This is a genomic window from Syntrophorhabdaceae bacterium (genome assembly GCA_036504895.1).
Classification (GTDB): domain Bacteria; phylum Desulfobacterota; class Syntrophorhabdia; order Syntrophorhabdales; family Syntrophorhabdaceae; genus PNOM01.
The window spans coordinates 1-57,671 of the sequence record DASXUJ010000008.1; the positions used below are offsets into that span (position 1 = coordinate 1).

Consider the following 57,671-nt stretch of genomic DNA (forward strand, 5'->3'; position numbering starts at 1 on the left):
TGTGGGGACATTTTTGCGCTCCGTTATAGGGGCTCGCGTCGCCCCCTCCGATAGCAAAAGCTATCGGAGCCTCCCCTTCTCGCCTGCGGTGCGGGCTACATCACGCAGAGGGGTTATTCGGGGACGTGTACGGGCTGGATCGACGCTTTTTCTATTCGTGGATGAGCGGACTTTTTGGCTTCTTGCCCAGTACAGGCCTCACGTCGCCCCTCGCCCCTGTGGGAGCTAGGCTGACTCGGGAGGACTTGTTTCTTTTCCATTTTCCGCTTCAACGCATCACACGAACTACTAATAGGGGCTTACGTCGCGTCTTCCCTGGGACCTCTCGGTTTTCGCCTTCTCCTTCTCCGCCTCTTCCTGGGGGCTTCCTCGGTGGCCTCATTCAGAAGCGCCATGGAATCGGGCTCCCGGAGAAAGGCATCCCACCATTCGACAAAAACGTGGAGGTCCTTTTTTGTTTCAGCTATGAGGCGGAGGTATGCCACGGCTTCCAGGAATTCAGGCCGGCCGGCCAGAGAGGCCGCCCTCCGGGGCGGCATTCTGCACAGGAACGTCTGGAGTGCGAGGATTGCGCGCAGGCGACCGCCGACCCGTCCGGGAACGGTTATTGTCTTCGCCACCTCTCCCATAATAGCGGCGCACGTCTCATTGAGCGCCTGCCGGCGCGGGATGCCCTCACGATGGCGATCGAGAACCGTCCCCTCCATTACTGGACCGAAGAGGGCCGCGAAAAAGAAGGCCGGCGATACGGGTGTGCCGCTCCTGCAGAGCCGGTCGATATAATCGAGGTTTTCATAGAGCAGGGCAGGACGGCGGCTGTCTCCATAGAACCACCGGCTCAAGTCGGGAAAAAGCGCGAGTATAAGCCCGCTTTTCTCCATGAGCTGAAATGCCGGTCCGGAAAATCCCGTCAGGAAAAGCTTCTGTATCTCTTCGTAGAGGCGCGCCGGAGAGACGCGGCAGATGGCGGAGGAGAGCTCGCAGAGGACCTCCCAGGCCACGGGCTCGATCATAAATCCATGGGATGCGGCGAACCGGACCGCCCGGAGCATTCGCACGGGGTCCTCCGTAAAACGGACACGAGGATCGCCGATGGTACGGATAAGCCGCTCTTTGAGGTCCATAAGACCGCTGGTATAGTCTATGATCGAAAAATCGGCGATATTATACGCAAGAGCGTTGATGGTGAAGTCCCGGCGCATCGCATCCTCCTCGGGCGTGCCGAAGAGGTTGTCCACGAGGACCATGCCTTCCTCGTTCGTAATATGGTGGCGGGCAAGGCGGCTATCGCGGTCGGTCTCTTCCGGGCTCTCCGCGTCCGAGGGGACGAAGGTCCGGCGAAAGGTGGAGACCTCTAACAGCTCTCCCTCGAACTGGATATGGGCCAGCCTGAAACGTCGCCCAATGAGGCGGCAGTTATGGAAGAGCTTTTTTATCTGGCCGGGCGTCGCATTGGTCCCTATGTCGAAATCTTTGGGGGTCCTCCCAAGGAGAAGGTCTCGTACGCACCCGCCCACAAGAAAAGCGATGAAGCCGCGCCTGTGGAGCCTGTAGAGCGTGCGCAGCGCATTCGGACTCACTTGCTTACGGGATATGCGGTGTTCCTTCCGTGGAATGATTCGTGGCGCCATCCCTTTCACCATACCATACCTTTGGGCGATTGAAAAAGTAAAAAGGCGCGGGAAGATGGTACTACGACGCTCACCAAAACCATGGATGCCGGCTTACCGCCCCGTTTAAGGGTGCCGGGACGTGGGGAAAGGGTGACGATTTTATCGATTTATGCGCCTTAAGGACATTCATACCAGCCACGGATGGGGGGTGCCTCAATTTCTTCGGGAGAGACGAGACACCCGCATGACGTAGGCCAGACGCTGGGCGGCCGAGAAGTTATTGAGCACGGCGAGAACCCACAGGGCTGCGGTCGTTTTGCCGGAGAGGAGTCCCAGCGCCAGGAGGAGAATGCGCTCGAACCGGGTGAAGAGGCCCACGTCCCTGGCGTCGACACCCGCCATGGAGGCGCGGGAGCGTATAAGGCTACCGAAAACCGAGCCGAAGAATGCCACGAAAATCAGCACCACTTCCGAGCCCATTCTATTGTTCAGAGAGAGCCATAAAAGACCCAGGTAGACCGCGAAATCACCGCAGTGGTCGGCAACAGAGTCGAGAAAGCCGCCGAAAGAGGTTTCGCGGCCGGTCAACCGCGCGAGTTCCCCGTCCGCGGCATCGAGGAGGCCTCCCGCGAGCAATAGGCAGGCTCCGGTCAGCAGGTATCCCCGGGATAGCATAAGCCCGGAGATCACGATAACCACGAGTCCCGCCAGGGTCACCATATCGGGGCCCATGCCCAATCGAGTCAGAGGGAAGAGCAGCGGCTTAAGAAGCTTTCTCTCCCATGCTCGCAGCCATCTCGCCAGCATCGGTTCTCCCAGGGCGCCCCCCTGCCCATTTTTCGCGGATCGTCTCCAGGGCCTCGGGGTCCGCCGTATCAATCGGGGGTGATTTAAAATAGAATGCACAGGCTTCAGGGATTATACCACCGACGCCCCTGTCCAGTGCGCCCTTCCCCAGCCGGATAAGGTCGGCCACCGAGCCCGCGCAATTCGGCTTATCGTCATTTTCGAGACGGACTTCAATCCTCACGAGGGAGCCGCCGAAGACGGCCGCGTCAATTTCGATAAAGGCGGTTTTCACCGCGCCTCTGGTCGGATCATAGTGGTGGCCGATGTGGGACACCCCTTCTGTCACGTACCTCATCAGCGACTTGCGCTTTGAAAGGATCTTCGATTCGCTTCGAAAGACGAAATTGGCGAAGTCCGTATTCCCCCCCACATTGATCTGGGAGGTCTTCGTAAGATTCGCTCCGCGCATCTCGAGGAGGCTGAGGAGGGCCCGGTGTAAAATGGTCGTGCCCATCTGGCTCTTGATATCGTCACCGAAAAGGGGAAGCCGCCGCGCGGCGTACTTCTCCTGGAAGCCTTCTCTCTGGGCAAAGGGTGTGGGGATACAGTTCACAAAAGCACACCCTGCTTCGAGCGCAGCCGACCCGTAGAATTCCGTGGCCGCCATGCTTCCCGTAGGCACCAAATTGACGAGTATCTCCGTCTTGTGCGCTGCGAGGACGGAAGGTACGTTCACTGCCGGGGAGGGTGATTCTCTCACGAACCTCGCCAGGTGGTCCGGGTTGCCGTCCAGCGTAGGTCCCCGGAACACAAGGGCAGGCGTGTCGACCCGGACGCCCTCTATGGGAATGAAATTATTCGGAGGCTGATAGATCGCCTTTGCCACGGGAAGCCCCACTTTGGCGTCCGATATGTCGAAGGCCGCCACGATCTCGATATCATTTACTCCATAGCCGCAAAGAGAAGGGAATATAAGGCCCGTCGTAGCTTCGGGATGGTCTCTGTAATAATGGATACCCTCGATGAGCGCGGACGCGCAGTTCCCCACTCCGGCGATTGCGACGCGAATCTTCCCCGGTGTGCTGTCTCTCATCAGATGACTTCCCTCCGTGCAAATGCGAGCGTGTGCGCCTCCCTGTCGATATCGCCGCTCTTCCAGTGTAATCAATTACTCTTTTATAAGGTTGACGGGCCCTCTTGTCAACAGGCGTTGCCCTTTTGCGTGCGAGGCGGCGGGCAGACCCGGGCATCGCAGCCCGGCGCCACTTTAAATTCTTGACAATGGCACGGGATGCATTAAAATAGGGAAGGCGGGGGCCCCTCAAGGAGATGGGACTATGAAACCATTCAAGATTTTGTCGGTCAATTTTTTTCTTACCCTCCTGCTCGTCTCGTGCGCTACCCCATATCTTCATTACAGGGACGATATGTTTGCGGGCAGGGGCCTCCTGGACGAGGGAAGCTACAAGGAAGCACGGGAGGTGTTTGTCAATGCCTCAAGGGAGCAGCGAAGGGCTGCGGCCTTTGCGTTCGCGGCGACCGCAAGCTATAAGATGGGCGACCTCCCCGCAGCCGAACAGTTCATAGCGGAGGCGGAGGCGGCCCCCTATGGGAATTATGTGTATGCCCGTATCCTGGGATATAAGGCCCTTACCCTTCTCGGGCAGGGCCGACAGGATGAAGGCCTGGCGGCACTCAAGGCCTATATAGATTATTACAAGCAGCTCTACCCCCTCATGTCCATAGAAAAGGTGGAGGATATGTACCAGAGACGTCAAGTGAACATGGCCAGGCTCGAGAGGCTCATCGATGACGAGGTAATAAATTACGAGCAGGAGATACAGCAGGCCGCGACCACGGGCACGGGCTACTACGCCACGAGACCTCCCATGGGCATAATAAATGAAGGTTTTACGATCTATTAGCGGGGTGGAAGCTCGGACGCGGCGCCATTCCCCGGCCGCTCAAAGAGTTTCTTCAGGCGGCGGCTTCCTTTTTTCTCCATCCCCCTTCCCGGTTATCCTTCTTCCTCCGTGATATCGAGAAGCTCTTCCTCTCTCACCTCCCGGGGATAGATGCAAAAGGGCGCGAGCTCGGCAAAAAACCGGTCGCCGTCGAGGGCGATCTCAGGCGTGAGCACTCCTTTTTTTGCTATCCTCCCTTCCGCGAACTGGTGAAGCCCGATGGCGAGCGGAACGCCCGTCATCGTTGCCATGTCTCGCGGCATTGCCTTCAGGGTCGCGGCTATGGTCATCCTTTTCCCTTCCCTCTCCCCTTTGGCGAGGGCGAAAAGGAGGGGAAGGCGGGGACCCTCGAACAGGCTGTAAAGGGCGGCAATTCCCCGCTCGATCAGGGAATCCTCCTGCGACCACTCGATAAGCTTGTGTCCCGCCTCTTCGAGGGTGAGCGCCCCTCTGTCGATCTGCTCCGAAAGCTTTTGAAAATAATCGGCGGCGAGCCCCGGCATAACCATATAACAGGACGAATTGCGAATCTCCGGATAGGACCATGAAAAAGAGACAGGCTCGGGATGACCCACGGTCCATACCTTTCTTGTCCCCCGTCCGGGGTAATCGAGCATTACCTCTCTCAAAGGGCCCACCGGTGTGAGCTCGCCCGATCTCCTTTCGAGGATCCTTCCGGAACATTGCTTCATCCAGTGGACGATGGCCGCCGAATATTCGAGCTTGTTCGTTCCCTCCGCGGTTTTTTCCTCTATATTCCAGGCGGCATGGAGCTCTTCCGTCGAGGTGAGCATGCCGTGAATCTTCTGAGCGAGCATGTTGGTGATGCCCGGAGTCGCTCCGAGCCCGACCACCGCGGTAATGCCCGCCTTTTCCGCTTCTTTTCCCAGATCGAGCATATCCCTGGTGGGCTCCGGATCATCGCAGATATCGAAATAATGTACCCCTGCCTCTATGGCCGACGTGAGGACAGGCACGGCAAACCGGAAGAAGGGCCCCACGCAGTTGAGGACCCCATCGTGCTGCCTCATGAGGGCCACGAGCGCCGCCCGGTCCAACACGGAGATGGCGCACGAACCCGCCTTCGGTCCGCACTGGTCCGCCGCCGCCTTTGCCGCATCGCCATCGAGGTCCGCAATGGTCATGGCTGCAATTTCTTTAAAATCAACCGCTGTTTTCGCGGCCGCCCTCCCCATAGCCCCTGCCCCAAGACACAAAACTTTCATGATACCTCCTGAAAAACCGTGAATCGGATAAGGGAAATCGGAAATAGTCACGACCTGTTCCCTTTCTCAACCTCAACCTGTTCCCGTGAAGCCGGAAATCGTATAGCGGAATTCGGAAATAGTTACGACCCGTGCTTTTTCTCACCTCAACCTGTTCTTTCCTCTACCTGCCTTTATCCTTCCCTCCGTACCTCAGCTTCTCCACGAAGTCGCACTCTTTCTTGCTGAGTCCCGCTCTCGGGCCCACTATGGCGCCTAATTCCATGGATACATCTTTCTTCTCGTCATAGGCAGGCCAGCGGGGCAGTCTCCTCGCGTTGGGGTCGCCTGTGGCCGCGAAGGCAACCCAATATTCCATCATGGTCCGTGAGAGGGAGCGGTCATAGTCGGTGGGCAGGATGATGCCCAGGTTTCCGAACACATACTCGATCTCCTGCCCGTGAAAGGCGCCGTATTCCTTCAGGAGCCCCTTTTCCGGAACATGGGTAAAGGAATAGAGATAAGCCTTACCCCCCTTCCGGGCCACGGCCCTCGCAAGGGAGCGGGCAGGCCCGAAAAACCAGAGGGCGCCGAGAAACCGGTTGGAGGGGGAATCTATCCCCTCCTTCTCATCGAGGGGGAAAAGGCGAAGGATCTCTTCGGCAGGGTTGCCGAAATTTTCCCGGAGCCAGCTCTGGTAGAGGGCCGGGGAAAGGCCGTCTGTAAAAAGAGATGCCTCGTCCCTGTTCGTACCCACTATGAGGGGTATATGAGGGATCTTACCTTCGGAAAGGAGCCTCTCCGGCTCCGCGGGCAGGAGCCGCCCATCGATTACGGGCGCGAAAAGAAGGCCTTCCTTCTTGAAGATAAATTCGAGAGAAGTCGCGGCTGCCGACATGATCTCTTCGGGCGTCTTTCTCCTCATGGCCCCTGCCACGTCTTTCTCTTTATCCGAGCCGAGGCGTGCGGCAAGTTCCTTGCCCATGGTAAGGGCCTCCCTCATGGAACCGTGTGCGGCAGGCATGACATAGCGGTTGCCGGTGGGGGCCCCGCTTTGGAGGATCGCACGATGAAAAAGACCTTGCGCAGAAGGAGAGAGAAGAAGGGCGCTTATTGAAAGGGCTCCCGCGGATTCGCCGAAAAGGGTCACCCGTTCCGGGTCTCCCCCGAAGGAGGCGATATTCTTCTTCACCCATCGCAAGGCCTCCATTTGATCGAGGATCCCGTAATTGCCCGAGGTGCCGGAAGGCGATTCAGCGGATAGGGCGGGATGGGCGAGGAAACCGAAGGGCCCGAGGCGGTAGTTGAGGGTCACGACCACCACGCCCTCCCGTGCGAGCCCTGCACCTGAATATCCCGCCAAAGAGCCCGCCCCTGTCATGAACGCCCCTCCGTGGATCCACACCATCACCGGGAGAAGGGGTTTGCCCGCTGCCTTCTCAGGGGCCCAGATATTGAGATAGAGACAATCTTCGGAGGTCCTGCCCACCTCGCCCCCGCCGTCCAGCTCCGATACCTGGGGCTGAATACAGGCCGGCCGGAATTCTCTGCACGGGAGATCTTCCTTCCACTGCCTTACGGGCCGGGGTTCCTTCCAGCGGTTCTCTCCCATCGGGGGCTCCGCATAAGGAATGCCCCGGAAGATCTCCACATTCTTCTCCACTATGCCGATTACCGGGCCGCTCGGCGTGGGCCGCTTTACAGAGGGGTTCTTCATGCAGCCCGGGCACGCGATGAAGGACAGGATAAAGACGATGAGGGCGGCGATTCGCGTTTTGTCGGCCATTTCGTTCACTTTACCGAAATACGGCAGATTCGTCAAGGCGCCGGGCGGCCGGGCCTTCGCCTTTACGGGGGAGCCTCCCCGGGATGGACGAGTGAAGATTTCCCGTGGATTTTCATAAAAAGGTTGTGGTAGCCTTTCGCCTGGAGATCTCAAAAGGCCTTTAGGGGGGACTTTCACGGTACTGTTCCTATAAGGCAGTCAATTCACTCACAGGAGAGTTGCCATGAATATGTGCGGATCGATCAGGAAATTTATCTTATGGCTGGTGGTGTTTCAATTATTCTTTCCCCTTCAGCTCCTCGCGGAAGGGGTGGGGAAGGTTATTGATGTGCGGGGGGAGGTCGCCCTCAAAAGGGCTTCGGGGACTGCAAAGCCTCAAGTCAACGATCCGGTGTTCGTGAAGGATACCTTGAGGGCAGGGGAGAAATCCCGGGCAAAACTCCTTCTCGTCAATAATACCCAGGTAAGCGTAGGGTCGGGATCCTCCCTCGAGATCACCGAATTCCTCGTAAAGGACGGCAAGGAATCAGGCGCCCTGTCCCTCACCTCCGGTGCGGTGCATACGAAAATCCTTAAGGCCCTGACTCCTGAGGCGCGGTTCGAGGTCCGCACCCCGAACGCGGTTGCCGGCGCCCGGGGCACGGAGTGGCTCTCGGTCGTGACAGCCGGGACAGGAGCAGTGCCCCCAAAATCGGATTTCTATACATTTGAAGAGAAAATATCGGTAGTCAACCCTGAATTCCCCGATAAGGGCGTGGTGGTCAAGGCGGGAGAGTATACCGAGGTAGTCAAAGGTTTCCCGCCCACGGCCCCGGTGGCCTTCAGCGTTGCGGCCATTCTGGGAGTTCTTGCGGAGTTGGGGGTCTCGGCGCCCGGTGCAGCTGGGGGCGCGAATTCGGCAGCGGGTCAGGCCGGTAGTACTGAGGGAGCGGGTGCGGCGGCAGGAATGGGAGCGGGCACCATGGTCGGCATTGCAGCCGGTGCGGCCCTCCTGATAGGCGGCGTCATCGCAGCCACCGGCAGTGGAGGAGGCGGTGCGGGCGTTGGCCTCACCACGACCCACAGGAACCCGAACCCTTATCCTGTAAGATAATAATCGAGAGTGAACGCTTAAATAGCGGTTTTGCACCAGGGGAGGCCTCCCAAGGGCCTCCCTCATTTCCTGAAGGGCCTTCGGCCGTCTATTTTTCCGTATAGGAAACTATCTCTTTTGTCTCGCACTCGATGACGAGAGACCTTTCTCCTTCTTCACGCGCTTTAAGCTCGTAGATGCATACGGGCGTGGTCCTGCCCTTTACGATCACCTCTTCGAGGCCTCTCACCTCAAGGCTTTTCAGGCTTCCCTTATCGATCAGGGTACGTATGGCGTCGAGGGTGGGCTCGGTAATCATGATCGGGGCATCGTACTTCCTCGTAAGCCCCTCCACGCGGGAGCCCAGGTTCACATTGTCGCCTATGACCGTATATTCCATCTTCTTGCCCTCGGCGCCAATGTTGCCCACCACCACCTCTCCGGTGTTGATGCCGATGCCCGCATCGAGTACGGGCTTGCCCTCGATTCCCCATTTTTTTTGAAGCTCCCGAAGCCTTTTCCTCATATGAAGGGCGCATTGCACGGCAAGGGCCGCGTGGTTTTCCTGGGGCACGGGCGCCCCCCAGAAGGCAACGATCATATCGCCCACGAATTTATCGACTGTGCCGTCCCAGGCGAGGATGATGTGGGTCATCTCACCCAGGTACTCGTTGAGCATGGCCACCACCTCTTCCGCGGGATATTTTTCCGAGAAGCTCGTAAAATCCTTTACGTCGGAGAAGAGGACCGTGACCTCTCTCCTTTCCCCTCCGAGCCTCGCGAGGCTCGGGTTCTTTATCAGCTCGTTCACGATCTTTTCCGTGACGTAGCTCGAAAACATATTCCTGATCCTCTTCGCGTACCTCTCCTCGGTCGTATACCGGTAGGCGGTAACGGCGAGATAAATGACGAGGATATTGTTCGCCGGATAGCTGAGGCCGATCCAGAGTCCCCGCTGAAAAAAGAGGGAATAGGTCGCGACAAAAAGGGCGGCAACCGCGCCGAGACAGAGAAGGGCACCCCAGAGGGCCTTTACCCGTAGGCTCAGGGCCAGGAAAAACATCCCTGAGATGAGGACGATCGCGAGGTTGACGACATTATCCGCTTTTACCACAAAATGATTATGGAGGATCGAGGCGATGACGTGGGCATGCTTCTCCACGCCGGGCATGGCCGGAGAGGCGGGGGTCACCCTGAGGTCGTAGATGCCCACCGCCGTCACCCCAAGTATCACGATCTTGTCTTTAACTTTCACCGTATTTTGTGTGCCGTCGAAAATATCGGAGGCGGACAGATAGGGAAAGGTCTTCTCGGGCCCGTAGTAATGGATAAGGGACCTTCCCCACTGGTCCGTGGGTATGAGCAGATCGCCGAGCTTCACCCCATGTGTGGCGAGAAGGACCATCTGCCCCGCGGGGAGACCGAGGAAGAGCCTGGCGGCCTGAATATCGATGGAGGGATAGATCTCGCCGTCATATTCAAGGGCCATGGCCTCCCACCGCAAGACCCCGTCTTTGTCGGGGAACATGTTGATGTGACCGAGGGCGGAGGCGCCCGCGGAGAGCCTTTCCAGGGGAAGGAGCACGCTCGCGGCAGAGACAGGCGGAAAGAGGCGGAGCCTCTCCGGGTTCTTTACCAAGGAAAAGGCGCTCCCCAGGAGGGCCTCGTCATCGCTCTTCCTCTGCTCGCTCCCAAAAGAGAATACCATGGGGAGGATCACCCGGCCCGACCCCCTCACCGTCTCTTCGAGCCGCTCATCGCCCCGTGATGGTTCGCTCAAGATTATGTCCGAAACGATGACCTTTGCACCCATCTCCGAGAGTCTCTCGATGAGGGTCGCGATCCGCTCCCTCTCCCAGGGCCACCTCCCCAACCTCTCGATATCCCGGTCGTCGATCCCCACAATAGTGATTTCCCCGGGGGCATTGCTCTTCCCGTGGATCTGGTACCTCATGTCGTGGAGCAGGAGCTCGAGCCGTTCGAAAGGAAGGAATTTCGTGACGGAAAAAAACGAGAAGAGCAGGGTGCTCGCCACGCCGAAAAGGATGGGTATGAGGATTTTCTTCATGCCGGCTGCGCCAACACGGGCGCCTCGGGAAGGAACTGCCCCTGCAGGGATGAGCGGCTACGCAAAAAAGATGGGTGCATGAAGAAGAGTATCACGGCTGAAAACGGGAATACAACATATTTGCAGCCCTCTCGAGTCGTGGCGTCCAGCCTGTAGCATGTCCGACCCATGTGATATTTCACTTGTTTCTCCGGGACCTTCTTGTGTTACTATAGGGGGAAAATAGGGCCGGGGAGGTATTGCGTGAAAGTCCATTTCTGGGGTACTCGGGGGTCGCTGCCCGCGTCAATTACATCCGGCGCGGTGAGAAAAAAGATCGTCAAGGCCCTTTCCGCGGCGCGGGGCAGGGAGTTTATCAACGATGCAGAGATAGAGCAATTCCTCGACGAGCGCCATGCCGCAGGAGACCTTCCCTTCTCAACCGTGGGGACTTACGGGGTCAATACATCCTGTCTTCAGATCGCAGGCGGCAATGAGTACGTGCTCTGTGATGCGGGCACGGGCATACGCGATTTCGGCGACCACCTGCTGCGGCTTACGGACGCCGGGCCTTCGACATTCCATATCTTCATGTCCCACCTTCATTGGGACCACATCCAGGGATTCCCTTTTTTCGGCCCTGCCTACAGGCCGGGAAACCGCATCACCATTTATGGTCTCCACAAAGAACTTGAAAAGGCATTCACCGGGCAGCAGGAATATCCCTATTTCCCCGTCCCCTTAAAGGCCATGGCCGCGGACATCCGGTTTGTGCCCTTAGAGCCCGACCGGGAATATGAGATTGCGGGCTTCGCCGTAACTGCCAAGACACAAGACCACCCCGGTGTCTCCTACGGCTACCGCTTTGAAAGAGAGGGAAAAGCCCTCGTCTACTCCACGGACTGCGAGCACAAAGGCGACGCCTTCGAGGGCTACGCCTTTCTCGACTTCTTCGCCGGCGCCGACCTCCTCGTCTTCGAAGCCCAGTACCCTCTCCTCGAAGCCATCTCCTCAAAAGAAAACTGGGGCCATTCGAGCAACATCATGGCCGTGGAGTTCAGCGTACGCGCAAAAGTGAAGCGCCTCTGCCTCTTCCACCACGATCCCGCCTTCGACGACGAGAGCCTCGATAAATTCCTCAATGATACAATGCGATATCTCAAGATCTACGCCGAATCGTCCCTCCTCCGGATAGACCTGGCATACGATGGGCTGGAAATAGAGCTGTAGGACCAGGATTTGGGGCCGTTATTCTTCCTTGCGTGCATCAAGTACTTTCTGCACCGCCTCAGCCAGTTCCTGTTTTGTAAGGGGTTTCATGAGGTATTCTCTGATCCCCGCCTCCCTTGCGATCTCCGGTGAAGCCGTCTCGCTGTGACCGGTGCAGAGGATGATGGGGATATCGGATCGTATCCTGAGAATCTCTTTGGAGAGCTGAACCCCGGTCATTCCGGACATGGTATGGTCGGTGATGATAAGGTCGAAGCGCGTGGGATCGGAAGAAAAGGCTTCAAGGGCCTCGGCGCTGTCGGTCATGGTCATTACCGTATAGCCGAGTTTTGAAAGGACCTGCTCAGCCCATAAGACGAGCATCTGTTCATCATCGACAAAGAGGATGCGCTCCCTGCCTTCAGACGACCCGACCGTGCGGGGCATCTCTTCAATTGCTTCGCTCTTTATCTTGGGAAGAAGAACCCGGAAGGTAGATCCTGCCCCGGGCTCGCTCTCTACGGTGATGGTGCCCTGGAGGTCCTTGACGATCCCGTAGACGACCGCAAGACCCATGCCGGTGCCTTGTCCCACTTCCCGGGTGGTAAAGAAAGGCTCGAAGACCCGCTTCATCACCCCGGGGCTCATGCCTGCCCCGGTATCCTTCACTGCGAGCTGCAGGTATTCTCCCGGCAGCGCATCCGGCTCCACTACGGGCGAGTCCGGCGCGAATTCGATATCGGTGAGGCTTATCTCCAATATTCCACCTTTCTCCTGCATGGCAAGGGAGGCGTTGGTGGCGAGGTTCATGAGAATCTGCTGCACCTCGACCGCGGAGGCGAGGATCGTATCCGAGGATGCGGCGTGAGTAAGTTTGATCTCGATGGTGGCGGGTATGGAAGCCCTGAGGAGTTGAACGGTTTCTTTGATGAGAGGCGTGAGGGACAGGGGCGTTCTCTCGTAGTTGCTTTTTCTACTGAAGGCGAGGATCTGCTTCACCAGGTCTCTCGCCCTCATTGCCGATTTGAGGACGTTCTGCAGGCTTCTTCCTACCTCCGGACGGTCTAAGGTGTCATCCACCGCCATCTCCGTGAACCCGAGGATCGCCGCAAGGATGTTGTTGAAGTCATGGGCGATCCCTCCCGCGAGGGTACCGATGGCCTCCATCTTCTGAGATTGGCGGAGCCGTGATTCTACCTGCTCGCGCTCCTTCGTTTCCTCCTTCAGGCTTTCGTATGCTTTGCGCAGTTCCTCGGTGCGTTCTTCGACGCGCAGTTCAAGCTCATGGTGAGCTCTTTGAAGGGCCTCTTCAGCTTGTTTGCGTGCAGTGATGTCAATAAAAGCGCCAATGGCGCCATTGGGAGTTCCATAGGGATCTTTGAGCGGGGTGGCGTTGCCGATGAGGGAGCGCGTGGTCCCATCTGTAAAAACGAGGTCGAATTCGTAGTCTCTTATCTCACGACCCCGCGCTGCCTGTTGGACGGGAAGCTGATCGACCGGTATTTCTCGTCCATCCCTCATGACGCGGAAAGTCGTGGGCTGCTCTCCCTGAGGTGCTGATATGGAGACGTTAGCCAGCAGGGGCACGCCGACCAAATCGTGGGTGGCGCGGTTGCCCCTCATGTACCTGCTATCAGGATCGTGGGTAATAAACACAAAGGCGGGAACGGCCTGCATTACCGCCTCCAGTTCCATAGCCCGGTTGACCGCGATAGTCGTAGCATTTGCCAGTTCAATGTCAGCACGCTTCCGGTCGGTGATGTCAATGATTACGCCGAGCATGCGGTGGGCTTTGTCGTCCGAATCGTACAGGCAGACGCCTCTGGTCTCAACCCAATGCAGGCTGCCGTCGGGCCAGATGATCCGATACTGTAGCTCGAGCGGCTTACGCTCCTTTATACAGCGGAGTGACTCCCCTTCGACGAGCGGCAGGTCCTCCGGATGAACCCGGTCTGCCCATCTGCGATAGTCGTGTTCCGTAGTGGTATTGGTAGTGGTGGTCGCGGTAGTAGTAGGCAGGGCGTAGCCGAAGATGGCATCATGAGCCTGAGTCCAAAGCACTTTGCCCGTGGCGAGCGTCCAGTCGAACATGCCGATTCGGGTGACGCCGGCAGCCAGTGCGAGGCGCCCCTCACTCTCGCGTAGTGCCTCTTCCACCTGCTTGCGCTCGACCACTTCCCGTTCCAACTCGGCAGTCCGGTTTTGCACCAGGTCCTCCAGGTGGTCCTGATGCAGGATCAGGCGGGCCCGGGCCTTGTACATCGAATCGACAACGAAGCAGATCATCGTGCAGCTCAAAAAAAAGAAGAGCAGGTTCACCCGATCGGCCGGGTTCCCGATAGCGAAGCGGCCCGGGGGTCCGATCCAGAAATAATTGACAATAAGGGCCGAAAGAACGGTTGCGAGGAAGCCGGCACGGCGGCCCCCGTAGAGGGCGGCCAGTACTACGGCAGGATAGAAAATAAGAAAAGAGGTCTGTGCTCCAAGAGTCGGTGACAGCGCAAATCGCACGGCTGCAGCCGCAAGCACAATCGCTACGGCCACCCCGTAGCGGTAGCGTTCCGGAAGCGGCTTTTCCACCGACGGTATAAGTGGCAGATCCGATTCGCGGAGTGCGGCGGAGGCGGCAATGAGCAGATAGACCCCGCCGAGCCACTGCGCTATGCGGCCCAGCCAATTCACTACACTGCCGAGGGACAACTGGATCATTACGCCGAATAGCCCGGTCGCCAGGAGAAGCAATGCGAGGGCGTACCAGGAGGCAAAGGGTGCGCGCTCGGTGCGCTGGTGGGTGAGGAGCAAACCGGCGGAAAGCACGAACGTGGCGATGGCCGAGATGAGCACGCAGTAGCGTACCGGCGTGCCTCCCTGTCCTGAAATAAAAAAAACGGGCAACCAGTTTGCCAGCGCCGCCTGCGTTACCAGCCACAACGCGGCGAGGGCGAGGGCGCAGCTTACTCCCAGCCACAGAGGCTTGGCACGCAGCGGTCGATGCTTCCGCATCGAGAGGGTGGCGCCCGCCAGGTGGCACAGTCCCGCCAGCAAGATGGTGACATTGAAGATGGTGACATTGATATTCGCATCGCCGCGGGAGACGGCGTCCCCCACCGTGCCGGCCAGGCTCCAGAGGACCACCCCGCACTCCAGAAGCAGGAGCCCCGGCATACCTGACGCCAGGAAACTCCGGCCGATGAGAAAGAGGGTGCCCAGCGAGACCAACGTGTAGAAGGTGAAACTCAGGATGAGCGTCAGAGTCTCGGACGTGTAGGATTCGCTCAGGCTCGCCGCCCTTCCCGCGATGATGGCCGCGGCCAAAAGCGGAATCGGCAGCAAGGCGAGGCGCGCTAGTCTTCGCGGCGCTGGCCCCTGTGCCGGTTCATACCCGATCCCGGAACCAGGACCACTGCCGGCGCTCTGACCGTTCATGGACGATCCTGCGCGCCGGGTAAGCTTTCAGACGAATCTTTCATTCCTCAACCTTCCCATCAAGTACTTTCCGCACCGCCTCAGCCAGTTCCTGTTTTGTAAGGGGTTTCATGAGGTATTCTCTGATCCCCGCCTCCCTTGCGATCTCCGGTGAAGCCGTCTCGCTGTGACCGGTGCAGAGGATGATGGGAACGCCGGGTCGTATCCTGAGAAGCTCTTTCGAGAGCTGAACCCCGGTCATTCCGGACATGGTATGGTCGGTGATGATAAGGTCGAAGCGCGTGGGATCGGAAGAAAAGGCTTCAAGGGCCTCGGCGCTGTCGGTCATGGTCGTTACCGTATAGCCGAGTTTTGAAAGGACCCCCTCGGCCCACAGGACGAGCATCTCTTCATCATCGACAAAGAGGATGCGCTCCCTGCCTTCATACGACCCGACCGCGCAGGGTATCTCTTTACTTGCTTCGCTCTTTATCTTGGGAAGAAGAACCCGGAAGGTAGAACCTGCCCCGGGCTCACTCTCTACGGCGATGGTGCCCTGGAGGTCCTTCACGATCCCGTAGACGACCGCAAGGCCCATGCCGGTGCCTTGTCCCACTTCCCGGGTGGTAAAGAAAGGCTCGAAGACCCGCTTCATCACGTCGGGGCTCATGCCGGCCCCTGTATCCTTCACTGCGAGCTGCAGGTATTCTCCCGGTCTCAGGTCCGGGGCAAATACGGACGAGTCCGGCGCGAATTCGATATCGGTGAGGCTTATCTCCAATATCCCTCCCTTCTCCTGCATGGAAAGGGAGGCGTTGGTGGCGAGGTTCATGAGAATCTGCTGCACCTCGACCGCGGAAGCGAGGATCGTATCCGAGGATGCGGCGTGAGTAAGTTTGATCTCGATGGTGGCGGGTATGGAAGCCCTGAGGAGTTGAACGGTTTCTTTGATGAGAGGCGTGAGGGACAGGGGCGTTCTCTCGTGATTGCTTTTTCTACTGAAGGCGAGGATCTGCTTCACCAGGTCTCTTGCCCTCATTGCCGATTTGAGGACGTTCTGCAGGCTTCTTCCTACCTCCGGACGGTCTAAGGTGTCATCCACCGCCATCTCTGTGAACCCGAGGATCGCTGCAAGGATGTTATTGAAGTCATGGGCGATTCCTCCCGCGAGGGTGCCGATGGCCTCCATCTTCTGTGTCTGCCGGAGCCGTTCTTCGAGGCGTTCACGCTCGCCGGCCTCGCGCCGAAGGGCATCGTAGGCCTGACGCAGCTCAGCGGTTCGTTCCCGGACCCTCGTTTCGAGGGAATCATGGGCCCTTTGGAGGGCCTCTTCGGCATGCTTACGTGCGGTAACGTCGTGGGCAACACCGACGACTCGCTCCGTCTTTCCTGCGGCATCGAAAAAGGCCTGGCCGGTTTCTCCCAACATTACGACGTTCCCGTCGGTGAGGAGGAGCCGAAAATCCGTGGTGTACGTGTCCCGGCCGGGCGTCAGGCTGCGGAGCAGCCCCTGAAGGCGTGCCCGGTCGTCCGGGTGAAGGCGTTCAGAAAAACGCTCGGACGTGGCGTCGCACATTTCGTCGCCGTCAACGCCAAAAATCTTCTTGCAGCTGTCGGAACGGTGTACCTGATCTGTGGCCGGATCCCAGTCGAAGGTAAAGGATCTGCTGATGCTCAGCGCCTGCTGAATCATTCTCTCTTTCTCCGCGAGCTTTTCTTCGGCACGCTTGCGCTCGGTGATATCAAAGGCATAGTGGATGTAGAGATCGTCCGCGACAGGCACCCAATGGGCTTCCATCACTTTCTCGCCCGCGTCGAGAACCACCTGTTGCTCTTTCCCGGTAGCCCATAAATCCTGAGCCAGACACCATGGGCACGGGTCGCCCTTCTGCCCCCATGTTTCAAAACATTTTGAGCCTGCGACGGCTCCCATATTAATGCCGGCCCGGTTCGAGGCGACGACTTCCCGCGTGGTCGTCCTGAGAAGAAGCACGACGCCGGGGAAATGGTCCAACAATAATTGCTGCAAATAGTTCTGTCTCCCGATTTGTTCTTCGGCTTTCTTGCGTTCGGCGATGTCGCGGAAGACGAGCACCACACCCGTGGTCCCGCCATCGCCGTCACGTATGGGGGCGCCGCTGTCGTCGATGGGGACTTCTGTTCCGTCCTTGCATATCAGGATGGTATGGTTGGCGAGTCCGACAATCATCCCTTCCCTGAGCACCTTGACAACCGGGCTTTCAACCTCCCCGCGGGTATGCTCGTTGACGATCCGGAATACCTCGCCTATGTGCTTCTCCATAGCGTCACGAAGCATCCAGCCCGTCAGGGATTCCGCAACGGCGTTCATAAATGTGATCCTTCCGGCCACATCGGTAGCGATCACCGCATCGCCGATGCTCGCCAGGGTGGTGGCCCAGCGCTGCTCGCTTTTCAGCAGGGCCTCTCCCGCCCGCCTGCGCTCGCCTACCTCGTTCTCAAGCTCATGGTACGAGACGCGCAGTTTCGCGGTCATCCCGTTAAATGCCTCCGAGAGCTCCGCGAACTCGTCATTGCCTTTGATGTCGATCCGATGATCAAGGCTGCCCCGCCCGATTATCGCGACCCCCTCATAAAGTCTCCGGACGCGATCGGCGATTGTCCGGCCTATGGTCCATGAATTAAAGAGTATGGTGCCGATTATTATGAAGAGCACGGATATGACGGCCGCGCCGGCCAGCCTGAGGGCGGAGGCACGGGCCTTCCGGCTCGAGTCCAGCAGGTTGCGCCCGTAGAGGACCGCTTCATACACCCGCATGTTCAACTGGCTGAGCAGCCTGCCCTCGACCTCACGGGAAAGGGCGGTCGGGCCTGAGGCCTCTCTCTTTTCCTTGTTTGCCACGATGGCGGAAAATATTTTTCCGATCGAATTATGAACTTCAATTGATGCGTCGATGTGTGCCCTGTCTTCGGAGGCCCGAAAAGTTTCAGAGGCCGACTTCAGGAGGCCGCCGAGCTTCTCATGACTGGCAATCCACTGTTCTTTCGCCCTCGTGGAATTGTTCCGAACATAATCGCTTCTGAGCGTGAGCCTTTCAAGAAGGCCCACGTTTATTTCGCCGGCGATTATCCCCACATTATTTGCCTTGTCGAGACGGTACAGCGACAGGAGAAGGACCAGGCACACGATCAGCGCCATCGATATGGATACGGCAATATTGATTTGCAGCCGTTTTTTAATCCGCATAGGTCGCCTCGCCCTTACCTCAAAATCCTCACCACTTCAGGCTTTATTGACTTGAGACCGTCAATGTGAATGAATTGGAGATAATTAGGAACCATCCTTGCCCTGGTAAGCCGGTTGTCGATCGCCCATCTCGATTCATCTTCCATGGCGAGCAAGAGCGGCTGATCGAGCATTACGGCAAACCTGGTGTCGGCCCAGATATCGCGGACTACGGATAGCTCTACCCCGCAGAAATCCGCAACTATTTTTTGAGCTTCCGCCGGATTTGCCCGGACAAACCTCTCGGCTTTGACAAGGGCGCGGAGCATTTTCTTGACTTTTTCGGGGTTCTTACGGATAAATTCCTGTGTGGTAATAACATTGAAGGTCGACCTGTAGATGTCCTTGTCGCGGAAGGTGGTCACGTTCTTTCCCAGCTTCTTTTGCGTAAGCGCCACATAGGGGGCAAAGGTGGAGACAGCGTCGACCTTGCCCTGAGCCAGGGCGGCGGGCATTGCCTCCGCCTTCAGGTCGACGATCGTTACCTCTTTTCTGGAAATTCCATGGACGCCCAACAGGGCGTCAAGAAAAAAGTCCGAGGTGGTGCCCAGGGTCGCGGCTATTTTCTTCCCCTTAAGATCTCCGGGAGAGCGAACACCTTTGTCTTTCCTGGCCAGGACGGCATTCATCACTTCTGACGTCTGGATGGTCGCGATTATGGAGATCTTCTCTCCCTTCATGATTGCAAACACGATCGGCGTTTCGGCGACGGTGGCAAAATCCGCCTTTCCCGCGAGCAGATCCTCGAGGGCAAGCTTGCCATAAGGATGCACCCGTGCAATCGCCTCCAATCCCTCTTCCCGGTAAAAACCCCGTGATTGGGCAACTTCGGCAAGGGCCGCGTCGGTCGTGGCCGAATAGGCGATGGTAATCTTTTCAGGCGGGCCGGCGGGCTTGTCCTCCGTCCGGGTGCATGCGAAGAGACAGGCGCCGGTCGCCAGCCCCAAAACGAGAAGCCCCATTCGGAAGATGATCTGTCTTATGCAGGAAAACTCATGATGCTTAATCCGCCCGGGCGCGCCACCTGGCCCTACACATCTTTCGCCCTCCCCGAGTAAGGAAACCTGTCCGAAATTGGGGCGAAATTCAATTTTGTCGGGGGGATTTGCCGTTTGGGCTTCCCGTGGCGCTGCCATAGGGCCGGGGCATAGTGATACAGACATCTGGGCAATATACATATATACGCGTCGAGATGTCAAGGCAACTATGCACTGCCTATAGTTGCCTGATTTCAATGACTAGCGGCCCGGCTTTGCTATTCGCCGAAAACGGCTGATCTGCCCTTTCAGGAAGCCCTCTTTATCTGCCCCTGACCCGCGTTGCCCGGGGACAACCATACCACCCGTGACTTTATTACACCTCCCGCCTATATCTTTTCCCAGCTCCATAATATAAAAATAATGTATCGGTGCGGGGGGCGCTGAATCCGCTTGACACTTTTCTTCGTCTTTTCATATACTTTCACCGTATGAAGGGGCGAGACGAGGGATGAAGACGGTTGAGGGGATGCTCAAGGAGATTTACAAGCACTCTTTGGAGATGCTCAAGCACGGGGAGACGAAAAACGCGGCCCTCATCTCCTTTAACGGCGTCATCGTCATTCTGCTCATCAAGATGGCGGTCGATTTCAAGGACCACTGGTTCCTCTTCTACTACTTCCTCTTCACCATCGCGGTCTGCTGCATCTCCATCTTTCTCGGCTTGAGCTCCCTCGTTGCCCAGCTCAAAGATTACGGCGACGACCTGGACCTCCCTCCCGACGCCAACCTCCTCTTCTTCGGTAACGTGGCCCATTTCACCCCGGACGACCTCATAGACAGCATTAAAATCCGCTACGGCCTCGCAAGCAAGGACGACAACTATGAAAGAGACCTGGCCCGCTCCGTCGTGATCACCGCCCAGATCGCGAAGAGAAAGCACCGCACCTTCAACGCGGCCATCGCCTGGACCTTCTCCGGCATCGCCACGCCCCTAAGCGTCCTCGTCTACCACTACTTCTTCAATCCGAATAGGAAATAGATTTTCCGGAGCGACACGTGTGTGATGCGTGTAAAGCGTTTATGCGTTAAAGCGGGAAAAATGGAAAAGAAACAAGTCCTCCCGCGTCAGCCTAGCTCGCACAGCGAGCGAGAAGGGGAGGCTCCACGGGATTGGCCCGTGGAGGGGGCGACGTGAGTCCCCTAAATTGCAAACACCGCACCTTCAACGAGCCATCGCCTGGACCTTCTCCGGCATCGCTACGCCCCTAAGCGTCCTCGTCTACCACTACTTCTTCAATCCCAACAGGAAATAGATTTTTCGGAGCGAACACGTGTGTGATGCGTGTAAAGCGTGTGATGCGTTTATGCGTTAAAGCGGGAAAAAGGGAAAGGAACAAGTCCTCCCGCGTCAGCCTAGCTCGCACCGCGAGCGAGAAGGGGTGGCTTCTCGGGCATCGCCACCCCATTGAGCGTGATTATCTACCATTATTTCTTCGATCCCAACAGGAAATAGCCAACGCAGGGCACCATAGGCAGTGTCTTTGGGCGAGGACGACAAGGATCTTATGCAATCAGCGGGAGAAGTCCACTCATCCCGAGAAGAAAAAGCGTAATTCGAGACCGAACCGTTTCCCCATTACTCGTCCGCGTGATGTAGCTCGCACCGGAAGCGAGGGCGGCACCGGACGAGCTGTTTTTTCCGCTTCGACGCATAAACGCTTTACACGCATCACACGCACTATTTCCCCCTACCGCTCTCCATGGTAAATTTAGCCATAAAATCGCAGGTCCCGTCTTTTTCGAGCCGGTTCACCTTCATCGATATTATGCACTTGATTCCCATCTTCTCGGCGATCCCTTCAAAGAAGGGGGAGAGGACGGGCCAGGTAAGATAGCTTTCTATAGCCAAGGCCTTTGCCGCCCGGTAGTAGCGGTCGGCCCCGAAGATCCTGACCACCGTCTCCTCAGGGGTATACTTTATGAACTCGAAGTTATACTCCGGGCTGCTCGTGAAGACCGCGGTGATGAAGACCAGGCCCGGGGCGCGGGAATCTTTGGGGAGGTCAATCCCCATCTCGAGGGCTTCCGCGGTCTTTGCCTGGCCGATCTGCCGGAAAATGGCCTTTGAGAGGGGGTCGATGTTTTTCCACCCCCACTGTTTCCCTGCCTGAAAGAGGCTCGTCCCGTAAAAGGCGGCGGTTACATTGGAAAATTTGAGGGCCATGGCCTCTACACCTTTCGGAAATACGGCACCCACAAGGGCGTGCTTTATCGATTCACCGGGGTAGACGTCTTTTGCACGGATATCTGCCAGTGCCTTGTAAGTATCGGGCAAGCCCTCCGGGGGCACGGAGGTCGCAAGGCTTGGGTTGATAGGGAAAGAAAGCGCAAAAATCAGCAGAAAAATGCCAAGCTGCATACACACCACCTTTTTCATGATCCCTCCTTCAAAACTTCGCGTTGTCGTCCTCCCGAGGACCGGCCCTATGATCACTTCTCTTCTTTACCCCGGCCAATCGGCCCTCACGAGGCCCAGTATCTGTTCTCCCCTCGCGGAGGAGAGGTGAATCCCCTCCCAGTCGGGTCGGCGGCTCTTCTTCTGCATGAAAAATCCGTCTTCCCCGAACCATTGGGGGAGTATGCCGCCGAAGAAGTAGCCCTCGTCCTTGAGCATACGGGCCACCTTGCCGATCCAGGGCCATGAGAGCTTGAGACGCACGTGGATTGCCTCTGCGCCCTCGGTATTGACCGTCTTCTCCTCCGACTGAAAGGTCCTATGAAAATCCCCCCCTGCCTCATGGACGGTCATGGTCGCCACCCGCCCGGCGGCGCATGTCCGGGTTTCAATCCTCGTCGGCTCCTTTTGAGGGAGGTCCTCCTCCGATTCGGCGAACGACCGCTTATCGTCGAGGCCCTCGTAGACATATTTGAGTCGTCCCGCATAGAGAGGGGGAATATAGACGGTGTGGGGCCTGGGCGTAAGGGTCATGAACATGAGAAGGGCCGAAGTCCTGTCCGATGCGCCCTTTTCACCCGGCGATATAAGGGAGGCAAGGGAATCGATCTCCAATCCCGTCTCCACCATGGGCAGGGCCGCCGCGGCCGCCTTTTGCATCGCGGTATCGTTGCAGGGAGCCCTCCCGCAAAATACCTCCATATCCTCCATCTCCGGCATCACTTTTTTCAGATATTGGAAAATCATATCCATTAGGCCTGCCTTCCTGAATTCAGAGGAGACGGCGCTGTGCCCCATCTCATAGACCCCTTTGTAGGGGGCAGGCCGAAAGAGGGAGCTGTATCCGACAATCCGGTTGTCGGGCAGCCTCACCACAATGGGAATCTCATCGCCCGCCTGGGACCTGCGGATCAGCTCGTCCGGGCGGTGGACCGCCGCTTCCGGATAGGCGTCTCCATACACTTCCTTAAAAAGTCTTGCCGTCCCTTCGCCGTCCTCCGGTTGGAATAACCCGGCAATCAACCCCTCTTTCTCCATTACTCTCCTTTCCCGCCCTTGATTTTCCCCTTCCCGGCGGTACCTTATTATTCTTTATACAAGATTTCGGAGGCATAAATCCAGAAGGGAAAAGCCTTGTGATACCGGCCGAAGAATGCAACATTACCAATCGGTAATATTGCGGTAAGGCGCCGGCCATGCCTTTTGGTGTACAATGGGGGCAGCAGGACATCATAATCAGGAGGCACCATGCAGCGCCCGCAAAACCAGTCCATTCTTTATTTCGCCCTTCTTCTCATCATAGTGATCCCTCTCTTCTCCTTCGGCCTTGCGAACCATGGGCTATGGACGGCTGACGAGCCCAGGGTGGCGGAGGTCGGGAGAGAGATGGCATTGACCGGAAATTGGTCGGTGCCTTTCCTCAATGAGCGCCCCTTTCTCGAACATCCCCCTCTCTACTATGCATCTGTGGCCGCTGCCTTCAAGGTTTTCGGGGTGCACGACTGGGTCGCGAGGATCCCTTCGGCGCTCTTCGCCTTCGCGGGGGTGGTGGCGCTCTTCCTTCTCGCCGCCTTCCTCATGGGGCCGAGGGCAGGGTTCATCTCCGGCGTGGTCATGGCCACATGCGGGGAATACTTTCGGGTGGCCCACTGGGTGATCGTGGACAGCGCCCTCGCATTTTTCGTGATCCTCGCCCTCCTCTTTTTTATGGTCGCCTATTTTTCCGAGGGGAGGATGCGCAGGCTCCTCTTCTACGGGCTCTCCTACGTGGCCTGCACCCTTGCCTTTTTCACCAAGGGTTTTATCGGGATCGTGCTGCCCGGCGCTGCCGTGGTCTGCTTTCTTGCCTTTGACAGAAACATTCGGGAGGTCCTGAGAATGCACCTGTGGCTCGCGGTCCTGATCTTTCTCGCCATGACCGCGCCCTGGTTTCTCTCGCTATGGAGCCAGGGGGGCAGCGAATACCTCGGGGTCTTTCTGGTCCACAACCACCTGGAGAGGTTCTCCGGAGGGTCGAGCGGCCACCACCAGCCTTTTTACTATTATTTCCTCCAATTCCCCGCTGCCTTTCTTCCCTGGAGCCTCCTCATGGTGCCCGTTATTCTCCGTTTCTTCCGCCGCTCCGACAGGACCACGGATAGGGCCGGGAAAGGGGCCCTTTTCATGGCGTGCTGGTTCGCCGCCGGCTTCGTGGTCCTCTCCGTTGCATCGACCAAGCGCGCCCTCTACCTTATGCCCCTCTTTGCCCCTGTCTCCCTCCTCGTGGCCGCCTATATCGAGTCTACCCTCAAGAAGTCTTTTTTCGGGAAGGTGGACAAGGTCTTCGTCTGCCTCTTCGGCCTCCTCCCGTGTATCGCCGCCATGGCCGCGATTCCCGGTCTTCTCATGGCCGCGAAAAAATATGGAATTGCCCTTCCCGCAAAGGAGCTTGCCTTTACGATCTTCTTTTCCCTCGCCTCCATGGGCCTCTCCGTGGCCTCCTTTTGGAGTCTGCGCGCCAGGATCGCCCGGTTCTGGGCCTTTTCCGCGGCCTCGATCCTCTCCCTCCTCCTTCTCGGCCTCATCGCGGCCATGCCCGTTCTCGACAACTTCAAGACCTTCGTTCCCTTCACGGAAGCGATCAGGGCATCCGTGCCTTCCTCCTCCGATCTCTACGCCTATCAGCCGGATGAGACCCTCCGGGGCGCGGTCCCCTTCTATACGGGACGCTTTGTGAAGGAGATCGATACCTTGCCCCGGCTGAAGGAGGCCCTCGGGAAGGAGAAGACCCTTTACGTGGTGATACGGGACAGGCGGGGAGAAATGGAGAGAGAGCTTCTCGCCGCCGGGATGGCCGTGGTTTTCAGGCAGTCGAGGGACACGGGGCGCGCCCTCGTGATCCTCAAAGGCGGGCAGGGATGATGAAGGCACACGGTTGTTGTGCTACAATAAGCGAGGCATTGTCCATCGAAAGGAACAGGTGATGAGACTCCTTATTGTAGAAGACGACCCGGTCATCTCCGCCTTTGTGGCAAAGGGCATGAGAGAAGCAGGTTTTGCGGTCGACAGCGCCGCGGACGGGGAAGACGGGCTCCACCTCGCCCTCACCGAGCCCTATGACGCGGTCATCGTGGACCTCATGCTCCCCAAGCTCGACGGCCTTACCCTGATCGCGCGGCTGAGGGAGGGTTTCCCCCGTATCCCCATCCTGATCCTGAGCGCAAAGCGATCGGTCGACGACCGGGTGAAGGGGCTCCACACGGGAAGCGACGACTACCTCACCAAGCCCTTCGCCTTTTCAGAGCTTCTCGCCCGCGTCCATGCCCTTATCCGCAGGGCGAGCGGCGCGGCGAGCCCCACCCGCCTCGAGGTGGGGGGCCTTACGATGGACCTTTTGTCCAGGGAGGTGAGCCGCTCGGGAAGGGTGATCGAGCTTCAGCCGAGGGAATTCGGCCTTCTCGAATATCTCATGCGTAATGCGGGCAGGGTGGTCTCGAAGACCATGATCATGGAGCACGTGTGGGACCTCAATTTCGACCCCCAGACCAATATCGTGGAAGCCCGCGTGAGCAGGCTCAGGGACAAGGTAGATAAAGATCATGAGAAAAAACTCATTCATACGATCCGGGGCGCCGGCTACGTTCTTAAGGAAGCTTAGCGAGCAGCGCCGCTCCGTGGTCTTTCGCCTCACCCTCTGGTATGCGGGGGCTTTCACCCTGTGCCTCATGGCCACGGTTCTTGTCTTTTATATCTCCGTCCTCTACGGAAGCCACGGCATCAGCAATCATGCCCTCTCGGAGCTGAGAGAGGACTTCAGGCATTATTTCGGCATTCCCCTTATTTTGGTGATCCTCTTTTCGGGCGCCATAGGCTGGCTCATGGCCAGGCGGGCCCTGGCAGGCGTCGAGGAGGTGACCCGTGCCGCCGCGGACATATCGAAAGGGGACTTCGACCGAAGGGTCCCCAAGACGGGCCGCAACGACGAGATAGACCGCCTCGCCGACTCCTTCAACACCATGGTGGCCCGCACCCAGGCCCTTATCGGGCAGATGAGGGAGATTACGGAAAACATCGCCCACGACCTCAGAAGCCCTATTACGCGGATGAGGGGCATGGCTGAAATGGCCCTTTCCAACCGGGGCGCGGACGAAGAAGAGCTGCACCTGGCGGGCCTCATTATCCAAGAGTGCGACCGCCTCCTCGACCTCATCAACACCACCCTCGATATCTCGGAGGCAGAGGCCGGGCTCGTGAAGCTCGATCGGGGACAGATCGATCTCACGGCCCTGGTAAGGGACCTGGCAGAACTTTTTCAGCCCTCGGCAGAGGAAAAGGGGATAGGGCTGCGCACGTTGGGCGTGGAAGCGCCCGTCACCATCCTGGCCGACCGCCGGAAGCTCCAGCGCGTCTTCGCCAACCTTCTCGACAATGCCCTCAAGTATACCCCCCAGGGAGGAGAGGTGACCATAGAGGTGACCGACAAGGGAGGGGATGCGCGCGTGGTGGTCGACGATACGGGCGCGGGAGTGCCGGATGAGGACCTGCCCTACATTTTCGACCGCTTCTTCCGTGGGGAGAAAAGCCGCTCCACCCCGGGAAACGGGCTCGGCCTGAGCCTGGCCCTTGTATTCACCCGCGTCCACGGGGGGACCCTCGTTGCGGGGCGGCGCGCTCCCCACGGCGCGCGCTTCGTCGTAACCCTCCCGAAGAGCCTGCCTTCAGACGCCTGAATCTCCTCAACATTACAAAAAGATAATTTTCCGGTCATCACGGGATTAACCGGCCCCTGTTACACTGGGGAAGACGTAGAATCCCCTTTTAAAAGGAGTCACCAATGATACCGGAAGATCCGCGCAGAAGAAGGGCCTCGGCCCTCCTCGTCATCCTCGCCTGTTCCTGGCTTTTTCTTTTCTTCAACCTTGGAAGCTATTCCCTCAAGGAGCCCGACGAGGGGCGTTACGCGGAGATCCCCCGGGAGATGGTCGAAGAGGGCGACTATCTGGTTCCCCACCTCAATTATGTCCGCTATTTCGAAAAGCCCCCTCTCCTTTACTGGGCCGATGCCGCCTCATATAAAATATTCGGCGTGAGCCCGTGGTCCTTCAGGCTTCCCAATGCATTGGCCGCCCTCCTCACGGTGCTCATGACCTATTTCTTCGTATCCCGTGGTTTCGGCGGGAGGGTGGGCCTCCTCTCCTCCCTCATCCTCCTCACCTCTTTCGGCTTCTTCGCCATGGCCCATGTGGTCACCATAGATATGCTTTTTACCTTCCTCCTCTTCGCCGCCCTCCTCTTCTTTCACCGCTATTATTTCGAGGGAACGCCCTGCTTCCTCCTTCTCTTCTACGCCGCCCTCGCCCTCGCCGTGCTCGCCAAGGGGCCGGTGGCCCTCATCCTTATGGGCGCGACAGTGCTCGTATTCCTCTGGTCGGAAAAAAGGCTCTCCTTTGTCAGGGATATGGCCCGATGGAGAGGCCTTCTTCTCTTCTTCCTCATCGCCGCGCCCTAGTTCGTGCTCATCTGCCTTCGGGAAAAGGAGTTCTTCCACTTCTTCTTCGTGGACCAGCACCTCCTCAGGTTCCTTACCACGAAGCACAAGCGGTCCGGCCCCCTCTACTATTTTCTGCCCGTCCTCCTGGGCGGCCTCTTTCCCTGGTCCGTCTTCATCCCCCGGGCTGCCGTCCTTTTGTGGCGGGACAGGGAGGCCAGGCTCTTTCTCCTCTGGTCCGCGGTCGTCTTCCTCTTCTTCAGCCTCTCGGGTTCGAAGCTCCCTCCTTATATCCTCCCCGCCTTTCCCGCCCTCGCGGTCGTGACGGCGTGCCTTTTCGCACGCAAATGGGAAGAGCGGATCCCGCCCAATCGCGAGCTTGTGATCTACGGGGCCCTCTTTTCGTGCCTCGCCCTCGCGGGGGTCGCGTACATGAGCGGGCTGACCGGCCTCTTTCCGGCTACCCTGCCTGACGGGGCAGCCCTTTCGAAGGCGCTTTGGCCTCTGGCCCTTGTCGTTTCAATCACTTCTTTTGGAGCCCTCGGGGTCATCTCAATTCGGAAACTGCGCACCTATCGATCGCTCTTCCCCGTCCTCGGGGTCATGAGCCTCGTGATCTTCACGGGTATTATGCTTTATTCCCACGTGATCGACGGCTTCAATACCACGAAGACCCTTGCCCGGCACATCGGGGAGGCGGGAAGCCCACACGCCGTGGTCGTCAACTATGGCTCCTTTGACGAGACCCTCCCTTTCTACCTGAAGAAGGGTACCTTGATCGCCAATTACCGGGGCGAGCTGGAAATGGGCGCTGCCTACGGGGACGCAAAGGGGCGGTTTCTCGACGAGGAAGGCTTTACCCGTCTTTTCGGATCGGATTGCCCCGTCTTCGTGGTGGTGAAAGAAAAACGTCTCTCCCGGCTCAAGGCAGCGGGAATCGAGGGCGGGGCCGTGCTCGGCTGTTACGATAAGAGGTGGCTCATCGCCAACAAGGCCGCGGCCGGGGCAGGGTCATTCCACTGAAAGGCCTTTCCCCGGCTCCTCCCGGGCAAAACCGAAGACCACGAGCGCGGCGAGGGCCATGGCCGCACCGAAAAAGAAGGGCGCCCCGGGACCCATATATTTCCAGAGGAAGCCTGCGGCGAGCGACGCGGGCAACATGGCGAGGCCGGTCGCGGTCTGGTAGAGGCCGTAGGTCGTGGCCGTCTGGTCTGTTTTGGCATGAAGGGAGATATAGGCCTTTCCCACGCCCTCCGTAAGGGCCATATAGACGCCATAGAGGGGAAAGAGGACCCAGAGCAGGGCAGGGCTGCGCACAACACCGAAAAGAAAATAGACCACCGCGAAGAGGGCGAACCCCCAGAGGAGGACCTTTTTCTGCCCCACCCGGTCGGAGACGATGCCTGCGGGCAGGGAACAGACCGCATAGACCGCGTTGAACAGCGCATAGGCAAGAATGGTGGTGCCGATGGTAAGCCCGAGATTGTGGGCGCGCAGGATAATAAAGGCGTCGGAGCTGTTGCCGAGGGCAAAAAGGGTGCTCGCGAAGAGAAAGACTTTGAAATTCCGGCTGAGACGGAGGTTTTTGACCTTGAGGAGCGGACGTATCCCGCCTCCATTGTTTCGTACCTCATCCCTCACGAAAAGAATGAGGAGGAGAACGCCTGCGGCCGCGGGCATGAAGGCGAGATAAAATATGAGGCGGAGACGGCCCTCGAAGGCCCTGAGGAGGAGAAAGGCAAGGAACGGCCCTATGACCGCGCCCAGGGTGTCGAGGGCCCGGTGGAAGCCGAAGACCCTCCCCCTGTACCGGGGAGCAGACGCGCCCGCAAGAAGCGCGTCCCGGGCAGAGGTCCTCACGCCTTTGCCGAAGCGGTCGAGGAACCTTCCCCCCAGGACCGTCCCCCATCCCGGGGCGGCGGCGATAATAAGTTTTGAAAGGGCCGAGACGCCGTATCCCCCTGTCATGAAGGGTTTTCTCCGGCCGGATTTATCGGAAAAGTAACCGGAGAAGAGTCGCAGGAGATTGGCCGTCGATTCCGCGATGCCCTCGATGAGTCCCACCACGGTCACCGGCGCGGCCAGGACCGTGACGAGAAAGATAGGCACCACGGGATAGACCATCTCCGAGGAGATGTCGTTCAAAAAACTGACGAGGCTTATGGCAACGATGTTTTTATTGATGCCCCGGAAGAAAGGATGGTCGGACCGCTTCATGGCTTACCGTACACCACAACGGCAGCCAAATCAACTGTCGGACCTGGACCTACAGCGCCTTCTGCCTCAAATCCCTCACCGAGTTTTCCAATTCCATGGAAAGGGTTCTCAGCAGCGCCGCGGATCGGGTGACCCCCTTGGCCGAGCCTGATGTTTCATGGGTCATCAATGCCACCTCTCCGATATCCTTGGCAATTTCGTCCGTGGCGGAGTTCATCTCTTCGATGGCCGCGGCAATCCGGTCGACCATGGATTGGAGGGCGGAGGAGCTTCCCGCGATCTCCCGGAGGGCCCCGCCTGCTTCGCCTGAGAGCTCGACCCCCGTCTTCACGCTTTGGGAGGCGAGCGCCAGGGACTCGACGGCGTTTCCCACGCCCTTTCGAATGGTATCCACCACGTCGCCGATCTCCCGGGTCGACCGGCTCGTCCCTTCCGCAAGCTTTTTGACTTCGCCCGCGACCACGGCAAATCCCCTGCCCGCCTGACCTGCCCTCGCCGCCTCGATCGCGGCATTAAGGGCGAGAAGGTTCGTCTGATCGGCGATCTCATTGATCACCCCGAGGATCTCCCCTAATTGCGCCGGGCAGCCCGGTTCTTTCGTTGTTTCGGAGGATTGACCGGCCCTTCCTGCGCCCTCTTTCTTTTTATCGGTCGATCGCACGGCGCCGCACTGTATCTTATCGACACCCACGGCATCATTCCGGCTTGCCACGATGCGAAGACCAGGGGTACCGCCTGCCGTGGGGCCCGCCGTCCCGACAGACCCGCGTGCGGGGGCGGTGACGCTCCGGCCGTTGACGACGCCTGCCAGAATTCCCAGCGAGGCAATGCCCACCACGATGAGGACGATCCTCATGGTCCTGTTACCGCCCAAGATATCCTCGTATTTCGCCTGGACGCCCTGTTCCTCGAATCGGACGATTCCTTCCGCGCGAGCGATCATTTTCGTGAACACAGGATCGATGGAGAGACTGAAGATCCTTAGAGCGCCGTCCCAGTCAGCCGCCTCCAGGGCGGAACCGAGTCGAAGGGCCTCTTCTCCCGCGGCCCCGACGGCGATTTTCATCTCCTTTATTTTTTCAAGACCCTCGCGGGAGGTTTCGATTCTCTCCAGCTTCTCCAGGGCGGCACGCACGAGCGCTCTCTCTTCCGCGAGTCTTGCCACGGGTTGTTTGGTCTTTGTGAGAACCGCCGTGGCCGTTTCCCTCACGATTGCCTGAAGGCTCACCTCCACGGTGTGGGCGAGTCTCACTTTTTCGAAGTTGATGTGGGTGATCTGGCGTGCCCGGACATCCGAATCTTCCATATGTTTAAAGCTGATGACACATAGACAGATTATGATAAGAAAGAAAACCGCGTGGCCCGTGGCCTGTCTCTTTCCGATTATCCCATCCTTCATTTAATCCTCCGTATCATTTCCCATTTGTGCTGTCTTTGATCGCAGGCGCCCTTTTGTGTATAGCGCGCACCGCGCGCGAGAGGGGGAGGCTCAGTCGGCTTTTGCCGGCTGACCAACAGTAGGCGCCTTAAGCGGGGGGCGACGCAAGCCCCATTAATGGAAGATGCGGAGGAGAAGGAGAGCGCTCATCGTTTCAGCGAAGTTCAATGTCGGACCTTCCATTCCAATACGACCGAAGCACCGCTCATACTTTATCGGAGGAAAGGGGCGAAACTTTAGAATACATATATCCGCCCTTCTTGTCCAGCACCCTCCGGACCGCCTGGGCCAGCTCCTGCCTGGCGAGGGGTTTCATGAGGAATTCCCTGATGCCGGCCTCTCTTGCGATGTCGGGCGAGACCGTTTCGCTGTGACCGGTGCAGAGGATAATCGGAAGGTCGCTTCTGATCCTGAGAAGCAGTTTGACGAGTTGAACCCCGGCCATCCCCGGCATGGCCTGGTCTGTGATGATGAGATCGAAGCGGAAGGGATCGGAAGAAAAGATCCTTAGGGCCTCCGCGCTGTCAGTCATGGCGGTTACCGTATAACCGAGTCTCTCGAGCATGGCCTGACCCCATTCGGCGAGCATCTTTTCGTCGTCCACAAAGAGGATCCTCTCGCGGCCCCCGGCGGCCCGGGGCGCGGACAGATGCTCTTTTTTCACTTCGGCCGGTATCTTGGGGAGAAGCACCCGGAAGGTGGCGCCCTTACCCGGCGTGCTTTCTACGGTGATGGCGCCCCGGAGGTCCTTCACGATCCCGTAGACTACCGCAAGGCCCATCCCGGTGCCCTTTCCCACTTCCCGCGTGGTAAAGAAGGGCTCAAAGACCCGTTTCATCACGTGGGGGCTCATTCCGGTCCCGGTATCTTTCACGGTAAGCTGCAGATACTCTCCCGGCGGCATGTCGGTCTCTGCTGCGGACGAGTCCGGCGCGAGGTCGATATCGGTGAGGCCGATCTCCAGCGCTCCTCCCTTTTCCTGCATGGCTAGGGATGCATTGGCGGCGAGGTTCATGAGTATCTGCTGTATCTCCACCGGGGAGGCGAGGATTGTATCCGACCGTGCCGCGTTGGCAAGGGTGATCTCAATCGTGGCAGGTATGGAAGCTCTCAGGAGCCGGACCGTTTCCTTCACGAGAGGAGTAAGGGAGAGGGGGGTTCTCTCATAACTGGTCTTCCGGCTGAACGCGAGTATCTGCTTCACGAGATCTCTCGCCCTCATCGCCGATTTCAGGACATTCTCGAGGTTTCTTTCTACCTCCGGACGGTCTGCAACATCGTCTAATGCCATCTCGGTGAAACCGAGGATGGCCGCGAGGATGTTATTGAAGTCATGGGCGATGCCCCCTGCGAGGGTTCCCACTGCCTCCATCTTCTGGGACTGGCGGAGCTGGTCCTCGGCTTTTGCCCGCTCGGTCATTTCCGTTTCAAGCTTTTCATAGGCCCGGCTCAGTTCGGCCGTCCTCTCCTGAACGCGCTTCTCCAGCTCGCTATGGGCCTCCTGAAGGGCCTCCTCCGCTTTCTTGCGCTCGGTGATGTCGTGCACCATTCCAGCCGAGCGGATAATCGTGCCGGCCCCATCCCTGATATGCTCGCATTTTTCATGGACAATACGGACTTCGCCATCTGCTTTTCTGATAATCCGGTGCTCGATTTCGTAGCGGTCTCTTCCCTCGCGCAGGGAGCCGGAATATGCGTCATCCACCGCTGCGCGGTCGTCAGGATGCACCGCATCGAGGAAGGCATCGTAGCTGGCAGCAAACTCCCGGGGCTGCAAACCGAAGATGCGGAATACCTGATCCGACCACGACAGGTGGTTGTGTACCACATCCAGCTCCCAGCCGCCGAGATTGGCAATCTCCTCCGCCCTGCTCATCCTTTTCTCGCTTTCCCGAAGCCTGTCCTCTGCCCGCTTGCGTTCGGTGATATCGTGCGCAAGATGGACCGCGCCGATCATTTGGCCCTGGTCGTCGTACAGAGGGGTGGTGCTGATCATGAAATCGCCTCCGAGGTGGTCGTCATGAACCTCTTCGGTATGTTGCAGGCCGTCCTTGACGGTCCGGGAATGAGGACAGTAATCGGGCGGCTCCGATAGCCCGTGGACCACCTCGTAACAGTCGAGCCCCACAACTTCTTCGGCCTTTACCCCGAGACGACGCGCCATCGCCTCATTTACACGCTCGATCCGATGTTGATTATCGAGGATTGCGATCAGATCCGGTACGCCCGCGAATGTACGCTCCCATGCTTCTTTGGCCCGCAAAAGAGCCTCTTGAGCCGCCTTCCGGTGGGTGATGTCAAGGCCGGTTGCGATGACGTAGTCTACTTCGCCCGCTTCGCCGATGAGTGCGGTGTTCGACCATGCGATGAAACGCCGCGAGCCGTCTCTTGCCAGCCAGTGGTTCTCGTGACTATTCGGGAAATCCCCGGCTTTGAGCGCGTTCCACGTTTCGCTGACTCCCGGCAGCTCCTCCGACGGGACAAGGAATTCCCAAAAGACCCTCCCCCGCACCTCCGCGGCAGGGTAGCCCGTGGTCTCCTCGCAGGCCCGGTTGAAGCGTGTGATATGTCCCTGTCTATCGAGGACGACCACGAGTGCGCCCTCGGTGTCGAGTACCGCAGAGACAAAATCGCGCTCCTTGCGAAGGGCCTCATCGACCTCGCGTCGCCTGTCGTCAGTTTTATTGAGGGATCTGGCCGTCATCCATATGAGCCAGAGCAGGCAAAATGTATAGGTGACCACCACCAGTACTGCTCCGGCGTCTGCCTGAAAGGCCCCGATTCTTTCCCCATAAAGTCTCAGCCAGCCAATGAGAAGAGGTATCATCAGGAGACCGGGCAAAAGTCGCCGCGCCATGACGCCGCCCGCATCACCGCCGGTAAATATGCGCATGAGCCAGGTGTCGGGACGGACGCACAGAATCGCGACACTGAGGGCGCAGAAGGCTACGCCCGTATAGAGCGCTACGGGGACATCATACCATCCGTGCAGGTACTGGACGCCGAGGAGGTAGCTGACCGGGACCATATAGCTCAACATGGCCACCGGTATCATGAGAGCATGGGCGATATGGGCCGCACGCCGACGGCCGGTGGCGAGCAGCACCAGGGCGCCTCCGGTAATCAGGAAGAGGATCGCGGTCAAAAGGGCCATCCTGCCGTGGGAGTTCAGGAAAAGATTCAGGAAAGGGACATCCCCCAGGGAGGGCTCCTGCCCCGTAATCATTCTGATTGCATAAAGCACGATGGTGAGTAGACCCACCAGGCCTACCAGTATCCCCGGCGCTTGCCTGGCGAAGGACCCGCGAAGGCTCAATGGACGCCATTGCAGGAAAACCAGCTCCAGCGCGGAAAGGGCCAGACAGATCGCGGTCACGGCTCTGATCGGGATCCATTGAGATTTGATATTCGTGAACAGCGTGATGCCGAATATCCCGCCCACGAGGGATAATATACTGATCGCAAAAACGATCAGTATCGCCAGCCATGCCAGCACCCCCGGGCCACGCGGCATGAACAAAGAGCGCCAGCCCTGCATTGCTTCCCCCTCGATCGGAACATGATGAAAACCTTGTTATATCGTGTCTCACAGAAACCGTTACGGACCCGGGAGCGTGATATGTGCTCTGAAAGTTCCGCCTCTCTCCCCGGTGCGTGGTCTGCGGATGGTTCGGCACACTGGCAGACCCGATCGCCCCCTGCCGGGCATCGAACCGCCGCTCGAGCACATAGTATAATCCAGGCCTTCTATCATATCAATAAATGATGTGGCGCATCGAACCAATCATTCAGGTCAGGATCAGGCACTGCCGGTCGTGACGGTTACCATGTAGCCGACCAACCCGCAGGTTGTGTCACGGAGGGCACAAAAAAAGCTTGATCAAAGGACTCAAGAAACGTTTAACTGTAGCATGAGAATAGAGATATCTTTTGGGGCCCCATGGCGCACCTGAGCCTGTCCGAATGGCTCGCCCGGGCGGAGAAGGACAGGCGCTTCCGGGAGAATGCGACGTCCATCACCCATATCCCCTCATCGGAGGGGAGTTTCGCCGAATACCCTTCCTGGATACACCCCGTGCTTCGCGAGGTCCTTGTGGAGCGGGGCATCACGAGGCTTTACAGCCACCAGGCGCGCGCGATCGATCTCGTCCGCCGGGGCAGGGACGTGGTGCTCGTGACACCTACCGCGAGCGGAAAGACCCTCTGTTACAACATCCCCGTCCTGCAGAAGGTCATGGAGGAGCCCGAGACCCGGGCGATCTACCTTTTCCCCACCAAGGCCCTGGCCAACGACCAGATGACGGAGGTCCATTCCCTCATCGGGCAGCTAAGAGCGAACATCAAGACCTTCACCTATGACGGCGACACTCCCGACGATGCGAGGCAGGCGATCCGCAAGCAGGGCAACGTGGTGGTCACCAACCCGGATATGCTCCACGCCGGGATTCTCCCCCACCATACGAAATGGCAGAAGCTCTTTTCCAACCTGAAATATGTGGTGGTCGACGAGCTTCACGTCTACCGAGGGATCTTCGGCAGCAATGTGACCAATGTATTTCGCCGCCTGAGGAGGGTCTGCCGCTTCTACGGGCAGGACCCCGTCTTTATCTGCTGCACCGCCACGGTGGCCAATCCGAAGGAGCACGCGGAAGACCTCCTGGAGAAAGAGGTGGTCCTGATCGACGAGAGCGGCGCCCCGCGCTCGGCCAAGACCTTTATCCTCTATAACCCCCCCATGGTAAACAGGGAGCTCGGGATACGCCAGTCGGCCCTTACCCCTGCGCGAAAGATGGCGAGCGACCTCATCAGCAACCAGATCCAGACCATTGCCTTCACCACGAGCAGGCTGAATGTGGAGGTCCTCACGAAGTACCTCAAGGACATATTCAGGGCGAGGATCCCCGGCAAGGACCACTATGTGACCGGATATCGCGGGGGATATCTGCCCAACCTCCGGCGGGAGATCGAAAAGGGCCTCAGGGAGCGCACCGTCATGGGGGTGGTAAGCACCAACGCCCTCGAGCTTGGCATCGATATCGGCGACCTCGAGGCGTGCATCATGGTGGGATATCCGGGCTCCATCGCGAGCACCTGGCAGCAGGCGGGCAGGGCGGGCCGCAGGACCGGGCACAGCCTCGCGATCCTCATCGCGAAGAGCAACCCCATGGACCAGTTCATCGTGGAGAACCCGGACTACTTCTTTACCCGGTCCCCGGAGACGTGCCGGGTAAACCCGGACAACCTCCTGATCCTGCTCCACCACATCAAGAGCGCGGCCTTCGAGCTGCCCTTCGAGGAAGGAGAGCGCTTCGGCAAGGAGGACCTCGTGGAGCTCCTCTCGTACCTCGAGGAAAAGGGCGTGCTCCACCGGGTGGACCAGCGCTGGCACTGGGCAGCAGAGAATTATCCCGCCGACGAGGTGAGCCTGAGGACCATCAGCACCGACAACGTGGTGGTCGTCGATACCACGGAGACGGGAAACCACAGGGTGATCGCCGAGGTAGACTGGGACAGCGCCCACACCACGGTCCACGACGGGGCCATCTACATGGTGGAATCCCAGCAGTACCACGTGGACTCCCTGGACCTGGAGCGCAAGAAGGCATACGTGAGGAAGGTGGACGTCGATTACTATACGGATGCCATGAACTACACCAGTATCCGCGTCATCGAGGACTTCGATAAAAAGATGAAGGGCACGGTCATCATCGAGCACGGCGAGGTCCAGGTATCGACGAAAGTAGTGGGCTACAAGAAGATCAAGTTCTATACCTCGGAAAACGTGGGCTATGGAGACGTGGACCTGCCCGAGAGGCAGATGCATACCACGAGCTATTGGTTTACCATTCCCTGGGACCTGCTGAACGCGTTGCCCCTGACCCGCCTCGATATCGTCGACGGCCTCGCGGGGCTTGCCTACTGCCTCCACCACATCTCGGCCATGCTCGTCATGTCCGATATCCGCGACGTCAACTGGTGCATCGGCGACAAGAGCGGCGAATGGTTCGTGCGCCGCGGGAGCAACCGCAGGGTCATCACGGCAAGCCCGGGCGAGCCGGAAAACGTGATGGAAAACGCCTATGACCCCACGGTCTTTATCTACGACGCCTATCCCGGGGGCATCGGCTTTTCGGAAAACCTCTTCGATCGGCACGACGAGCTTGTCCGCGCCGTCCGCTCCGTCATTACCTCATGCCCCTGCGAATCAGGCTGCCCCATGTGCGTGGGCCCTTTGTTGGAAGTGGGGCCTGCGGCCAAGAGCGCGGCGGTCCAGATCCTCGATCTGGCGCTGATGGATAAAAGATGAGCCTCAAAGGTCGTCTGGGCCGCCTTATTGGCGAAAAAGATGGGCCTTCGAATGCCGGCACGGAACCTGAGCAGACACACGGATTCCGGGAAAAAATAGAGAGCGTCATGGCCCGGCGGGAGCGCATTGCCCCCACAGGGACCGCCGGGGCGGTCAGGCGTACAAAATCGCTGGATGCGGTTATTGCCGGGGAGGAAGCCGGGACCTCCGCAGGGACCTTTTTCCTGTCCCGCGCAGCCCTGACCGGTGATGATAGGCACGGCCATTGCCGCATCTGCGACCTGGCCCATACCAGTATGGGCGCGGCAGCCTTCCTTTCCGGCCATAAGACGTTGAAAGACTGCTCCATTGAGGGCGGCCTCTTTCTCGATACGGAGACTACCGGCCTCGCGGGGGGTACAGGCACCTTCCCCTTCCTCATCGGCCTCGGGTGGCTCGAACAAGGCTCTTTCATGACGTGCCAGCTTTTTGCACGGGATTTCTCCGAAGAAAAGGCCATGCTCACCTATCTCGGCGAGCTTGCATCGACGAAAGATTTCCTCGTGACCTTCAACGGCAAGACCTTTGACCTGAACCTCCTTTCCACGCGCTTCATTCTCAGCCGCTGCCAGGACACCCTGTCCGCCCTGCCCCATATCGACCTGCTCCACCCGAGCAGGAGGATGTTTTCCCATCGCCTTGAAAACGCCCGTCTCGCCACCATCGAAGCGGATCTGCTCGGAGTGAGGCGTAACGGAGACGTACCCGGATTCGAGATCCCCCAGCGCTATTTCGACTGGCTCCGCAGCCACGACGCAAGACCCCTGGAAGACGTCTTCACTCATAACAGGCTGGACGTGGTCTCCATGGCAACCCTTCTCAAGTATCTGACCGACCTGGTGGAAGGGTGCGAAGATATCGACCGCGGCCACCACGGCGACCTCCTCAAGCTCGCCGCATTGATTCACGAACGGGGAGACCTTGAAAAGGCGGGAAGAATTTTTGAAGCCCTGGTCCTTTCCCGCAATTCCGAAGTGGCGTCAGGTGCGCGGCGCTCCCTTTCCCTCGTGCACAAGAAGGCCCGTCGCCGGGAGGAAGCGGTCAAATTGTGGCAACACCTCCTTGCGGAAAATCCCCGCGATCCCTTCCCAGCCCTGGAGCTGGCAAAACATTACGAGCACCACACCCGCGAAATCGAGAAGGCCCTGGAGATCGTGCAGGATCTTTTGGGAAAGGCAGCGCGATTGAGCAATGCCGAGCGCGCGCTGCTCGAGCACCGTCTCCGTCGCCTGCGCCATAAGGTCTCCAGCGACTCCGATTAGGGCTCAGCACGGCGCACAACTGATCTCCCCATGGAATTAATTGCAATAAAGACGACATAAATGTAGTAATATAGGGCAGTCGTGGTAATGGTGAGGAGGGTGCAGCGCCGGGCATGGACGTAATCTTTTCGCTCCGCAATAATCTATCGAAGATTTTTCTCTCCCGCGGGCTCGCTCCCGCGGTGTTTTTTGCTATTTTTCTCTACACCATCCTTTATAGAGTGGGGCTTTTCTATGCCCTCTATCAAAAATCCCAAAATCTGGGCCTCGTGGTCCTGGGGATCGGCACGGGCGGCATCATCATGTATTTCGGCACCCTCTTTAAAGACGCCATCGTCGCCGCGGCCCTGGGGTTCGTGGTCTGGGGCGTCCAGCGGGTCCTTGCCCCCCTGTCGCGGCGGCAGCCCCTGACCGCAAAATGGATCGTCCTGAGTGTGGGCTGGCTTGTGCTCCTCCTCCTCTCCACGACCTTTGCCCTTCACTGGGAAATACTCTCCCAAATGGGGGCGGCGCCCACCGTTTCCCTGGTCTATTACGCGCTCCAGAACTCCACGGTCTTTGAATTCCTCTCCTACGGGTCTATGGTGGACGCCCTCCTGGTCCTGCTGATCATGCCGGCATTTTTACTCCAGGTCCTGCTCCCCGACACGCCAAGAGCGTTCCTCCGGAAATGGCTGATCTTCATTTTCGTCGCCTCCCTCCTCGCCTTCATCTTTTCCTATCTTCGGCCGTGGGAAGAGCCGGGAGATGGCACGCGGAACAAGTTCGTGCCGACCCAGACAAAAAAAGTGCTTGCCGGGAGATTCGATCCCGCGGTCACGGCCAATCCCTTCGCCCACCTGCTCATGAGCCTCGTCTGGACGCCCCACAACTCCTTCCGGGCTTTGGAAAAATTGCCCTCCCCGGAGCAGCAACGTACCCCCGCCTATCTGGACCCCCTCTTTACCACCACGCGCCCGGCACCTGGCGGGCATGTTCCGGCTTTTGCACGAAAACCCTGGAACATCGTCCTCGTGCAGATGGAAGGCGTAAATCAGGAGTATGCCTTTGCCGTCGACCCCCTGAAAGGACCGGTCATGCCGTTTTTGACGAGTCTGGCAGGCAAATCCCTGGTATTGGGGCGCCATTTTTCCACTGCAGTGGACACCGAGGTAGCGGTCTTCTCGCTCTTTACGGGCCTCTTCCCCATGACCCAGCCCATTAAGCTGGTGCTCCGTCCCGACCTCAAGCTGCCCACGGTCTTTTCCCTTCTCTCCCCAACCCACTCCAGCTTCCTGGTGGCAGCCTCGAACCTCAGGATGTGGTACCCGGTCGGATTACTCAAAAACAGCGGATTGCAGGAGATATGGGATGTAGAGAATTCGCCGTCGGGAAAGTATTATGTGGGGTTCATGAATTTCAAAGACGAGAAGGAAACGGCGGACCTTTTCATCGAGAAGGTAAAAAACTCCAAAAAACCGTTCATCGGGGTCTACTGCCCTTACGCGACCCATTTCCCCTATGTTTCCTCGGAGATGACCAAAGAAGAGGCGCAGCTTAAAAAGCGGGAGCGCTACATGATCACCCTCAGGCTCGTAGATGCCCAGATCAAGCGCGTCTTCGACGCCCTGGAATCGCAGAATCTCCTCGACTCCACGATCTTCGTGGTAACCGCCGATCATGGCGAGGCATTCGGAGAGCACGGCACATGGGCCCACGGGACCAGCCTTTTCAACACTGCCGTCAACGTGCCGATGCTATTCTACCAGCCGAAGCTGTTTCCCGGAGAGCGCCGTTTACAGATCACCAGTCACGCGGACCTCCTCCCCACTCTTCTTGACGTAATGGGTGTCGGCTATTCCGAAGGGCAGTTCGAGGGCGAATCAATTCTCCGGGAGCGAAGACGTAAATACACCTTCTTCTATACGCCGAGATCGGATCAACTAGGCTCCGTAAGCAATGAAGGCATCAAGCTATGGATCGATTACCGGACCAACAGGTGCACGGCCTTCGATCTCAGGTCGGATTTCGCAGAATCGAACCCTTCCGATTGCGCGTCCCATCGCGAGCAGCTCGAAGCGCTCTCCACATTCCGCCGCTACCATACGAATATGCTCCTCGACTATTCCGGTGTGCGGCCTGTTCCTTCAACCCGTTGACACTTCGAAAGCGTACTGATCCGCCGCTCCGAGCCTCCGTTTTCCATTAAATTATCGGCAAAATAATTGTTCTTATGCCCCAATAGTGACCGTATATGCTTATATGTTAACGAACTATCGATATACATATTCGGCAAAGAGATCGGCAAATTGCACGATGGAATTCACCAAATCGACCTGCAGTTCCAATTATTGTATTGGCGTTACTATAATACAGTAACTATGAGTTAGTATTTCAAATGAAGCTGAAGAATTACCTTTGGTCAGCCTCGTTTTTATTATATTTACCAATCTTACTTCTTATCCATCGTTCGAAATTAGTCGGGCTCTTGCCGGCTGAACCCCCGCTTCCAATTGAACTGTCGAAGGACGTACCCGTCGTCCACGCACTAATTCTCCTAATTCTCGATCTCCACGCTTCCCGCAAACTTAAGCCACAGCGCGAAAACCGGGTCGACCACGCGGAAGGTTCCCTCGTCTTTTTCGATGTAGTCCAGGGCGGTAAGCTTGGCCAGAGCGCCCTGAATGCCCCCGATGGAACCAAGATTATGCCGCCCCATGTATTCCATGGAGTAGGGACTAGCTGCCGGCTCTTTTGCAATGGCCGCAAGCAGCCTGATCTGGGCAGGAGCCAAAGCCTGGAGATATGATTCGTATACCGGTTTCTCATCCTCGTGGACCTGCTGCACCCCTTTGGCCAGATCATCCGGGCGTATCACGTCTTCTTCCGCAATTTCATATATGGCATAAGGGATCTTCTGGATATAGTAGGGATAGCCGCCGACCAGATCGAAGACGCTGCCGGCTATCTCTTCGGGACAACTCTTGCCTGCAGCGAGGAATCTCTCCACGATAAACTCCACTGCCGCCTTTTTCGGTAAGGGTGGAAGCTGGTAGTTGATGGCGCTCTTATAGAAGGCCCTTTTGCTCGTATTGAAGATATCGACGAGAAGTCTTCTCCTGCTTCCGATGAAGAAATAGGAGACATTGGAATGGGACTGAATGTGAGAGCGCATCACCCCCTCGATCTTGAGCGAGTCCGGCAACTGGGTGATTTCCTGGAATTCATCGAAGGCGACATGAAACCCATTCTCATTCTTCGCCGTAAATTCGCCGAACTGGGTGAGTGTTTCATCGAGCAGGTCGATCCCCCGGGCCCGGGTGGCGGGCTCCGCCGTGATGACAAATCCCGATTCAGGGTCAGGCTTTACGGTAAACGAGGGCTTCCATGAGGAAAGGATGCGTGAGGCCTTTTGAAGGAGCGACATATCCTTCTTATAAATGGAATAGAGGGACATGGCCAGCCTCTGTGCCACCCCCTCCACGGAATCTATGCCGAAGAAGTCGATATAGGTGGTGACCACCTTCTCTCCCGCAAGCTTTGACTGTACCCTCTTCACCAGAGAGGTCTTCCCATATCTCCTGGGAGAGTAAAGGACGACGTTGGCCCTGTTGAGGGCGTGGGAAGTAAGCTCCCCCATCTCCTTCTCCCGGTCGCAAAACGGCGCCGTAACCGGCAGTTCCGTAGAATAAAATGGGTTTCTCATGGCGGCTCCTTAGTTATTGTATTAGCGTTACTGTACTATAGTAACTATCATTAAATATGTCAAGTGGGGTCGCAACCCTCACCCCTTGGGAGGTCGGGATTTTGGATCTGCCGATATTGTGAGGCCACGTGCTTCGCTCTAGCCGGGAGTGGGGAATGGCTGGAGCCATGCATCAATTATTTCCACAAGTTATGGCTGGGATGCGCCACGATATCTCGTGTCAGTGGCTGACCCCTCTGCCTTGCCAGTCGGCCATGTCGCCGAACCGAGAGCTCCAAAGAGCGCCGCGCTCGGAGAGACATTGGACATTGGATAAAGGATGATAGCTGGCATTGCATGCACACCGGATACTGATAACGCTGAGGTGCGGATTCGCTTTACGGTGAGAAGAACCGCTGGTTAAAAGAGACGGAGACGACAGGAGGGGTGTGCCGTGAAGAAGGGGACCTTTGGCTGGAGGGTTGATATCGTTGGATATTCTCTTTACTACAATTTCGTGTTGACAGGGGGAATATAGGATGTCCCCATCTGCTTGTTACCCATCATCTCATAATTACTGGAGATTAAAGGCCGCTATCCCCCACGGACCGAGGCATGTCTTAGAAAATGTATTGTTATGCGGAAGGATTATTTTATCTTCTTCAACAATTATTGATGAATGCCCAGGAACTTGAAATTTACCCAAAAAAAGGATGGCATTTTCGTTGAGATATCTCACATAGAACACTCGTCCTTTCTTATCGAAAACTTCAAATCCATGGCGATCATAATTTTTTAATTCAAAATAGTTGTTGGTATTAATCGAGAATTGATTATCTTTGATTTCAGCTACTTGTCTGCCGTCATCTCTTATAATTGTCGTGGATACAAAGAGTCCATCAGGACGCTTTTCAAATTTAAGAAGGTCACGACCATGAATTAGAAGAACAGTGTGAACGCCCATTCCTGTATGCCAAGCGACTGAATTACCCAAAAATACTTTTAACGCGTCTGGAGGTATATTACAAGAGTGGGCGGGATCGGGGTCGTTTGCAGGCATCAAAATGCCCTTATATGAAATCGGCTCGGTTCGCTTATTTACGGTAATATTCTGAGCCGTAATTCCTCCCGTTTGATTTTGAGAGACAACGCTGATAGTGGTTTGAGTATTCGGTGGCTGAAAATTGCCTTCGTTTAAAGATGTGTCTCGTCCATTGATTTTTGATTCGGCTACGTGTTTTTTGGGCCGCGAGACTTTTGGGGACCTCTGTTGAGCGGATTTCTTGACTCTTGGCTCGCCGGTTGTGGACTCAATATCCATCATCTCTTTGTACATCTCGACTTTTCTTTCGGCAGAAATGCTCTTATCATTAGCGATCATGCCGCAAAATAGATACAATGTTCGCAATTTAATCAAGCCTCGTTCGGTCACTGGAGCATCTTGCTGCAGATTTTGAATTTCTTTCTTTGCCCTCCCCTCCACGGCTCCGCCAGCTCTCACGACCTTGAAAAGCGTGTTGACAGAAGCTTTTATCTTTTCCTCCCGCTCTATTGATACCGAGGCGCGGGGATCAAGGCGAGAGCAATCCATTTGAGCCAACGATGGGGCCGTATACATCATGCTTCCAATTATTATAAACACAATGAATGTGAAATCCTTAAACATAAAGACCTCCGAAATTAATGAGTGTCGCAACAAGACATATCTATGGCAGCCTTTATACTGTCTCATGATGTCGAATATCTGTCAACTTAAGACTCCCTAAGAAACGTAAACATTTATCGATTTCGCTGATCTTTTCATTAAACGTGTTGCAAGATTCGGGTCTGTATTTTGAAGAGATTGTGCTGGCATGAGACAAAGTTCCTTTCCCAATTCCGGTCGAGCTTAAATTACGAATAGGTGAACGCATAGGTCAAGTCGTTATATTCGTGACTAACGGTCCCGAAAATGGAAAGGACTCGTGCTCTAACCCCGCCACTCCCGATAATATTCATACCACCTATAGCGACCCCTTCATTTTAAGTCATCGCGTCAGTGCCGCCGGCTCCATATTATTCATAAATTAATTGATGCCGGCCTGCTGTGGACGCTGGATTTTTGGGGATGGTTCAGATGTGCCGTCAGGCGAGGATTGCAGGCCGCAGCCGTATTCGATATACGGCGAAGGACACAACCGGAGCATGGCGGTGCATATGGGCCATCCCCAAAAATACAGTGGCCGTCCGAGTGAGCAAAAAAAACAGCCCCTTCACCCTCCCAATAACCGTTTCCCGAGGTTTGGTATCTTGGTATCTTAAGGTTGGTTAGTTATTTGCGACTCGGTTACGCCCTTTTGAACTTATCATTGAGCAGCCGCTTGAACCGCGACAAATAGATCAAGTCGAAGGTCTCTTCCTTTCCCGGGAAGAGCTTTATGGCGTGACGGCGGACTCCCTCTACCACGGAGATCGCTTCGTCGTGGGAGATCTCCTGGCTCCTGATGTACTGGAGGGCGAAATCGACTATGAATCTGAGTCTTCGGAGCTTTTTTTCTTCTTCCTCTATCTCGTCTGCCATGGGGGGACCTCTTGTCTTGTCGGCACTTACGCGCTCTTGGTGAGGGCCTTCTGTTTTCTCAGGATCAGGAACTCGGCGAAGAGCCAGAGGCCTATGCCGGTGGAGATGGAGATGTCGGCGACATTGAAGGCGGGCCATTGCCAGCCTTTATAGTAGAAGAGGAGGAAGTCGATCACGTAGCCGTAGGAGATCCGGTCATAGAGGTTTCCCAGGGCGCCTGCGAGGATGAGGACCAGGGAATAGAGCTTGAGCAGGGGGAACCGGTAGGCCACGAGGCCGTAGACCAGTGCGGCCGCCACGAGGAGGGGGAAGATGGTGAAGACGTACTTCCCCAGGGGATGCTGGGAGAGGAAGCCGAAGGCCCCGCCCAGGTTTCTCCAGTATACTAAGGAGAAAAAGGGCGTGAGGTGGATGCCCTCCATGTGGCTCAGCTGGTCGATGACCAGCCATTTCGTCCACCGGTCGAGGACGAAGATGAGCGGGACTAGAGTGAAGACAAGATATCTTCGCATCTGGCACATACGTTGGGGAAGGGTCCCGTGCTTTTCATGCCTCGTGCATACTGCCAGCATCTTTCGCACTTCGCTCCTTCCGCCCTCGCCACCGTTATTTCGAGCTCGCCCCCTTCCTTTACCTCTATCTGGGAGACGATGAAGACGCTCTTCAGATCGTCCTCGATATTCATGAGAAGCTTATACTCCTCGGCCGGTGCGGCGATGATCACCTTTGTGTCCAGGGAATGGCCGATCTCTTTCGCGGCCCGCTTCTCTTCTATTTTCTTGTTTACCTGCTCCCGGAGCTTCCAGACAGCCTCCCACTGTGCCTCGATCGCTTCGTCGATCCGCTCGGGCTTCGCCTCGGGGAACCTTCCGAGAAGCACGCTCTCTTCTTTTACCTGGCCCGCGAGATAAGACCACATCTCGTCGGCCGTGGAGGAAAGGACCGGCGCCATGAGCTTGAGGAGCGACACGATGGTCTCGAAGATCACGGTCTGGGAAGCCCTCCTCTTGAGGGCATCCTTCTTCTCCACGTAGATCCTGTCTTTCGTGATATCGAGGTAGAGAGACGAGAGGTCGACTGTGCAAAAGTTGTGGATACTGTGGTAAATCACATGGAAGGCATATGTTTCGTAGGCCTCCGTGACCCTCAGGATCAGCCTCTGGAGCCGCGAGAGGAGCCATTTGTCGAGGGAGGAGAGCTCTTCGTAGGGGACCGCGTCTTTTGCAGGATCGAAATCGGTCGCGATATTCGCGTGGAGGAAGCGCAGGGTGTTTCTTATCCGCCGGTAGGTCTCCACGAGGCGGTTGATGATGTCTTTCGAAATCTTTATATCGTCCCTGTAATCCTCATAGGTGGCCCAGAGCCTTAAAATCTCGGCGCCGTATTTTTCTATGATGTCCGACGGGGAGATGACGTTGCCCACGGATTTCGACATCTTCCGGCCCGAGCCGTCGACCACGAAGCCGTGGGTCAGGACCGATTCGTAGGGGGCCTTGCCTTCGTTGCCTACCGAGGCGAGAAGGGAGCTGTGGAACCATCCCCTGTGCTGGTCGCTCCCCTCGAGGTAGAGGTCCGCGGGGAACTTGAGCTCCGGCCGCTTCTTGCATACCGCGGCAAAGCTCACGCCCGAGTCGAACCAGACGTCGAGGATATCTTCCTCTTTCACGAATTTCGTATGGCCGCAGCGGCCGCACTTCGCGTCCCCGGGCAGGAAATAGGCGGCCTCCTCCCTGAACCAGACGTCGGCGCTCTCCCGCCTTACCGCATCGGCCACGTTTTTGAAGCTCTCTTTGCTCCAGTAGGTCTCCCTGCATTTTTCGCAGTAGAACACCGTGATCGGCACACCCCAGGTCCTCTGCCGGGAGATGCACCAGTCGGGCCTCACCTGGAGCATGTTATAGATGCGGTCCCTGCCCCAGGCGGGGATCCAGCGCACCCTCTCCACCTCTTCGAGGGCCTTTTTTCTCAAATCCAGCTTGTCGAGGGAGATGAACCACTGCTCCGTGGCCCGGAAGATGACCGGTTTCTTGCAGCGCCAGCAATGGGGGTAGGAGTGCTCGATCTCCTCCTGGTGGAGGAGGAGGTTCAGCTCCTCGAGTTTCGCGATCACGTGCTTATTCGCCTCGAAGACCTTCATGCCTTTGAAAAATTCGACCTCGTCGAGGAACCGGCCCTGCTCGTTGACCGGGGAATAGACGTCGAGGCCGTATTCGAGGCCTGTCTCGTAATCCTCTTCGCCGTGGCCCGGGGCGATGTGGACCGCGCCCGCGCCCGTGTCTTTCGCCACGTAATCGGCGAAGACGATGACCGACTCCCTGTCGATGAAGGGGTGGCGGAATTTCAGCCCCCGGAATTTTTCCGCGGGTATCTCATCGATGATTTTATACTCTTTGATGCCGGCCCGGGTGAAGACGTCTTCCACGAGCTCCTTGAGGACGATTATGATCGAGTCGGCGGTCTCCACGGCCGCGTAGGTGAACTCCGGGTTCACCGCGATCGCGAGGTTCGCGGGCAGGGTCCAGGGCGTGGTGGTCCAGATAAGCATGTAGACGGGCTTGTCCGGATAGGAGGAGAAGGGCCCTTCTCCTTTCCGCCCGTAGGGGAACTTCACGTAGACCGACGTGGATGTCTTGTTGTCGTACTCAATCTCCGCCTCGGCCAGGGCGGTCAGGCAGTTCATGCACCAGAGGACCGGTTTCTTTTTTCGGTAGACCTCGTCCCTCTCGAAAAATTTCTCCAGCTCCCCGACGATGGTGGCCTCGTAGTCAAAGTCCATGGTGATGTAGGGGTGGTCCCAGTCGCCGATGCCGCCGAGCCTCTTGAACTCCTCTCTCTGGATATCGATGAATCCGGCCGCATATGCCCTGCAGCGCTCCCTCACCTGCAGCTTGGTGAGGTTTTCCTTCTTTGCCTTCGTCTCTTTCTCGATCTGGTGTTCTATGGGGAGCCCGTGGCAGTCCCAGCCGGGCACATAGTCTGCCCGGAAGCCGGCCATGAACTTCGATTTTATGATAATGTCCTTCAGTATCTTGTTAAGCGCCGTGCCCAGATGGATGTTTCCGTTCGCATAGGGAGGGCCGTCATGAAGAATGAAGGTGGGCAGGTCCTTCCCGGCGGCGATCAGTTTTGCGTAGAGGCCGATCCTTTCCCAGAAGGCGAGGAGCTCTTTCTCTTTTACCGGCAGATTGCCCCTCATGGGAAAAGGCGTCTTGGGAAGATTGAGTGTATCTTTATATTCCATTTTTGTAAGCTATCCTCAAATAAAGAGATTTCCTAAAAAGTAACATAAAAGGGCCCTTATTTCAAGGAGAATGAGGGCGCGAATGGCCGTGGGGAGGTAACCCCTCGGTCACAGCCAAAATCCTTTTTGCCGCAGATAAAGGCGGATAAAACCGGATGGAGACAGATCGAAAGAATGACTGTGATTTGCCCGGCCGACAGTGCCGGGCAAATACTCTCGGCCCTCCGGGCTGGAGAGTGTCCAACCGGCACTGTCGCCGGTTGGACGGAATATTGCTTTTGTCCGCCCTTATCCGGTTTTATCTGCGGCGAAAAAACGTTTGCCCTGAACGGACTCTCTGCCGGGTCAGACCCTTCCGCCCCGCCCCCGGCGGGCTTTCCCTCTCCCTGCGCCTCTCTCGCAAGCCTTTGTCTTTATTGAAAGGAAAGAAAAAGGGGAATCAAAAAAGAGTTGCATTATTTTCTTGTTTATATTAGTATTCCACTTAAGCCATTCGGAAACCTTTTAGTTATCCACATATGTTGAAAATATGTTGAAAATGATGTACACTAATGGATGATATTATCTCCCAGATAAAACCTAAGATTGCGGGCATAATCAGCGAGGATAGCTATAGAACGTGGATTGAGCCCATACAATTTTCGGATTACAGGGACGATAAATGTTATGTTTCGGTCCCCAACACCTTCTTCCGTGACTGGATCGTAGAGAATTTCGAGCCCATCCTCGTGAGCCTGATCAAAGATGTAACCAAAACGGACACGAAGATAGAATATGTCCTGAAGAAGGATACAAAGCCCGAAGAGGCGCGGGGCGTGGTGGTCAAAAAGCCACCCAAATATAATATCTTTAACCCCCGCTATACTTTCGAGAACTTTGTCGTGGGTGCGAGCAACCAGTTCGCGAACGCGGCCTGCCTCGCGGTGGCCACGAACCCGGGTAAGACTTACAATCCCCTCTTCATTTATGGGGGAGTGGGTCTCGGGAAAACCCACCTCCTGAACGCGATCGGAAATTTCCTGCTCACCCACAGCAACATCGGGCCCGAGAGGATCTGTTATATTACGGCGGAGGTTTTTACCAACGAGCTTATTAATTCGCTCCGATATGAAAAGATGGAAGATTTCAGAAACAGGTTCAGGAGAATGGATATCCTCCTCATAGACGACATACAGTTTATTGCGGGAAAAGAGCGGACCCAGGCGGAATTTTTCCATACCTTCAACGCCCTCTATGACACGATGAAACAGATCGTGGTAACGAGCGATAAATTTCCCCGGGATATCGAGAATTTCGAGGAGAGGCTCCGGTCCCGGTTCGAGTGGGGTCTCATCGCGGACATCCAGTCCCTCGATCTGGAGACAAAGGTGGCAATCCTCAATAAAAAGGCGGAGTATGAAAATGTAGACCTTCCCCTCGACGTCTCCTTTTTCATCGCGTCGAATGTGGATGACAACGTGCGCTCCCTCGAAGGCTCCCTTACCCGCATCGTCGCCTTTTCTTCTCTCAAGGGGACACCCATCACCATAGAGCTCGCAAAGGACGTGATGGGCCATCTCATAAAGGAAAAGAAAAAGGAGATTACCATCGACCTCATCATCGAGCAGGTGGCCTCTTATTTTTCCATCAAGGTATCGGAGCTGAAATCGGAGAGGCGCATCAGATCTCTCATGGTGCCGCGCCAGATCGCGGTTTATCTCTCGAGGAAGCTTACGGATTCATCCCTGGTAAGCATTGGTGAAAAGTTTGGAGGGAAGGATCACGCAACTGTCCTCCACTCCATAAGAAAAATAGAGGGGGAAATAAAAATTAAAAAGGAGTTGAAAAACACTGTGGAAAATCTGGAATCGAGGATTAAGCTCACATGAGACTCCACGGCTTCCACATTCCTTCAGCCCTTTTTGCTTTTCCTATCGTTTTGAAATTACTGGCGGCCGGCAGCTTTTCCACAAGTTAACACTACTTATTATGATGACGAGGTATTTATGAATATAAATATAGATAAAAGCCTTATTTCAGCTCCTATATCAAAGTTGGTAGGAATAACGGAAAAAAGGTCTCTCATGCCCATATTGTCAAATGTACTGATTGCCTTTGGCAGAGAAGGAACAATCATATATTCGACAGACCTTGAATTGAGCGCCATAAGCCGGGTCGATTTCAAAACCGAGGAAGATCGTAAGATCGTGGTCCATGGCAGAAAGTTTCTCGATATTCTCAAGGAGATGGAGAGCGGCGAGGTGAATCTCCAGATAAAGGAGAATACCCTCACCATAAAGCAGAAACAGACGGAGATCGTGCTGAGTCTTCAGGACCCCGAGGAATTTCCGGAGGTAAAGGAGATAGAGGGATATGAAGAGTTCTTCATCAACGGTAGACTCCTCCAGGACATCACCGACCGGGTGAGCTTCGCCATATCGAACGACGAGACCCGCTACGTGCTTACGGGCATGCACCTGAAGGGCATGGAGGGAAAGGTCGTCGTGGTGGGCACGGACGGGTTCAGGATGGCCCTCTACCAGAAAGAGATCGAGAACATCAAGGGTTTCAAGGGAATCACCATCCCCAAGAGGTCCGTGACGGAGATAGAGCGGATTATAGGGGACGACGAAAAAGTCAAGCTGAGCATCGACGAGAAGCACATACAGTTTTCCACGGAAAAGGTAACGGTGGTATCGAGGATCATTGAGGGAAACTTCCCTGATTATGACAACGTGATCCCCCAGCAGAGCGAAAATGTTGCCGGTCTCGACAAGGAGCATTTTCTGCGTGGTTTGCGGAGGGTATCGGCGATCATGGGAAGGTCCGAGCCGGTGAAGATCAACTTGTCCCCTGGACAGATGGAGATCGAGGCGGAATCGGATATAGGGCACGCGAAGGAAGCCTTGCAGATTTCATACGAGGGCGAGACTATAAGCATGAATTTCAACGTGAGGTTCCTGCTCGATATCGTATCTCATATCGACGGGGAGCGCATGGTAGTAAAAGTGCCTCCCACCTACGGCGCGGTCCTTTTTGAAGAAGAAGGAAGCACCGAGTACTACAAAAACATCGTAATGCCGATCAGAGTCTAAAAGGGATTAAGAAATGAGAGAATACGGAGCAGAGAGTATTAAAATACTGGGGGGTCTTGACGCGGTCAGGAAAGTACCTTCCATGTATATTGGAAATACAGGCGTGGAAGGCCTTCACCACTTGGTCTACGAGCTCGTGGACAATAGTGTGGACGAGGCCCTGGAAGGCTATTGCAACAAAATTCAGATCACCATTCATCGCGACAACAGCGTCACCTGCGAGGATAACGGGAGAGGCATCCCTGTTGCCATGCATGCGGAGGAGAAGATGCCCGCCCTCGAAGTGGTGCTTACCAAACTCCACGCGGGAGGAAAGTTCGATAAGGATACCTACCGGTATTCGGCCGGCCTCCACGGCGTAGGGCTCTCCGTGGTGAATGCCCTGTCCGAATATCTGGAAGTGGAAGTGCGCAGGGACGGCAAGGTCTATTTCCAGAGGTACGAAGGCGGCGCCAAGATCACCGAGCTCAAGGTGATCGGAGATACGGAGAAAACAGGGACGAAGGTAAAATTCAAGGCCGACGGGACCCTTTTCGAGACCGAAGAGATCATGTATGACATTATCGCCCACAGGATGAGGGAGATATCCTTCCTCAATAACGGCATCCATATCATCGTGTCGGACGAGAGAAAAGGGAAGCGTCAGGAGTTCAGGCATGAAGGCGGCGTCAAGGCCTTTGTAAAGTTTCTCAATACGAATAAGACCGTGCTCTTCGAAGAGCCTGTCTATATCATCACCGAGCGCAGCCCCCTCGATTTCATCCAGGTGGCGATCCAGTATAACGACGGCTACAATGAGAACGTCTACAGCTTCGTCAATAATGTCCATACCCAGGAGGGAGGCACCCATGTCGCCGGCTTCAGGGGCGCCCTTACCCGGAGCATCAATAATTTCATCCAGACAAACCCTTCCATAAAAAATAAGGAGAATGTCTCGGGAGACGATATTAAAGAAGGGATGACCACGGTCATCAGCTGTAAGGTGGCAAACCCCCAGTTCGAAGGGCAGACCAAGACGAAGCTCGGAAACAGCGAGATCAAAGGCGTCATGGAATCGGTCCTCAACGAGCAGTTGAGTGAATATTTCGAGCTCCACGAGGACATCGCCAAGATCATCATCAATAAGGCCATGGAGGCGAAAAAGGCAAGGGAAGCCGCAAAGAAGGCAAAAGAGCTCGTGAAGAGCAAGAGCCTCCTCGAGAGCGGAATACTTCCCGGCAAACTCGCCGACTGCCAGGAGAGCGAGCCTCACCTCTGCGAGATATACATCGTGGAGGGCGACTCGGCGGGTGGCTCGGCAAAACAGGGCAGGGACAGGAAGACCCAGGCCATCCTGCCTCTTCGGGGCAAGATCCTCAATGTGGAAAAATCGAGACAGGAGAAGGTGCTCAGCAACCTTGAGATAAAAGCCATCTACCTCGCCCTCGGCATCAATACGGAGACCATCGAAAAGCTGAGATACCACAAAGTAATCATCATGACCGATGCGGACGTGGACGGCTCCCATATACGGACCCTGCTGCTCACCCTTTTCTACAGAAAGATGCCCGACCTTCTCATGAACGGCTACGTCTATATCGCCCAGCCGCCCCTTTATAAGCTGAAATACGGGTCGAAAGAGATCTATGCCAAGGACGAAGACGATTTCGAGCGCCACGTCATGGCCCGGGGCATGGACAAGATAGACTGTTATCTGAACGGCACAAAAATAGAAGGGGAAGACCTCAGGAGCGCGATCGAGAAGATCAGGGTTGTGGAGCGCTTCGCGAGGGATATGACCATCATGGGCACGGCGAACAGGAAAATCATACTCGGTCTCCTTACCGCGGACATCTCCCGCAGGGAAGACCTGGAAGATTCTTATAAGCTCAATATCGTAAAAGAATATGTGGAGCAGCAGGGATACGGGGCCGCACTCTCGAAGGACCCGGAGAACAACCTCTGGTCCCTTATCGTGACGGACCCTTCGGCAAAAGTACCTACCGAGATAAAGATAGATTACGAGATGTGCTCCGAAGGAGATTATCTCGCCGCCTTCAAGGCGTACAAACAGGTCCTTTCTTTCTACGAAGGCGAGGTGCGGGTCGCAAACGGAAATAACGAGACCTTTTTTCATAACGGGGAAGGTTTCATCAACCATATCAATGTGGTGGGAAAAGAAGGGATGAATATCCAGAGATATAAAGGTCTCGGAGAGATGAACCCCGAGCAGCTCTGGACGACCACCATGGACCCGGAAAAAAGGACCCTTCTCAGGGTCTCGATAGAAGACGCGGTCGAGGCCGATCAGATGTTCACGGTGCTCATGGGCAGCAACATAGAGACGAGAAGACTCTTTATCGAAGAGAATGCCCTGAATGTGAGAAACCTCGATATATGATCACCATAGGGGTGACGGGCATAATCGGGAGCGGAAAAACGACCGTCTCGACGATGCTTAATAAGGCCGGCTATACCGTAGTTGATCTCGACAATCTTGCAAAAGAAGTCTCGGACAGCGCTCAGGTAATAGACGATATTATAAAGAATTTCGGAAAGCAGTATATAAAGGACGATATGACGGTTGACGCCGGGGCCTTGAGGGCCTTAGTTTTTAAAGATAAGGAACACCTCAAAATACTTGAGCAAATTGTGCATCCTCGGCTCGTGGCGGAGATGGAAAAACGGATCGCCCTCGAGAGGCAAAAGGGAGCGAAAGCCGTAATCATCGACGGCCCCCTGATTTTCGAAAAAGGTCTCAACAAAGAACTCGACAAGACGATCGTCGTATCCGCACAGATGAATATCATAAAAGAAAGGCTTGTGAGAAGGGGAATGGAAAAAGAAGATGTGGAAAGACGGATTGCCAATCAGATTCCCCTGGAAGAAAAAGAAAGGCTGGCAGATTACGTGGTGAGGAACAACGGAAGCGAAGAAGATCTTAGAAAAGAGCTGGAAATCCTCTTGGAAAAGATAAAAACATGGGAGGTAGAGGATACATGCATCTTAATGAATTAAAGAAAAAAAGGATCGGGGAACTGACCCATATGGCGAAGGAGATGAATATAGATAACGCCGCCGGTTTGAGAAAACAGGAGCTTATCTTCGCCATACTCCAGGCCTTTGTGGATAAAAACGAATCCGTATATGGGGAAGGGGTCCTGGAGGTGCTTCAGGAAGGCTTCGGCTTCCTCAGGTCCACCGATTCGAATTACCTCCCCGGCCCTGACGACATCTATATCTCGCCTTCCCAGATAAAGAGATTCGGCTTAAGGACGGGAGACACCACATCCGGGCAGATCCGCCCTCCCAAGGATAACGAAAAATATTTCGCCCTCCTCAAGGTGGAGACGATAAATTTCGACGACCCGAGCGTGGCGAAGGACAAGATCATATTCGACAACCTGACCCCCATCTATCCGAACGAGAGGCTGAAGCTGGAGACGGTCACCGACAACCTCTCCACAAGGGTAATGGACCTCTTCACCCCCATCGGCAAAGGACAGAGGGGACTCATCGTCGCCCCCCCCAGAACGGGCAAGACCATGCTCCTCCAGCACATCGCGAACAGCATCACGAAGAACCATAAAGAGGTCCACCTTATCGTGCTGCTCATCGATGAAAGGCCCGAGGAAGTCACGGACATGATACGCTCGGTGAACGGAGAGGTAATAAGCTCTACCTTCGACGAGCCTGCCACGAGACACGTCCAGGTCGCGGAGATCGTGATCGAGAAGGCGAAGAGGCTCGTGGAGCACAAGAGAGACGTGGTTATCCTCCTCGACAGCATCACGAGACTCGCGAGGGCGTACAATACGGTGGTCCCTTCCAGCGGAAAGATACTCTCCGGCGGCATCGACGCCTCGGCCATGCAGAAGCCGAGAAGGTTCTTCGGCGCAGCCAAGAACATCGAGGAGGGGGGCAGCCTCACCATCGTGGCCACGGCGCTCATCGACACGGGAAGCAGGATGGATGAGGTCATTTTTGAAGAGTTCAAGGGCACGGGCAACATGGAGATCTACCTCGACCGGAAGCTCGCGGAAAAGAGGGTCTTCCCGGCCATCGATATAAACAAATCAGGGACCAGAAAAGAGGAGCTCCTCCTCGAAAACGGGGACCTGTCGAGAATTTGGCTTTTAAGAAAGGTGCTCCAGCCTATGAATCAGGTGGAGGCTATGGAGTTCCTCCTCGAGAAGCTTACAGATGTCGATTCAAATAAAGATTTTCTCTATTCAATGAGCAAAGGAGGCTAACATGAAAAAAGGAATACATCCGGAGCTGAAAACCGCGGCCGTGAAATGCGCGTGCGGGCACACGTTCGAGACCCTTTCGGTGAAAGAAAAGATCACGGTCGAAATCTGCGCCAAGTGCCACCCCATCTTCACGGGCAAGGAAAAGAGGATCGATTCAGCCGGGCAGGTAGAAAAATTCGAGAGAAGGTACGGTAAGAAAACAGAAAAGTAATGTTCGAAAGACTGGAAGAGACGGAGAAGCGGTACCGGGAGATCGAAGCGGAGATGTCCCTGCCCGAATCCATGGCCAACATGGAAGTATATAAAAAGCTGGCCAAGGAGCGGACGGAGATCAAAGAGGTCGTCGACCTCTTCAGGGAATGGAAGAAACGGAAGGAAGACGCCGAGAATTGCGCCGAGATGGTGAGCACCGAGACTGACGAGGAGCTTAAACAGATGGCGCGAGACGAAGCGGCCCTCCTGGACAAGGAGAGGGAGACCTATGAAAACCTTCTCACCGAAAGGCTGCTCAGAAAGCACGAGTCTACCTCCAGGAGCATGTTCCTCGAAATCAGGGCGGGTACGGGCGGAGGAGAGGCAGCGCTCTTCGCGCGGGAGCTCCTCACCATGTACCTCAGGTATGCGGAAAAGATGCGCTGGAAGACCGAGCTTATGGAAGCGTCCATTTCGGACCTTGGGGGCCTCAAAGAGGCCATACTCCTGGTGGAGAACAAGGACGCCTTCGGTATGCTCAAGTATGAGAGCGGCGTCCACAGGGTCCAGAGGGTGCCCCTGACCGAAGCACAGGGGCGGATCCACACGTCCACCGTGACCGTCGCGGTACTCCCGGAGCCCGAGGAGCTCGAGCTCGACATCAGCCCCGACGAAATGCGTATCGATGTCTTCCGGTCGAGCGGCCCCGGAGGTCAGCACGTGAATACCACCGACTCCGCCGTCAGAATTACCCATATCCCCACGGGCCTCGTGGTCACCTGCCAGGACGAAAAATCCCAGCATAAAAATAAGGCCAAGGCGATACGGGTGCTCCGGGCACGCCTGAAAGAGAAGATGGAGGGCGAGAAGGAGCAGGAGATCTCTGAAGAGCGGCGAAAACAGGTGGGCACCGGCGACAGGAGCGAGCGCATACGTACCTACAATTTCCCCCAGGGAAGGGTAACCGATCACAGGATCGGCCTCACCCTTTATAAGCTCCAGGATGTATTGGACGGGAACCTCGACGCCATCATTACCCCCTTGTCCGCCCACTTTCGTTCCGAAACCATCAAAAACGGGTAGAGAACCCTTGCGGATCAGAGACCTCATGACAAAAGGTGGGGAATTGACCGGACTTGAGAAGGTAGCCATAATCTCCCGGGTCCTTTCCCTTCGCAGTGAAGCGGTGCTGGCCCATCCGGACAGAGAGATGGGCGAGTCCGCGGCCCGCCGCATCAAAGACCTCTTCGCCCAAAGGGAGACGGGGAAGCCCCTCGCCTACATTACGGGAGAAAAGGAATTCTTCTCCCATCCCTTTGCCGTTGACGGAAACGTCCTTATCCCGCGACCCGACACGGAGGTGCTCGTGGAAGAGGCCCTCTCAATTCTCGGGGGCCGCCCGCTGATGCGATCTGTCGTGGACATGGGCACCGGCTCGGGCATTATCGGGAATACGGTAGCAAGGAAATCGGGACGCTCTGTGCTCTGCGTCGATGTCTCTACGCCGGCGTTGTCGGTGGCGCAAAAAAACGGAAGAGACCCCGCGGTCTCGGGACGCCTGACCTTTCTGTGCTCCGACCTCTTCTACGCGGTCAAGAAAGGAGCGAGATTCGACATGGTCCTTGCCAACCTTCCCTATGTGCCGGAGGGTGAATGGGAAGATCTCATGAAGGACGTAAAAGAGTTCGAGCCTGCCCTCGCGCTCCTCGGAGGGGCCGACGGTCTCGACGTCTACCGGAGTTTTGTTCGCGCCCTGCCCGATCACATGGAAGAAGGGGGATATGTGCTCTGTGAGATAGGGTCCGCAAGACAGGCGGACATGCTGGGAGAGCTCCTCGCGTCCGTCGGGTGTATGGTGACGAAGAAGAAAGACCTTGCAGGCAAGGAAAGGGTGGTCATAGGAAAATGGATAAATTCGTAATAGAGGGCGGCGAGCGGCTCAACGGCACAGTCCGTATGAGCGGTTCCAAAAACGCAGTCCTGCCCGTGCTCGCGGCGACGATCCTCGCGAAAGGCGTCTATGCGATCGGAAATGTGCCCCGCCTCAAAGACGTGGAGACCATGGCGAGACTCATCGGTATTCTCGGGGCAAAAGCGGAGTGGAAAGAAGACCACATATTGCGCGTGGATACCAAAGGAACGGGCAACCATGTGGCGCCTTACGAGCTCGTGAAGGAGATGAGGGCCT

At 56.6% G+C, this 57,671-nt stretch carries 40 protein-coding genes (1 of these 40 running past the window's edge); 21 read left to right on the forward strand and 19 right to left on the reverse strand.

Annotation, left to right across the window (positions count from 1 at the left end):
* Nucleotides 1-299: 299 nt before the first annotated feature.
* The 3 genes from pcnB to VGJ94_00850 form a co-directional block, all read right to left on the reverse strand.
* Nucleotides 300-1,631: a polynucleotide adenylyltransferase PcnB gene (gene pcnB, locus VGJ94_00840; GenBank protein ID HEY3275138.1), complete on the reverse strand. Its 1,332-nt coding sequence runs from the start codon at nucleotides 1,629-1,631 to the stop codon at nucleotides 300-302.
* 195 nt (nucleotides 1,632-1,826) lie between these two features.
* The gene (locus VGJ94_00845) at nucleotides 1,827-2,420 is read right to left on the reverse strand and encodes a CDP-alcohol phosphatidyltransferase family protein (protein ID HEY3275139.1); all 594 of its coding nucleotides are present in this window, start codon (nucleotides 2,418-2,420) and stop codon (nucleotides 1,827-1,829) included.
* Nucleotides 2,377-3,495 carry a hypothetical protein gene (locus tag VGJ94_00850; GenBank protein ID HEY3275140.1) on the reverse strand — a complete coding sequence of 373 codons (1,119 nt, stop codon included), beginning with the start codon at nucleotides 3,493-3,495 and terminating at the stop codon, nucleotides 2,377-2,379. The genes VGJ94_00845 and VGJ94_00850 overlap by 44 nt, the downstream gene beginning before the upstream one ends.
* Nucleotides 3,496-3,739: 244 nt before the next feature.
* Between VGJ94_00850 and VGJ94_00855 the strand changes: the two genes are divergently transcribed.
* Nucleotides 3,740-4,327 (forward strand): hypothetical protein, encoded by a 588-nt coding sequence (locus VGJ94_00855; protein HEY3275141.1) that lies wholly within the window; start codon nucleotides 3,740-3,742, stop codon nucleotides 4,325-4,327.
* Nucleotides 4,328-4,419: 92 nt separating this feature from the next.
* Here the strand turns inward: VGJ94_00855 and VGJ94_00860 are convergent, their stop codons facing one another.
* Nucleotides 4,420-5,592 (reverse strand): saccharopine dehydrogenase NADP-binding domain-containing protein, encoded by a 1,173-nt coding sequence (locus VGJ94_00860; protein HEY3275142.1) that lies wholly within the window; start codon nucleotides 5,590-5,592, stop codon nucleotides 4,420-4,422.
* A gap of 163 nt (nucleotides 5,593-5,755) precedes the next feature.
* A complete protein-coding gene (locus tag VGJ94_00865; GenBank protein ID HEY3275143.1) occupies nucleotides 5,756-7,357 on the reverse strand; it encodes a carboxylesterase/lipase family protein in 1,602 nt (533 codons plus the stop codon).
* A gap of 223 nt (nucleotides 7,358-7,580) precedes the next feature.
* Here VGJ94_00865 and VGJ94_00870 point away from each other — a divergent pair, with 223 nt between their 5' ends.
* Complete coding sequence (locus VGJ94_00870; protein HEY3275144.1) at nucleotides 7,581-8,450, forward strand: FecR family protein; 870 nt, start codon at nucleotides 7,581-7,583, stop codon at nucleotides 8,448-8,450.
* An 88-nt stretch (nucleotides 8,451-8,538) separates the two neighbouring features.
* Here the strand turns inward: VGJ94_00870 and VGJ94_00875 are convergent, their stop codons facing one another.
* Complete coding sequence (locus VGJ94_00875; protein HEY3275145.1) at nucleotides 8,539-10,497, reverse strand: adenylate/guanylate cyclase domain-containing protein; 1,959 nt, start codon at nucleotides 10,495-10,497, stop codon at nucleotides 8,539-8,541.
* Between the two features lie 243 nt (nucleotides 10,498-10,740).
* Here VGJ94_00875 and VGJ94_00880 point away from each other — a divergent pair, with 243 nt between their 5' ends.
* The gene (locus VGJ94_00880) at nucleotides 10,741-11,706 is read left to right on the forward strand and encodes an MBL fold metallo-hydrolase (GenBank protein ID HEY3275146.1); all 966 of its coding nucleotides are present in this window, start codon (nucleotides 10,741-10,743) and stop codon (nucleotides 11,704-11,706) included.
* A gap of 18 nt (nucleotides 11,707-11,724) precedes the next feature.
* On the opposite strand, the gene VGJ94_00885 is transcribed toward VGJ94_00880, so the two are convergent.
* From VGJ94_00885 to VGJ94_00895, 3 genes are read right to left on the reverse strand one after another with little or no spacing between them, the layout of a single operon-like run.
* Complete coding sequence (locus tag VGJ94_00885; GenBank protein ID HEY3275147.1) at nucleotides 11,725-15,111, reverse strand: response regulator; 3,387 nt, start codon at nucleotides 15,109-15,111, stop codon at nucleotides 11,725-11,727.
* A 40-nt stretch (nucleotides 15,112-15,151) separates the two neighbouring features.
* Nucleotides 15,152-18,316, reverse strand: a complete 3,165-nt coding sequence (locus VGJ94_00890) for a PAS domain S-box protein (protein ID HEY3275148.1) — start codon at nucleotides 18,314-18,316, stop codon at nucleotides 15,152-15,154.
* A 14-nt stretch (nucleotides 18,317-18,330) separates the two neighbouring features.
* On the reverse strand, nucleotides 18,331-19,317 hold the full coding sequence (locus VGJ94_00895; protein ID HEY3275149.1) for an NrtA/SsuA/CpmA family ABC transporter substrate-binding protein: 987 nt from the start codon (nucleotides 19,315-19,317) through the stop codon (nucleotides 18,331-18,333).
* A gap of 526 nt (nucleotides 19,318-19,843) precedes the next feature.
* On the opposite strand from VGJ94_00895, the gene VGJ94_00900 reads away from it, so the two are divergent.
* Complete coding sequence (locus tag VGJ94_00900) at nucleotides 19,844-20,374, forward strand: Pycsar system effector family protein (protein ID HEY3275150.1); 531 nt, start codon at nucleotides 19,844-19,846, stop codon at nucleotides 20,372-20,374.
* Nucleotides 20,375-21,073: 699 nt separating this feature from the next.
* Here VGJ94_00900 and VGJ94_00905 read toward each other — a convergent pair.
* Nucleotides 21,074-21,772: a hypothetical protein gene (locus VGJ94_00905; protein ID HEY3275151.1), complete on the reverse strand. Its 699-nt coding sequence runs from the start codon at nucleotides 21,770-21,772 to the stop codon at nucleotides 21,074-21,076.
* 66 nt (nucleotides 21,773-21,838) lie between these two features.
* A complete protein-coding gene (locus VGJ94_00910) occupies nucleotides 21,839-22,828 on the reverse strand; it encodes a GNAT family N-acetyltransferase (GenBank protein ID HEY3275152.1) in 990 nt (329 codons plus the stop codon).
* Between the two features lie 210 nt (nucleotides 22,829-23,038).
* Between VGJ94_00910 and VGJ94_00915 the strand changes: the two genes are divergently transcribed.
* The 5 genes from VGJ94_00915 (at nucleotide 23,039) to VGJ94_00935 (ending at nucleotide 28,280) form a co-directional block, all read left to right on the forward strand.
* Nucleotides 23,039-24,691: a glycosyltransferase family 39 protein gene (locus VGJ94_00915; protein HEY3275153.1), complete on the forward strand. Its 1,653-nt coding sequence runs from the start codon at nucleotides 23,039-23,041 to the stop codon at nucleotides 24,689-24,691.
* 61 nt (nucleotides 24,692-24,752) lie between these two features.
* Nucleotides 24,753-25,427 (forward strand): response regulator transcription factor, encoded by a 675-nt coding sequence (locus VGJ94_00920; GenBank protein ID HEY3275154.1) that lies wholly within the window; start codon nucleotides 24,753-24,755, stop codon nucleotides 25,425-25,427.
* Nucleotides 25,369-26,499 (forward strand): HAMP domain-containing sensor histidine kinase, encoded by a 1,131-nt coding sequence (locus tag VGJ94_00925; protein ID HEY3275155.1) that lies wholly within the window; start codon nucleotides 25,369-25,371, stop codon nucleotides 26,497-26,499. The genes VGJ94_00920 and VGJ94_00925 overlap by 59 nt, the downstream gene beginning before the upstream one ends.
* A gap of 104 nt (nucleotides 26,500-26,603) precedes the next feature.
* A complete protein-coding gene (locus VGJ94_00930) occupies nucleotides 26,604-27,278 on the forward strand; it encodes a glycosyltransferase family 39 protein (GenBank protein HEY3275156.1) in 675 nt (224 codons plus the stop codon).
* A 3-nt stretch (nucleotides 27,279-27,281) separates the two neighbouring features.
* Nucleotides 27,282-28,280 (forward strand): hypothetical protein, encoded by a 999-nt coding sequence (locus tag VGJ94_00935; GenBank protein HEY3275157.1) that lies wholly within the window; start codon nucleotides 27,282-27,284, stop codon nucleotides 28,278-28,280.
* Here the strand turns inward: VGJ94_00935 and VGJ94_00940 are convergent.
* The 3 genes from VGJ94_00940 to VGJ94_00950 all read right to left on the reverse strand — a co-directional run bounded on the left by VGJ94_00940 (nucleotide 28,269) and on the right by VGJ94_00950 (nucleotide 34,450).
* Nucleotides 28,269-29,474 carry an MFS transporter gene (locus VGJ94_00940; GenBank protein HEY3275158.1) on the reverse strand — a complete coding sequence of 402 codons (1,206 nt, stop codon included), beginning with the start codon at nucleotides 29,472-29,474 and terminating at the stop codon, nucleotides 28,269-28,271. The genes VGJ94_00935 and VGJ94_00940 overlap by 12 nt on opposite strands.
* A 49-nt stretch (nucleotides 29,475-29,523) precedes the next feature.
* Nucleotides 29,524-30,873, reverse strand: a complete 1,350-nt coding sequence (locus VGJ94_00945) for a methyl-accepting chemotaxis protein (protein ID HEY3275159.1) — start codon at nucleotides 30,871-30,873, stop codon at nucleotides 29,524-29,526.
* A 244-nt stretch (nucleotides 30,874-31,117) separates the two neighbouring features.
* Entirely contained in the window at nucleotides 31,118-34,450 is a 3,333-nt protein-coding gene (locus VGJ94_00950) for a PAS domain S-box protein (GenBank protein HEY3275160.1), read from the reverse strand.
* Between the two features lie 402 nt (nucleotides 34,451-34,852).
* Here VGJ94_00950 and VGJ94_00955 point away from each other — a divergent pair, with 402 nt between their 5' ends.
* From VGJ94_00955 to VGJ94_00965, 3 genes are all read left to right on the forward strand, one after another.
* Nucleotides 34,853-37,219, forward strand: coding sequence for a DEAD/DEAH box helicase (locus VGJ94_00955; protein ID HEY3275161.1), 2,367 nt, complete (start codon nucleotides 34,853-34,855; stop codon nucleotides 37,217-37,219).
* Entirely contained in the window at nucleotides 37,216-38,520 is a 1,305-nt protein-coding gene (locus VGJ94_00960; GenBank protein HEY3275162.1) for a ribonuclease H-like domain-containing protein, read from the forward strand. Before VGJ94_00955 ends, VGJ94_00960 begins: the two co-directional genes overlap by 4 nt.
* Nucleotides 38,521-38,633: 113 nt before the next feature.
* Nucleotides 38,634-40,658 (forward strand): sulfatase-like hydrolase/transferase, encoded by a 2,025-nt coding sequence (locus tag VGJ94_00965; protein ID HEY3275163.1) that lies wholly within the window; start codon nucleotides 38,634-38,636, stop codon nucleotides 40,656-40,658.
* Between the two features lie 398 nt (nucleotides 40,659-41,056).
* On the opposite strand, the gene VGJ94_00970 is transcribed toward VGJ94_00965, so the two are convergent.
* The 5 genes from VGJ94_00970 to ileS form a co-directional block, all read right to left on the reverse strand.
* Entirely contained in the window at nucleotides 41,057-42,205 is a 1,149-nt protein-coding gene (locus VGJ94_00970; protein HEY3275164.1) for an ATP-binding protein, read from the reverse strand.
* Nucleotides 42,206-42,758: 553 nt separating this feature from the next.
* Nucleotides 42,759-43,850: a hypothetical protein gene (locus tag VGJ94_00975; protein ID HEY3275165.1), complete on the reverse strand. Its 1,092-nt coding sequence runs from the start codon at nucleotides 43,848-43,850 to the stop codon at nucleotides 42,759-42,761.
* 660 nt (nucleotides 43,851-44,510) lie between these two features.
* Nucleotides 44,511-44,744, reverse strand: coding sequence for a hypothetical protein (locus tag VGJ94_00980; protein HEY3275166.1), 234 nt, complete (start codon nucleotides 44,742-44,744; stop codon nucleotides 44,511-44,513).
* 26 nt (nucleotides 44,745-44,770) lie between these two features.
* On the reverse strand, nucleotides 44,771-45,256 hold the full coding sequence (gene lspA, locus VGJ94_00985; protein HEY3275167.1) for a signal peptidase II: 486 nt from the start codon (nucleotides 45,254-45,256) through the stop codon (nucleotides 44,771-44,773).
* Entirely contained in the window at nucleotides 45,229-47,985 is a 2,757-nt protein-coding gene (ileS, locus tag VGJ94_00990) for an isoleucine--tRNA ligase (GenBank protein HEY3275168.1), read from the reverse strand. Before ileS ends, lspA begins: the two co-directional genes overlap by 28 nt.
* Nucleotides 47,986-48,536: 551 nt before the next feature.
* On the opposite strand from ileS, the gene dnaA reads away from it, so the two are divergent.
* The 9 genes from dnaA to murA form a co-directional block, all read left to right on the forward strand.
* The gene (gene dnaA, locus VGJ94_00995; GenBank protein HEY3275169.1) at nucleotides 48,537-49,853 is read left to right on the forward strand and encodes a chromosomal replication initiator protein DnaA; all 1,317 of its coding nucleotides are present in this window, start codon (nucleotides 48,537-48,539) and stop codon (nucleotides 49,851-49,853) included.
* A gap of 117 nt (nucleotides 49,854-49,970) precedes the next feature.
* A complete protein-coding gene (gene dnaN, locus VGJ94_01000; GenBank protein ID HEY3275170.1) occupies nucleotides 49,971-51,059 on the forward strand; it encodes a DNA polymerase III subunit beta in 1,089 nt (362 codons plus the stop codon).
* 13 nt (nucleotides 51,060-51,072) lie between these two features.
* Nucleotides 51,073-53,439, forward strand: coding sequence for a DNA topoisomerase (ATP-hydrolyzing) subunit B (gene gyrB, locus VGJ94_01005; protein ID HEY3275171.1), 2,367 nt, complete (start codon nucleotides 51,073-51,075; stop codon nucleotides 53,437-53,439).
* Nucleotides 53,436-54,056, forward strand: a complete 621-nt coding sequence (gene coaE, locus VGJ94_01010; protein ID HEY3275172.1) for a dephospho-CoA kinase — start codon at nucleotides 53,436-53,438, stop codon at nucleotides 54,054-54,056. Before gyrB ends, coaE begins: the two co-directional genes overlap by 4 nt.
* Entirely contained in the window at nucleotides 54,038-55,291 is a 1,254-nt protein-coding gene (rho, locus tag VGJ94_01015; protein ID HEY3275173.1) for a transcription termination factor Rho, read from the forward strand. The genes coaE and rho overlap by 19 nt, the downstream gene beginning before the upstream one ends.
* 1 nt (nucleotide 55,292) lies before the next feature.
* Complete coding sequence (gene rpmE / locus VGJ94_01020; protein HEY3275174.1) at nucleotides 55,293-55,502, forward strand: 50S ribosomal protein L31; 210 nt, start codon at nucleotides 55,293-55,295, stop codon at nucleotides 55,500-55,502.
* Nucleotides 55,502-56,566, forward strand: coding sequence for a peptide chain release factor 1 (prfA, locus tag VGJ94_01025; protein ID HEY3275175.1), 1,065 nt, complete (start codon nucleotides 55,502-55,504; stop codon nucleotides 56,564-56,566). The genes rpmE and prfA overlap by 1 nt, the downstream gene beginning before the upstream one ends.
* A gap of 25 nt (nucleotides 56,567-56,591) precedes the next feature.
* Nucleotides 56,592-57,404: a peptide chain release factor N(5)-glutamine methyltransferase gene (prmC, locus tag VGJ94_01030; GenBank protein HEY3275176.1), complete on the forward strand. Its 813-nt coding sequence runs from the start codon at nucleotides 56,592-56,594 to the stop codon at nucleotides 57,402-57,404.
* Nucleotides 57,389-57,671: the 5' portion of a UDP-N-acetylglucosamine 1-carboxyvinyltransferase gene (gene murA / locus VGJ94_01035; GenBank protein ID HEY3275177.1), read on the forward strand. It continues 992 nt past the right edge of the window; only the first 283 of its 1,275 coding nucleotides appear in the window; its start codon is at nucleotides 57,389-57,391; its stop codon lies off the right edge, out of view. Before prmC ends, murA begins: the two co-directional genes overlap by 16 nt.

Bases quoted from the DNA above. Each gene is read 5' to 3' on its own strand.
- VGJ94_00885 (HEY3275147.1), bottom strand. From the start codon at position 15,111: ATGAACGGTCAGAGCGCCGGCAGTGGTCCTGGTTCCGGGATCGGGTAT.
- VGJ94_00965 (HEY3275163.1), top strand. From the start codon at position 38,634: ATGGACGTAATCTTTTCGCTCCGCAATAATCTATCGAAGATTTTTCTC.
- prfA (HEY3275175.1), top strand. From the start codon at position 55,502: ATGTTCGAAAGACTGGAAGAGACGGAGAAGCGGTACCGGGAGATCGAA.
- VGJ94_00925 (HEY3275155.1), top strand. From the start codon at position 25,369: ATGAGAAAAAACTCATTCATACGATCCGGGGCGCCGGCTACGTTCTTA.
- VGJ94_00855 (HEY3275141.1), top strand. From the start codon at position 3,740: ATGAAACCATTCAAGATTTTGTCGGTCAATTTTTTTCTTACCCTCCTG.
- prmC (HEY3275176.1), top strand. From the start codon at position 56,592: ATGACAAAAGGTGGGGAATTGACCGGACTTGAGAAGGTAGCCATAATC.
- VGJ94_00930 (HEY3275156.1), top strand. From the start codon at position 26,604: ATGATACCGGAAGATCCGCGCAGAAGAAGGGCCTCGGCCCTCCTCGTC.
- VGJ94_00910 (HEY3275152.1), bottom strand. From the start codon at position 22,828: ATGGAGAAAGAGGGGTTGATTGCCGGGTTATTCCAACCGGAGGACGGC.
- VGJ94_00975 (HEY3275165.1), bottom strand. From the start codon at position 43,850: ATGTTTAAGGATTTCACATTCATTGTGTTTATAATAATTGGAAGCATG.
- VGJ94_00895 (HEY3275149.1), bottom strand. From the start codon at position 19,317: ATGGGGCTTCTCGTTTTGGGGCTGGCGACCGGCGCCTGTCTCTTCGCA.
- gyrB (HEY3275171.1), top strand. From the start codon at position 51,073: ATGAGAGAATACGGAGCAGAGAGTATTAAAATACTGGGGGGTCTTGAC.
- VGJ94_00870 (HEY3275144.1), top strand. From the start codon at position 7,581: ATGAATATGTGCGGATCGATCAGGAAATTTATCTTATGGCTGGTGGTG.
- dnaN (HEY3275170.1), top strand. From the start codon at position 49,971: ATGAATATAAATATAGATAAAAGCCTTATTTCAGCTCCTATATCAAAG.
- pcnB (HEY3275138.1), bottom strand. From the start codon at position 1,631: ATGGCGCCACGAATCATTCCACGGAAGGAACACCGCATATCCCGTAAG.
- VGJ94_00890 (HEY3275148.1), bottom strand. From the start codon at position 18,316: ATGCGGATTAAAAAACGGCTGCAAATCAATATTGCCGTATCCATATCG.
- VGJ94_00945 (HEY3275159.1), bottom strand. From the start codon at position 30,873: ATGAAGGATGGGATAATCGGAAAGAGACAGGCCACGGGCCACGCGGTT.
- rho (HEY3275173.1), top strand. From the start codon at position 54,038: ATGCATCTTAATGAATTAAAGAAAAAAAGGATCGGGGAACTGACCCAT.
- VGJ94_00960 (HEY3275162.1), top strand. From the start codon at position 37,216: ATGAGCCTCAAAGGTCGTCTGGGCCGCCTTATTGGCGAAAAAGATGGG.
- VGJ94_00845 (HEY3275139.1), bottom strand. From the start codon at position 2,420: ATGCTGGCGAGATGGCTGCGAGCATGGGAGAGAAAGCTTCTTAAGCCG.
- VGJ94_00955 (HEY3275161.1), top strand. From the start codon at position 34,853: ATGGCGCACCTGAGCCTGTCCGAATGGCTCGCCCGGGCGGAGAAGGAC.
- VGJ94_00915 (HEY3275153.1), top strand. From the start codon at position 23,039: ATGCAGCGCCCGCAAAACCAGTCCATTCTTTATTTCGCCCTTCTTCTC.
- VGJ94_00980 (HEY3275166.1), bottom strand. From the start codon at position 44,744: ATGGCAGACGAGATAGAGGAAGAAGAAAAAAAGCTCCGAAGACTCAGA.
- dnaA (HEY3275169.1), top strand. From the start codon at position 48,537: ATGGATGATATTATCTCCCAGATAAAACCTAAGATTGCGGGCATAATC.
- VGJ94_00920 (HEY3275154.1), top strand. From the start codon at position 24,753: ATGAGACTCCTTATTGTAGAAGACGACCCGGTCATCTCCGCCTTTGTG.
- VGJ94_00900 (HEY3275150.1), top strand. From the start codon at position 19,844: ATGAAGACGGTTGAGGGGATGCTCAAGGAGATTTACAAGCACTCTTTG.
- ileS (HEY3275168.1), bottom strand. From the start codon at position 47,985: ATGGAATATAAAGATACACTCAATCTTCCCAAGACGCCTTTTCCCATG.
- coaE (HEY3275172.1), top strand. From the start codon at position 53,436: ATGATCACCATAGGGGTGACGGGCATAATCGGGAGCGGAAAAACGACC.
- VGJ94_00970 (HEY3275164.1), bottom strand. From the start codon at position 42,205: ATGAGAAACCCATTTTATTCTACGGAACTGCCGGTTACGGCGCCGTTT.
- rpmE (HEY3275174.1), top strand. From the start codon at position 55,293: ATGAAAAAAGGAATACATCCGGAGCTGAAAACCGCGGCCGTGAAATGC.
- VGJ94_00940 (HEY3275158.1), bottom strand. From the start codon at position 29,474: ATGAAGCGGTCCGACCATCCTTTCTTCCGGGGCATCAATAAAAACATC.
- lspA (HEY3275167.1), bottom strand. From the start codon at position 45,256: ATGCGAAGATATCTTGTCTTCACTCTAGTCCCGCTCATCTTCGTCCTC.
- VGJ94_00950 (HEY3275160.1), bottom strand. From the start codon at position 34,450: ATGCAGGGCTGGCGCTCTTTGTTCATGCCGCGTGGCCCGGGGGTGCTG.
- VGJ94_00860 (HEY3275142.1), bottom strand. From the start codon at position 5,592: ATGAAAGTTTTGTGTCTTGGGGCAGGGGCTATGGGGAGGGCGGCCGCG.
- VGJ94_00850 (HEY3275140.1), bottom strand. From the start codon at position 3,495: ATGAGAGACAGCACACCGGGGAAGATTCGCGTCGCAATCGCCGGAGTG.
- VGJ94_00875 (HEY3275145.1), bottom strand. From the start codon at position 10,497: ATGAAGAAAATCCTCATACCCATCCTTTTCGGCGTGGCGAGCACCCTG.
- VGJ94_00905 (HEY3275151.1), bottom strand. From the start codon at position 21,772: ATGAAAAAGGTGGTGTGTATGCAGCTTGGCATTTTTCTGCTGATTTTT.
- VGJ94_00865 (HEY3275143.1), bottom strand. From the start codon at position 7,357: ATGGCCGACAAAACGCGAATCGCCGCCCTCATCGTCTTTATCCTGTCC.